The 57,671-nt window shown below is 66.4% G+C and carries 51 protein-coding genes and 2 tRNA genes (2 of these 53 cut by a window edge); 18 read left to right on the plus strand and 35 right to left on the minus strand.

What is annotated here, in order from left to right; genetic code table 11:
- The 17 genes from nuoG to gap form a co-directional block, all read right to left on the minus strand.
- On the minus strand, window positions 1-1,015 hold the 5' portion of the coding sequence (nuoG, locus tag BSZ14_RS00270; protein ID WP_076709138.1) for an NADH-quinone oxidoreductase subunit NuoG. The gene continues 1,004 nt to the left of window position 1, outside the view; the window shows 1,015 of its 2,019 coding nt (coding positions 1-1,015); the start codon lies at window positions 1,013-1,015; its stop codon lies beyond the left edge, outside the window.
- Window positions 1,015-2,325 carry an NADH-quinone oxidoreductase subunit NuoF gene (gene nuoF, locus BSZ14_RS00275; RefSeq protein ID WP_042483195.1) on the minus strand — a complete coding sequence of 437 codons (1,311 nt, stop codon included), beginning with the start codon at window positions 2,323-2,325 and terminating at the stop codon, window positions 1,015-1,017. Before nuoF ends, nuoG begins: the two co-directional genes overlap by 1 nt.
- Entirely contained in the window at window positions 2,325-2,999 is a 675-nt protein-coding gene (locus BSZ14_RS00280) for a complex I 24 kDa subunit family protein (RefSeq protein WP_042483198.1), read from the minus strand. Before BSZ14_RS00280 ends, nuoF begins: the two co-directional genes overlap by 1 nt.
- Window positions 2,999-4,234 (minus strand): NADH-quinone oxidoreductase subunit D, encoded by a 1,236-nt coding sequence (locus BSZ14_RS00285; RefSeq protein WP_042483201.1) that lies wholly within the window; start codon window positions 4,232-4,234, stop codon window positions 2,999-3,001. The genes BSZ14_RS00280 and BSZ14_RS00285 overlap by 1 nt, the downstream gene beginning before the upstream one ends.
- Window positions 4,231-4,986 carry an NADH-quinone oxidoreductase subunit C gene (locus BSZ14_RS00290; protein ID WP_076709141.1) on the minus strand — a complete coding sequence of 252 codons (756 nt, stop codon included), beginning with the start codon at window positions 4,984-4,986 and terminating at the stop codon, window positions 4,231-4,233. The genes BSZ14_RS00285 and BSZ14_RS00290 overlap by 4 nt, the downstream gene beginning before the upstream one ends.
- Window positions 4,983-5,567 (minus strand): NuoB/complex I 20 kDa subunit family protein, encoded by a 585-nt coding sequence (locus BSZ14_RS00295; RefSeq protein ID WP_042483206.1) that lies wholly within the window; start codon window positions 5,565-5,567, stop codon window positions 4,983-4,985. The genes BSZ14_RS00290 and BSZ14_RS00295 overlap by 4 nt, the downstream gene beginning before the upstream one ends.
- Entirely contained in the window at window positions 5,558-5,932 is a 375-nt protein-coding gene (gene ndhC / locus BSZ14_RS00300; protein WP_056438114.1) for an NADH-quinone oxidoreductase subunit A, read from the minus strand. Before ndhC ends, BSZ14_RS00295 begins: the two co-directional genes overlap by 10 nt.
- Before the next feature lie 195 nt (window positions 5,933-6,127).
- Window positions 6,128-6,940, minus strand: coding sequence for an inositol monophosphatase family protein (locus BSZ14_RS00305; RefSeq protein WP_007404243.1), 813 nt, complete (start codon window positions 6,938-6,940; stop codon window positions 6,128-6,130).
- Window positions 6,941-7,069: 129 nt separating this feature from the next.
- A complete protein-coding gene (efp, locus tag BSZ14_RS00310; RefSeq protein WP_042483212.1) occupies window positions 7,070-7,633 on the minus strand; it encodes an elongation factor P in 564 nt (187 codons plus the stop codon).
- A gap of 74 nt (window positions 7,634-7,707) precedes the next feature.
- Window positions 7,708-8,319 carry a M23 family metallopeptidase gene (locus BSZ14_RS00315; protein ID WP_076709144.1) on the minus strand — a complete coding sequence of 204 codons (612 nt, stop codon included), beginning with the start codon at window positions 8,317-8,319 and terminating at the stop codon, window positions 7,708-7,710.
- Between the two features lie 138 nt (window positions 8,320-8,457).
- On the minus strand, window positions 8,458-9,144 hold the full coding sequence (gene thiE, locus BSZ14_RS00320; RefSeq protein WP_076709145.1) for a thiamine phosphate synthase: 687 nt from the start codon (window positions 9,142-9,144) through the stop codon (window positions 8,458-8,460).
- 102 nt (window positions 9,145-9,246) lie between these two features.
- On the minus strand, window positions 9,247-10,155 hold the full coding sequence (locus BSZ14_RS00325) for a class I fructose-bisphosphate aldolase (RefSeq protein ID WP_076709320.1): 909 nt from the start codon (window positions 10,153-10,155) through the stop codon (window positions 9,247-9,249).
- A gap of 36 nt (window positions 10,156-10,191) precedes the next feature.
- Complete coding sequence (locus BSZ14_RS00330; protein ID WP_042483220.1) at window positions 10,192-10,518, minus strand: type II toxin-antitoxin system PemK/MazF family toxin; 327 nt, start codon at window positions 10,516-10,518, stop codon at window positions 10,192-10,194.
- Window positions 10,515-10,745 carry a type II toxin-antitoxin system RelB family antitoxin gene (gene relB, locus BSZ14_RS00335; RefSeq protein ID WP_042483222.1) on the minus strand — a complete coding sequence of 77 codons (231 nt, stop codon included), beginning with the start codon at window positions 10,743-10,745 and terminating at the stop codon, window positions 10,515-10,517. Before relB ends, BSZ14_RS00330 begins: the two co-directional genes overlap by 4 nt.
- A gap of 144 nt (window positions 10,746-10,889) precedes the next feature.
- A complete protein-coding gene (locus BSZ14_RS00340) occupies window positions 10,890-12,089 on the minus strand; it encodes a phosphoglycerate kinase (protein WP_076709147.1) in 1,200 nt (399 codons plus the stop codon).
- Entirely contained in the window at window positions 12,086-12,562 is a 477-nt protein-coding gene (locus BSZ14_RS00345; protein ID WP_198930419.1) for an MOSC domain-containing protein, read from the minus strand. Before BSZ14_RS00345 ends, BSZ14_RS00340 begins: the two co-directional genes overlap by 4 nt.
- The gene (gap, locus tag BSZ14_RS00350) at window positions 12,562-13,572 is read right to left on the minus strand and encodes a type I glyceraldehyde-3-phosphate dehydrogenase (RefSeq protein WP_042483227.1); all 1,011 of its coding nucleotides are present in this window, start codon (window positions 13,570-13,572) and stop codon (window positions 12,562-12,564) included. The genes BSZ14_RS00345 and gap overlap by 1 nt, the downstream gene beginning before the upstream one ends.
- 191 nt (window positions 13,573-13,763) lie before the next feature.
- Between gap and BSZ14_RS00355 the strand changes: the two genes are divergently transcribed.
- The 4 genes from BSZ14_RS00355 to BSZ14_RS00370 all read left to right on the plus strand — a co-directional run bounded on the left by BSZ14_RS00355 (window position 13,764) and on the right by BSZ14_RS00370 (window position 15,217).
- Entirely contained in the window at window positions 13,764-13,961 is a 198-nt protein-coding gene (locus tag BSZ14_RS00355; protein ID WP_042483229.1) for a hypothetical protein, read from the plus strand.
- Window positions 13,961-14,266: a cell division protein ZapA gene (locus tag BSZ14_RS00360; protein ID WP_042483232.1), complete on the plus strand. Its 306-nt coding sequence runs from the start codon at window positions 13,961-13,963 to the stop codon at window positions 14,264-14,266. Before BSZ14_RS00355 ends, BSZ14_RS00360 begins: the two co-directional genes overlap by 1 nt.
- 220 nt (window positions 14,267-14,486) lie before the next feature.
- The gene (locus BSZ14_RS00365) at window positions 14,487-15,020 is read left to right on the plus strand and encodes a 5-formyltetrahydrofolate cyclo-ligase (protein WP_076709149.1); all 534 of its coding nucleotides are present in this window, start codon (window positions 14,487-14,489) and stop codon (window positions 15,018-15,020) included.
- Window positions 15,017-15,217, plus strand: coding sequence for a DUF2842 domain-containing protein (locus BSZ14_RS00370; protein ID WP_042483237.1), 201 nt, complete (start codon window positions 15,017-15,019; stop codon window positions 15,215-15,217). The genes BSZ14_RS00365 and BSZ14_RS00370 overlap by 4 nt, the downstream gene beginning before the upstream one ends.
- A gap of 306 nt (window positions 15,218-15,523) precedes the next feature.
- On the opposite strand, the gene BSZ14_RS00375 is transcribed toward BSZ14_RS00370, so the two are convergent.
- The 4 genes from BSZ14_RS00375 to BSZ14_RS19805 form a co-directional block, all read right to left on the minus strand.
- Window positions 15,524-15,600: transfer RNA gene (locus BSZ14_RS00375), tRNA-Asp, on the minus strand.
- A gap of 83 nt (window positions 15,601-15,683) precedes the next feature.
- Window positions 15,684-15,760, minus strand: a tRNA-Asp gene (locus BSZ14_RS00380).
- Between the two features lie 57 nt (window positions 15,761-15,817).
- Entirely contained in the window at window positions 15,818-17,038 is a 1,221-nt protein-coding gene (locus BSZ14_RS00385) for an AI-2E family transporter (RefSeq protein WP_076709151.1), read from the minus strand.
- Between the two features lie 89 nt (window positions 17,039-17,127).
- On the minus strand, window positions 17,128-17,304 hold the full coding sequence (locus BSZ14_RS19805; protein ID WP_167334663.1) for a hypothetical protein: 177 nt from the start codon (window positions 17,302-17,304) through the stop codon (window positions 17,128-17,130).
- A gap of 129 nt (window positions 17,305-17,433) precedes the next feature.
- Here BSZ14_RS19805 and BSZ14_RS00390 point away from each other — a divergent pair, with 129 nt between their 5' ends.
- The 5 genes from BSZ14_RS00390 to BSZ14_RS00410 all read left to right on the plus strand — a co-directional run bounded on the left by BSZ14_RS00390 (window position 17,434) and on the right by BSZ14_RS00410 (window position 22,529).
- Window positions 17,434-18,342, plus strand: a complete 909-nt coding sequence (locus BSZ14_RS00390; RefSeq protein ID WP_042483244.1) for an acyl-CoA thioesterase — start codon at window positions 17,434-17,436, stop codon at window positions 18,340-18,342.
- Window positions 18,343-18,490: 148 nt separating this feature from the next.
- Window positions 18,491-19,732: a TetR/AcrR family transcriptional regulator gene (locus BSZ14_RS00395; protein WP_076709323.1), complete on the plus strand. Its 1,242-nt coding sequence runs from the start codon at window positions 18,491-18,493 to the stop codon at window positions 19,730-19,732.
- A 118-nt stretch (window positions 19,733-19,850) separates the two neighbouring features.
- A complete protein-coding gene (locus BSZ14_RS00400; RefSeq protein WP_241823572.1) occupies window positions 19,851-20,378 on the plus strand; it encodes an EF-hand domain-containing protein in 528 nt (175 codons plus the stop codon).
- 85 nt (window positions 20,379-20,463) lie between these two features.
- Window positions 20,464-21,183: a response regulator gene (locus BSZ14_RS00405; RefSeq protein ID WP_056438153.1), complete on the plus strand. Its 720-nt coding sequence runs from the start codon at window positions 20,464-20,466 to the stop codon at window positions 21,181-21,183.
- 50 nt (window positions 21,184-21,233) lie between these two features.
- A complete protein-coding gene (locus BSZ14_RS00410; RefSeq protein WP_083748010.1) occupies window positions 21,234-22,529 on the plus strand; it encodes a sensor histidine kinase in 1,296 nt (431 codons plus the stop codon).
- Between the two features lie 130 nt (window positions 22,530-22,659).
- On the opposite strand, the gene BSZ14_RS00415 is transcribed toward BSZ14_RS00410, so the two are convergent.
- Window positions 22,660-24,141, minus strand: a complete 1,482-nt coding sequence (locus BSZ14_RS00415) for an MFS transporter (protein ID WP_083748011.1) — start codon at window positions 24,139-24,141, stop codon at window positions 22,660-22,662.
- Between the two features lie 32 nt (window positions 24,142-24,173).
- Entirely contained in the window at window positions 24,174-25,205 is a 1,032-nt protein-coding gene (locus BSZ14_RS00420; RefSeq protein ID WP_089413546.1) for a LacI family DNA-binding transcriptional regulator, read from the minus strand.
- 205 nt (window positions 25,206-25,410) lie between these two features.
- Between BSZ14_RS00420 and BSZ14_RS00425 the strand changes: the two genes are divergently transcribed.
- From BSZ14_RS00425 to BSZ14_RS00445, 5 genes are read left to right on the plus strand one after another with little or no spacing between them, the layout of a single operon-like run.
- Window positions 25,411-28,146 (plus strand): TonB-dependent receptor, encoded by a 2,736-nt coding sequence (locus tag BSZ14_RS00425; RefSeq protein ID WP_076709158.1) that lies wholly within the window; start codon window positions 25,411-25,413, stop codon window positions 28,144-28,146.
- A gap of 54 nt (window positions 28,147-28,200) precedes the next feature.
- On the plus strand, window positions 28,201-29,727 hold the full coding sequence (locus tag BSZ14_RS00430; RefSeq protein ID WP_076709161.1) for a tryptophan halogenase family protein: 1,527 nt from the start codon (window positions 28,201-28,203) through the stop codon (window positions 29,725-29,727).
- Window positions 29,724-31,517, plus strand: coding sequence for an alpha-amylase family glycosyl hydrolase (locus tag BSZ14_RS00435; RefSeq protein ID WP_076709162.1), 1,794 nt, complete (start codon window positions 29,724-29,726; stop codon window positions 31,515-31,517). Before BSZ14_RS00430 ends, BSZ14_RS00435 begins: the two co-directional genes overlap by 4 nt.
- Entirely contained in the window at window positions 31,517-33,130 is a 1,614-nt protein-coding gene (locus BSZ14_RS00440) for an alpha-amylase family glycosyl hydrolase (protein ID WP_076709165.1), read from the plus strand. The genes BSZ14_RS00435 and BSZ14_RS00440 overlap by 1 nt, the downstream gene beginning before the upstream one ends.
- On the plus strand, window positions 33,127-35,205 hold the full coding sequence (locus tag BSZ14_RS00445; RefSeq protein ID WP_076709166.1) for a glycoside hydrolase family 97 protein: 2,079 nt from the start codon (window positions 33,127-33,129) through the stop codon (window positions 35,203-35,205). Before BSZ14_RS00440 ends, BSZ14_RS00445 begins: the two co-directional genes overlap by 4 nt.
- Before the next feature lie 297 nt (window positions 35,206-35,502).
- Here BSZ14_RS00445 and BSZ14_RS00450 read toward each other — a convergent pair whose 3' ends face one another.
- The 12 genes from BSZ14_RS00450 to BSZ14_RS00505 form a co-directional block, all read right to left on the minus strand.
- The gene (locus BSZ14_RS00450) at window positions 35,503-37,620 is read right to left on the minus strand and encodes a M3 family metallopeptidase (protein ID WP_076709169.1); all 2,118 of its coding nucleotides are present in this window, start codon (window positions 37,618-37,620) and stop codon (window positions 35,503-35,505) included.
- Between the two features lie 70 nt (window positions 37,621-37,690).
- A complete protein-coding gene (locus BSZ14_RS00455; protein WP_076709171.1) occupies window positions 37,691-37,891 on the minus strand; it encodes a hypothetical protein in 201 nt (66 codons plus the stop codon).
- Window positions 37,888-38,679 (minus strand): Crp/Fnr family transcriptional regulator, encoded by a 792-nt coding sequence (locus BSZ14_RS00460; protein WP_083748012.1) that lies wholly within the window; start codon window positions 38,677-38,679, stop codon window positions 37,888-37,890. The genes BSZ14_RS00455 and BSZ14_RS00460 overlap by 4 nt, the downstream gene beginning before the upstream one ends.
- A gap of 78 nt (window positions 38,680-38,757) precedes the next feature.
- Window positions 38,758-39,843 (minus strand): DUF475 domain-containing protein, encoded by a 1,086-nt coding sequence (locus BSZ14_RS00465; RefSeq protein ID WP_076709328.1) that lies wholly within the window; start codon window positions 39,841-39,843, stop codon window positions 38,758-38,760.
- 163 nt (window positions 39,844-40,006) lie between these two features.
- Window positions 40,007-40,768, minus strand: a complete 762-nt coding sequence (locus BSZ14_RS00470; RefSeq protein ID WP_241823574.1) for an IclR family transcriptional regulator — start codon at window positions 40,766-40,768, stop codon at window positions 40,007-40,009.
- Window positions 40,769-40,913: 145 nt separating this feature from the next.
- Complete coding sequence (nagE, locus tag BSZ14_RS00475; protein WP_198930420.1) at window positions 40,914-42,617, minus strand: N-acetylglucosamine-specific PTS transporter subunit IIBC; 1,704 nt, start codon at window positions 42,615-42,617, stop codon at window positions 40,914-40,916.
- Window positions 42,614-45,064 (minus strand): phosphoenolpyruvate--protein phosphotransferase, encoded by a 2,451-nt coding sequence (ptsP, locus tag BSZ14_RS00480; protein WP_076709174.1) that lies wholly within the window; start codon window positions 45,062-45,064, stop codon window positions 42,614-42,616. Before ptsP ends, nagE begins: the two co-directional genes overlap by 4 nt.
- A gap of 55 nt (window positions 45,065-45,119) precedes the next feature.
- Window positions 45,120-48,023: a beta-galactosidase GalA gene (gene galA, locus BSZ14_RS00485; RefSeq protein ID WP_076709175.1), complete on the minus strand. Its 2,904-nt coding sequence runs from the start codon at window positions 48,021-48,023 to the stop codon at window positions 45,120-45,122.
- Entirely contained in the window at window positions 48,020-49,159 is a 1,140-nt protein-coding gene (gene nagA, locus BSZ14_RS00490) for an N-acetylglucosamine-6-phosphate deacetylase (RefSeq protein ID WP_076709178.1), read from the minus strand. Before nagA ends, galA begins: the two co-directional genes overlap by 4 nt.
- On the minus strand, window positions 49,156-50,196 hold the full coding sequence (locus tag BSZ14_RS00495) for an SIS domain-containing protein (RefSeq protein ID WP_076709180.1): 1,041 nt from the start codon (window positions 50,194-50,196) through the stop codon (window positions 49,156-49,158). The genes nagA and BSZ14_RS00495 overlap by 4 nt, the downstream gene beginning before the upstream one ends.
- Entirely contained in the window at window positions 50,189-50,926 is a 738-nt protein-coding gene (locus tag BSZ14_RS00500) for a GntR family transcriptional regulator (protein ID WP_042483397.1), read from the minus strand. Before BSZ14_RS00500 ends, BSZ14_RS00495 begins: the two co-directional genes overlap by 8 nt.
- A 116-nt stretch (window positions 50,927-51,042) precedes the next feature.
- Window positions 51,043-51,789 (minus strand): copper homeostasis protein CutC, encoded by a 747-nt coding sequence (locus tag BSZ14_RS00505; RefSeq protein WP_083748020.1) that lies wholly within the window; start codon window positions 51,787-51,789, stop codon window positions 51,043-51,045.
- Between the two features lie 286 nt (window positions 51,790-52,075).
- Here BSZ14_RS00505 and BSZ14_RS00510 point away from each other — a divergent pair, with 286 nt between their 5' ends.
- From BSZ14_RS00510 to BSZ14_RS00525, 4 genes are all read left to right on the plus strand, one after another.
- Window positions 52,076-54,859 (plus strand): TonB-dependent receptor, encoded by a 2,784-nt coding sequence (locus BSZ14_RS00510; protein ID WP_076709183.1) that lies wholly within the window; start codon window positions 52,076-52,078, stop codon window positions 54,857-54,859.
- 284 nt (window positions 54,860-55,143) lie between these two features.
- Window positions 55,144-56,031, plus strand: coding sequence for a UDP-2,3-diacylglucosamine diphosphatase (locus tag BSZ14_RS00515; protein ID WP_089413552.1), 888 nt, complete (start codon window positions 55,144-55,146; stop codon window positions 56,029-56,031).
- 19 nt (window positions 56,032-56,050) lie between these two features.
- Entirely contained in the window at window positions 56,051-57,079 is a 1,029-nt protein-coding gene (locus BSZ14_RS00520) for a glycosyltransferase family 4 protein (RefSeq protein ID WP_076709185.1), read from the plus strand.
- 316 nt (window positions 57,080-57,395) lie between these two features.
- Window positions 57,396-57,671 carry the start of a Na+/H+ antiporter gene (locus tag BSZ14_RS00525; RefSeq protein ID WP_076709188.1) on the plus strand. 1,356 nt of this gene lie beyond the right edge of the window, so only the first 276 of its 1,632 coding nucleotides appear in the window; it begins with the start codon at window positions 57,396-57,398; its stop codon lies off the right edge, out of view.

Consider the following 57,671-nt stretch of genomic DNA (forward strand, 5'->3'; position numbering starts at 1 on the left):
CGGTCTGACGACCTTCGAGCAGCGACGAGCCCATCTTGGCCAGCAGTGCCTTGGCGGCGAACATCGTTTCGCAATCGACCAGATCACCGGCGATGGCGGCGACGCTCGCACCGGCGTTCACGTCACGGATCGCGGCGAAGGCCTCGTCCCAGGTCGCGGGCACCAGCTTGCCGTCGCGGCGGATGAACGGACGGTCGAGACGACGACGGACCAGGCCGTCGATCGCGTGACGCGTCTTGTCGCTCGCCCACTCCTCGTTCACCTCGTCGTTGATGCGCGGCACGCAGCGCAGCACCTGACGACCCCGGCTGTCGAGGCGGATGTTGGTGCCGACCGCGTCCATCACGTCGATGGCGAGCGTCTTCTTCAGTTCCCAGGGACGCGCCTCGAACGCATAGGGCTTGGACGTCAGCGCGCCCACCGGGCACAGGTCGACGACATTGCCCGACAGCTCGCTCGACACGGCCTGCTCGAGGTACGACGTGATCTGCATGTTCTCGCCGCGATAGATCGCGCCGATCTCCTCCACACCCGCGACCTCTTCGGCGAAGCGGACGCAGCGGGTGCACTGGATGCAGCGGGTCATGACCGTCTTGACGATCGGACCCATATATTTCTCGGTGACGGCCCGCTTGTTCTCGTCATAGCGGCTATGGCCCTTGCCATAGGCCATGGACTGGTCCTGCAGGTCGCACTCGCCGCCCTGATCGCAGATCGGGCAGTCCAGCGGGTGGTTGATCAGCAGGAATTCCATCACGCCTTCGCGCGCGGCCTTCACCATCGGGGTGGTGGTGAAGATTTCCTGATTGTCCGCCGCCGGAAGCGCGCACGACGCCTGCGGCTTGGGGGGGCCAGGCTTCACCTCGACCAGGCACATGCGGCAATTGCCCGCGATGGACAGCCGCTCATGATAGCAGAAGCGCGGGATTTCCTTGCCCGCCAGCTCACAGGCCTGGAGCACGGTGGCGCCTTGGGGCACCTCGATCTCGACGCCGTCGACTTTGACCTTAGGCATTATTCGGCAGCTTCCATCATCGGGGCGTTGCCGCCCGTCTCGCCTTTGCGTTCGCGAATGCGGCGTTCCATCTCCGGGCGGAAGTGGCGGATCAGGCCCTGGATCGGCCAGGCCGCCGCGTCGCCGAGCGCGCAGATGGTGTGGCCTTCGACCTGCTTCGTCACCTGGAACAGCGTGTCGATCTCGGACACATCGGCATCGCCGGTGCGCATCCGCTCCATCACGCGCCACATCCAGCCGGTGCCCTCACGGCACGGCGTGCATTGGCCGCAGCTCTCATGCTTGTAGAAATAGGACAGACGGCTGATCGCGCGGACGATGTCGGTCGACTTGTCCATGACGATCACGGCCGCCGTGCCGAGGCCCGATCCGACCGCCTTCAGTCCGTCGAAATCCATCGGCGCGTCCATGATCTCGGCGGCGGGCACCAAAGGCACCGACGAACCGCCCGGGATCACCGCCAGCAGATTGTCCCAGCCGCCACGGATACCGCCGCAATGCTTCTCGATCAGCTCACGGAAGCTGATCGACATGCTTTCCTCGACCACGCAGGGGCGGTCGACATGGCCGGAAATCTGGAAGAGCTTGGTGCCCTTGTTGTTCTCACGCCCGAAGGAGGAGAACCACTCGGCGCCGCGCCGCAGGATCGTCGGCGCAACCGCGATCGACTCGACATTGTTGACCGTCGTCGGGCAGCCATAAAGGCCCGCCCCCGCCGGGAAAGGCGGCTTCAGGCGCGGCTGGCCCTTCTTGCCCTCCAGGCTCTCGATCATCGCGGTCTCTTCGCCGCAGATATACGCGCCCGCGCCGCGGTGGACGAACACGTCGAAGTCATAGCCCGAACCACAGGCATTCTTGCCCAAGAAGCCCCGGTCATAGGCCTCGGCGACCGCCGCGAACAGCGTCTCGGCCTCGCGGATATATTCGCCGCGGATGTAGATGTACGCCGCCCGCGCGCGCATCGCGAAGCCCGCGACCAGCGCGCCCTCGATCAGCTTGTGCGGATCGTGGCGGATGATCTCGCGGTCCTTGCACGAACCCGGCTCGGACTCGTCGGCGTTGATGACCAGGAAGCTCGGCCGGTCGGGACGCGGTTCCTTGGGCATGAAGCTCCACTTCATGCCGGTCGGGAAGCCCGCACCGCCGCGCCCGCGCAGACCCGACGCCTTGATGACGTCGATGATCTTGTCCTGGCCCAGCTCGAGCAGCGCCTTGGTATTGTCCCAATCGCCGCGCTTCATCGCCGCGTCGACGTTCCACGGCTGATAGCCGTAGAGATTGGTGAAAATGCGGTCCTTGTCAGCGAGCATTATGCGCCCCACTCCCCGCGATAGTCGTGATTGTCGCCGACCATGGCGGTCAGCGTGGTCGGACCGCCGATCGGCTCGACCGTGTGGCGACCCGGCTCCTGCGTGCCGGTCTTCGGGCTCTCGCCACGGGCCAGCGCCTCAAGAATGCCGACCGTGCGGTCGTAATCCAGATCTTCGTAATTGTCGTCGTTGATCTGGACCATCGGCGCGGACGCGCAATTGCCCATGCACTCGACCTCGGTCAGTGTGAACATGCCGTCGGGCGTGGTCTTGCCCTTGATGAGGCCCTTGTTCTTGCAAGCCGCCAGAACATCGTCCGACCCGCGCAGCATGCACGGCGTCGTGCCGCACACCTGCACATGATAGCGGCCGACCGGCGCGAGGTTGAACATCGTGTAAAAGGTCGCGACCTCATAGATGCGCATGTACGCGACACCCAGCTGGCGCGCGACGAACTCGATGACCGGCACCGGCAGCCACCCTTGCGTCTGGGTCTCCGCCCCAACCTGACGCTGGGCCAGGTCGAGGAACGGGATCGAGCAGGACTGTTCGCGGCCCTTCGGATAGCGCGCGAGGATCTCGTTCGCCTTCTTCTGGTTCTCATCGGTCCAGGCGAAATTGCCCCAGCGGGCGCGGACTTCCGCCTCGTCAGGGATGTTGGGAGCGTCAGCCATTAGCGGTCACATTCACCAAAAACGATGTCCATCGCACCGAGGATCGCGGTCGTATCCGCCAGCATGTGGCCCTTGGACATGAATTCCATGGCCTGGAGGTGGCTGAACGCGGTCGGGCGGATCTTGCAGCGATAGGGTTTGTTCGTACCGTCGGAGACGAGATACACGCCGAATTCGCCCTTGGGGCTTTCGGTCGCGACATACACCTCACCGGCGGGGACGTGATACCCTTCGGTATAGAGCTTGAAGTGGTGGATCAGCGCTTCCATCGAGCGCTTCATCTCCGCGCGCTTGGGCGGCGCGACCTTGCGGTCGGTGGCCATCACCGGACCTTCGGGCATCTGCGCCAGGCACTGCTTCATGATCCGGGCCGACTGGCGCACTTCCTCGACGCGCACCATGAACCGGTCATAGCAGTCGCCGCTGGTGCCCACCGGAACGTCGAAGTCCACCTTGTCATAGGCGTCGTAAGGCTGCGACTTGCGCAGGTCCCACGGAATGCCCGAGCCACGGATCATCGGGCCGGAGAAGCCCCACTTGATCGCGTCCTCGCGGTTCACCACCGCGATGTCGACGTTGCGCTGCTTGAAGATGCGATTGTTCGCCACCAGGCTGATCGCGTCCTCGAACAGGCGCGGCAGGCGGGTGTCGAGCCAGTCGGCGATATCGGTCAGCAGCTTGAGCGGCACGTCCTGATGGACGCCGCCGACGCGGAAATAATTCGCGTGCATGCGCGCGCCCGAGGCCCGCTCATAAAAGTTCATGCAGTCTTCGCGGATTTCGAACAGCCACAGGTTCGGCGTCATCGCGCCGACGTCCATGACGTGGCTGCCGATGTTGAGCATGTGGTTCGAAATGCGCGTCAGCTCGGCGAAGAACGTCCGCAGATATTGCGCGCGCAGCGGCACTTCCAGGTCGAGCAGCTTCTCGACCGCCAGCACATAGCTGTGCTCCATGCACATGGGCGAGCAATAGTCGAGGCGATCGAAATAGGGCAGCGCCTGCGCATAGGTCTTGTATTCGATCAGCTTCTCGGTGCCGCGATGCAGCAGGCCGACATGCGGATCGACCCGCTCGACGATCTCGCCGTCCAGCTCCATGACGAGGCGCAGCACCCCGTGCGCCGCAGGATGCTGCGGGCCGAAGTTGATCGTATAGTTCTGGATCGACACGTCGCCCGTGGTCGGGTCGGCATCGTCCGTCTTGTGGAGCAGTTCGTCGACGTAGTCGCTCACTGATTCTGTCCTCCGCCCTTGCCCGGCACGACGTCCGGGTCCTTGGGCTTGTCCTCGGCCTTGTTGCCCGGATGCGGCTGGCCCGCGCCCGTCTGCTTCGGAGCCTCGGTGGTCTTGGCCTCTGCCGCCTTGGGCATCGTGCCCTTCTCGTCGCCCGGCAGCACGTAGTCTGCGCCTTCCCACGGGCTCTGGAAGTCGAAATTGCGGAAGTCCTGCGCCAGCTGAACCGGCTCGTAGACGACGCGCTTTTCCTCTTCCGAGTAGCGCAGCTCGGTATAGCCGGTCAGCGGGAAGTCCTTGCGCAGCGGGTGGCCGCGGAAGCCGTAATCGGTCAGGATGCGACGCAGGTCGCTATTGCCCGAGAACAGCACGCCGTACAGGTCATAGACCTCACGCTCCAGCCAGCCCGCGACCGGCCACAGGCCCGTCACCGACGGCACCGGCTTGTCCTCGTTGGTCGAGACATGGACGTGCAGGCGGTGGTTGCGGGTCAGCGACAGCAGGCAATAGACCACCTCGAAACGCTCGTCGCGCTCGGGATAGTCGACGCCCGCAATCTCCATCAGCTGCTGATATTCCAGCCCCTTGGTATCGCGCAGCGCGATCATCGCCGGGACCAGGTTCGCACGGTCGACGACCAGCGCGACCTCGCCGACATGCTCGCGCGCGTCGAGCAGCCAGGGGCCGAGCGCGGCGCGGGCCGCATCGATCACGCCGTCATTGGCGGCATAACGGGGAGCAGGCGCCCTCACCGTTCGATGCTCCCGGCGCGGCGGATCTTCCGCTGCAACTGCATCACACCATAGAGCAGCGCTTCCGCGGTCGGCGGGCAGCCGGGGACATAGATGTCCACCGGCACGATCCGGTCACAGCCGCGCACCACCGAATAGCTGTAATGATAATAGCCGCCGCCATTGGCGCAACTGCCCATCGAGATGACATATTTCGGGTTCGACATCTGGTCGTACACACGACGCAGCGCCGGGGCCATCTTATTGCACAGCGTGCCCGCCACGATCATCACGTCCGACTGGCGCGGCGACGCACGCGGCGCGGCGCCGAAACGCTCAAGATCGTAACGCGGCATGTTGACGTGGATCATCTCCACGGCGCAGCACGCAAGACCGAAGGTCATCCACCAGAGCGAGCCGGTGCGCGCCCATTGGAACAGCTCCTCGGTCGAGGTGACGAGGAAGCCCTTGTCGGTCAGCTCGCCGTTCAGCCCGTCGAAAAAGCCCTGATCGGGCTGGACGAGGGCCTGGCCGTCATGGACGGGTCCGCCATGGGCCTGCGGCTTGAACTCAACCGGACCGGAGTGAAGATTTACTCCCAATCCAACGCTCCCTTCTTCCACGCATAGACGAGACCCAGCGCGAGCTCGCCGATGAAGATCATCATCGAAAACCAGGCGGTCCAGCCGAGGCTGAAGACACTGACCGCCCAGGGGTACAGAAACGCCGCTTCCAGATCGAAGATGATGAACAGGATGGCGACGAGGTAGAAACGCACGTCGAACTGGCTGCGCGGGTCTTCGAACGCGGGGAAGCCGCATTCATATTCGGACAGCTTCTGCTCGTTGGGCTTATGGGCGCCGGTCAGGCGCGCCACGAGCATCGGCAGAAACACGAAGGCCGTCGACAGAACCAGGGCAACGCCCAGGAACAGGAGGATCGGCAGATATTGCGACAGATCGACCAAGTTTTTCTCTCGCAGGTGCGGAACTGGATGCGGATGGCTTTAGGCCGATGGGTCGGCCGGAGCAAGCCAGCGAAGGCATGAGAATGAATCGCAAGTGAACGCCGCCACCCGCCGCCATCCTCACATTTTTACATGGCAACTCAACGGGTTGGGCGCAAGAGGCGAAGCCCATCGCACCCAAATCCCACCAAAGCCTTAACGCAGCGCGTTGGCCAGCAGCTTGTGCAGCTTGGAATGCAGACCCTCGTTCGCCGCCAGATACTCGCCGCGATCGAGCGACTTGTCGCTGCCCCGGAAGTCGCTGACGAAACCACCCGCCTCGCGGACCAGCAACATGCCCGCCGCCGCGTCCCAAGGCTTCAGGCCCGACTCCCAGAAGCCGTCATAGCGGCCCGCCGCCACCCAGGCGAGGTCGAGCGCGGCCGAGCCGAAGCGGCGGATACCGGCGACCTGCGGCGCGATCGCACCGAAAATGCGGCTCCACTGGACGAAATCGCCATGACCCAGGAAGGGGATGCCGGTCGCGATCAGCGCCTCGGACAAGTCGCGGCGCGACGACACGCGCAGGCGGCCGTCCTGCAGCCAGGCACCCCGGCCCTTTTCGGCCCAGAAGCTCTCGTCTGTCAGCGGCTGATAGATCAGGCCGGTCGTCACCTCGCGCTTGCCGTTCGCCAGCGGCTCCTCGACCGCGATCGAGATGGCGAAGTGCGGGATGCCGTGCAGGAAGTTCGAGGTGCCGTCGAGCGGATCGATGATGAAGCGCGGCTTGGACGGATCGCCCTTGATCTCGCCGCCCTCCTCCATCAGGAAGTTCCAGTCGGGACGCGCCTTCTTCAGTTCCTCGAAGACGGTTTCCTCGGCGCGCTTGTCGGCCATCGACACGAAGTCGGCAGGACCCTTGCGGCTGACCTGAAGGTGCTGGACCTCGTTGAAGTCGCGGCGCAGACGCGGGGCGGCCTTGCGCGCGGCGCGTTCCATGATGGTGAGAAGCCCGGAGTGCGAGGCCATGATCGTCCTTTCGATCGCGCCGCTGCAACTCAGGGCGCTCAGAATTGAAAAGGCCCGCCGCGAACGACGGGCCGGGACGGCGGATGACGGGATCGCGCTTAGATCGCGCCGGTCATCCGCCGATACCGATTAGTCCGCGCGGCGGACGTAGGTCTGTTCGTACACGTCGACGACGATGCGCACGCCGCTCGCGATATGCGGCGGCACCATCACACGGACGCCATTGTCGAGGATGGCGGGCTTGTACGAGGACGAGGCGGTCTGCCCCTTCACTACCGCGTCGGCCTCGACGATGGTGGCTTCGATCGTGTCGGGAAGCTGGACCGAGATCGGACGCTCCTCGTGCAGTTCCATCACGACGTCCATGCCGTCCTGCAGGAAGGCCGCGGCATCGCCCAGCAGGTCGCGCGGCAGCGTGATCTGCTCATAGGTTTCCTTGTCCATGAAGGTCAGGTCGTCACCCTCGGCGAACAGGAACTGGAAGTCCTTGGTGTCCAGACGGACGCGCTCGACCGTCTCGGCGGAGCGGAAGCGGACGTTCGTCTTGCGGCCGTCGATGAGGTTCTTCATCTCGACCTGCATATACGCACCGCCCTTGCCGGGCTGGGTGTGCTGAATCTTCACGGCGCGCCAGATGCCGCCTTCATACTCGATGATGTTGCCGGGACGAATGTCCACGCCGCTGATCTTCATGGGTCTTCAACCTGCTGGAAAGAGCGAAGGACACCGGCGCGAAAAACGCGGTCCGGCCTCCTGTGTCGGCCGCTTTAGCTCGAAGCGGTCTTTCCGGCAAGCAGCGGATAGGGGTCGACCGGCTCGCCCTGATACCAGCCATCCCCGGCGCGCATCCAGTTGACCGCGAAATGCAGATGCGTGTTGCCCGCCCCCGCATTGCCGCTGTCCCCGACATAGCCGACGACCTGCCCCTGACGGACCTGCTGCCCCTCGGTCAGGCCCGGCGCATAGCCCTTGAGATGCGCATAATAGAGCATCCAGCGACGGTCGGGTGAACGGATGTAAAGGGTATGGCCGCCACGGTCGCTGTCGAACAGCTTTTCGACCGTGCCGGACAGGGCGGCGACCACCGGCGTTCCGGCGGGCGCCATCAGGTCCAGCCCCTGATGCTTGCGCTTGCCGCCCTCGCGCGGATCGCCCCAGTCATGGCGGAGCGAGGAAACCGGATAATGCACGATCGGCATGGCGAGCGAGGCCGAACTTCCCGCCGCCGCCTGCTTCACCGGGGCCGCGGCCTCGGGCACGACGACGTCACCCGGCCCGAAGGACAGCATCGATAGAAAGGCACCGACCGTCACGACGATCAGGCCGAGCATCACCCAGCCGAACCGCGACAATGGTCCCCTGCCCCCGGTGCGCTTCATGCCCCCATCCTTCCCGTCCGACCGCCCATCATGGATGAAACGCGACGGGTAACACTTGTTTCCGAAGCGCAACGGATGGGAAAGCCGACCGCGTACCGCCCCCGGAAAAAGGCCGGGGTCGAGCGCCGTTTGGGCGCCTTACGACTTCAGCACCTCGGCGAACGCCTTCACCACCGCCGCTTCGTCGCCGTTCCAGACCGCACCCGATACCGCCAGGAAATCCGCCCCCGCCTTGACCAGCGGCGCGGCATTGGCGGGCGTGATGCCGCCGATGGCGACGCAAGGCAGTTCGAACAGCGCCGACCACCAGGAGAGCACCACCGGCTCGGCCTGATGCTTGGCTTCCTTGGTCGTCGTCGGATAAAAGGCACCGAAGGCGACATAATCCGCGCCCGCCTCGCCCGCTTCCATCGCCAGGTGGCGGCTGTCGTGGCAGGTCACGCCGATCTGCACCGTCGGGCCGAGCACGTCGCGCGCCTCGCGGGCGTCGCCATCCTCCTGCCCCAGATGCACGCCGTCCGCGCCGAGCCGCTTGGCCAGGCTGATGCTGTCATTGACGATGAAGGCGACCTCGCGGTCGGCGCAGATACGCTGGAGCGGCTCGGCCAGCTTGGCCGCGGCGTGCTGGTCCATGTCCTTCACGCGATACTGGAAGGCCGCGACCGGCCCGGCATCGAGCGCGCGCGCGAGACGGTCGGCGAAACCGCCGGTCACGTCGAGCGGCGAGATCAGATAGAGCTGGCAGGGCGGGCGCCGCACATCGCGGGTGAAGGCCGCGGCGAAATTGGGGTCGAGCGGGCCGAGGGGATCGTCATCAAGCGTCATGCCCCCCCCCTAGCGCCTGACGCGGCATCCGTCACCTGTGGCGAGCGGATAAGGAATGGGCGTCCCGGTTCCCCAACCGGAACGCCCAACCCTAGCAAGAACTTATTCTTCGTTCTTGTAGATCGCGATCAGCTTGTCGAGCATCGCCAGCGCCTCGTCGCGCGGACGCTGGAAGGTGTTGCGGCCGATGATCGAGCCGTTGCCGCCACCGTCGCGAATGTCGCGCGCGTCCTGATAGACGGCGTCCGCACCCTTGGCAGCGCCACCCGAGAAGACGACGATGCGACGACCCGCAAAGCTCGACTGCACCACATGCCGCACGCGATCGGCCTGGTTGGACCAGTCGGTGCCCTCATAGGCCTTCTTGGCCTCGGCCTGTTCGATATGGTCGCTGGGCAGCTTCACCTTGATGATGTGCGCGCCGAGCAGCGCCGCCATGTGCGCGGCATAGGCGCCGACGTCGAGCGCCAGTTCGCCGTCCTTGGTCAGCTTGCCGCCGCGCGGATAGCTCCAGATGACGGTGGCGAGGCCCGCCTCGCGCGCTTCGGCCGACAGGATCGCGATCTGGTCCATCGCGTCGAAAATGCCGTCCGAGCCCGGATAGATGGTGAAGCCGATCGCCGCGCAGCCCAGCCGCACCGCGTCCTGCACGCTGCCCGTCACCGCCTGGGTGATCGAGGTCGCCCAGCTGTTCGAGCTGTTGATCTTCAGGATGGTCGGGATCTGGCCCGCGAAGGTGTCCGCCCCCGCTTCCAGCATGCCCAGCGGCGCGGCATAGGCCGACAGCCCGGCGTCGATCGCCAGCTGGAAATGGTAATGCGGGTCATAGGCGGGCGGGTTGATCGCGAAGCTGCGCGCCGGGCCATGCTCGAAACCCTGGTCGACCGGCAGGATGATGACCTTGCCCGTGCCGCCCAGCTTGCCCTGCATCAGGATGCGGGCGAGGTTGGCCTTCACCGCGGCGGGCGTGCCTTCGTACTTGTCGAGAATGGCCTTCACGGTCGGGGTCATCATGTCTCTCCAGATTGGTATTGGGGCAGATAGGGCTCAGAGCATCAACCAGCGGCGCAGCGCCTGATCGACCTGCTCCATCCGGGTGGGCGAGGCATGGCCGATGACTTTGACGATATGATTGCGGGGGATGGACAGGATCTTGTCCACCTGCACTTCGCACTCGACGGTCAGGCCGGTATGCTCGCGCGGGGAAAAGGCGACGCGGAACAGCGCCTCGCCGCCGACGACCGAGGTCATCGGGCAGACGGTGATGGTGTTGTGGGTCTCGTTGTAGAGGTCCGACTGGACGACCAGGAACGGGCGATGGTCGCCCCCCTCTCCCGTCGTCGCCAGCACGATCGCGGCATGAGCGATCTTCATGCGTCGCCCTCCTTGGCCAAGCTATTCCAGAAGGCGAAGTCTTCCGGCGTGTCACGCTTCGACGCGCGGGTCGACTGGCGGCGCGCCTCGCGGCGATAGGCTTCATCGTGCAGGTCGACATAGCGGCGCACGGCTTCACGGGCGATATCGCTCTTGCTGCGCCCCTGCGTGCGCGCGACGGCCGCCAGCCGCTCTTCCAATTCGGTATCGAGGCGGACGCCGAGCATTGCCACTTCCTTCGTTTAACGCGTTTAACCTAGCAAGTCCTGAGCGGCGGATCAAGCGGTTGTCTGACCAATTGCGATACCCAAGAAAAAACCCCGCCGCCCGGAAAGGCGACGGGGTGATTGTCACGCCGAACGGCTCGGTCGTCAGGCGGTCAGCGCGGCGACGCCGGGCAGGTCCTGCCCTTCCATCCATTCCAGGAACGCGCCGCCTGCGGTCGAGACGAAGGTGAACTGCGTACCCACGCCCGCCTGGTTCAGCGCGGCGACCGTGTCGCCACCGCCCGCCACCGAGACGAGGCTGCCGTCCTGGGTCAGCGCCGCCGCCGTCTTGGCGAGCGCGACGGTCGCCATGTCGAAGGGCGGCGTCTCGAAGGCGCCGAGCGGGCCGTTCCAGACCAGCGTCCGACAGTTCTTCAGCACATCGCCCAGCGCCTCGACGGCATTGGGGCCGAGGTCGAGGATCATCTCGTCGGCGGCGACTTCATGGACGTTGACGGTGCGGGTTTCGGGGTTCGGCTTGAACTCCTTGGCGACCACCACGTCATAGGGCAGGTGGACGGTGCAGCCCGCCTTGTCCGCGGCGTCGAGGATCTCCTCGGCGGTGCCGGTCAGGTCATGCTCGCACAGCGACTTGCCCACATCGACGCCGCGCGCGGCGAGGAAGGTGTTGGCCATGCCGCCGCCAATGATGAGGTGATCGACCTTGCCGACCAGATGCTTGAGGACGGCAAGCTTGGTCGAAACCTTGGCCCCGCCGACGACCGCCGCGACCGGATGCTGAGGATTGCCCAGCGCCTTTTCCAGTGCGTCGAGTTCGGCCTCCATCGCGCGGCCCGCAAAGGCCGGAAGCTGGCGGGCCAGTCCTTCGGTCGAGACGTGCGCGCGGTGCGCGGCGGAGAAGGCGTCGTTGACGTACAGGTCGCCCAGCTTGGCGATCTGCGCCGCGAGTTCGGCGTCGTTCTTTTCCTCACCGGCATGGAAGCGGGTGTTTTCCAGGATCGCGATATCGCCGGGGTTCAGCGTCGCGACCGCCGCCTCCGCTGCCTCGCCCGCAACGTCGTCGATGAAACGAACCGGACGGCCCAGCACGTCGCTGTACGGCTGGGTCAGCATCGCCAGCGAGAATTCGGGGTTACGCTGCCCCTTGGGGCGGCCGAAATGGGCGAGGATCAGGACGATCGCGCCCTTGTCGGCCAGTTCGGTCACGGTCGCGATCGTCGCGCGCAGGCGGGTGTCGTCGGTCACGCGGCCATCGGCCATCGGCACGTTCAGATCCTCGCGGACCAGCACGCGCTTGCCCTGGACGTCGCCCATATCGTCGAGCGTCTTGAAAGCCTTGGTCATGATTCCTCGATCCTGATGTTATCGCCGATGTGGATCGTGCCGCCCTCAATCACGCGGGTGCATACGCCGCCGCGCCAGTCGGGGGTCAGGGCCGCACGCAATCCGTCGGCGATCGCGTCCATGCGGTGGCACGGATCGCATTCCATGGTGATTTCCAGAAGGACGGTCCCGATACGAAGCCGGGTGCCCGGTGTCTGGGGAAGGTCGAAATCCTCGACCAGCAGGTTCGCGCGGCGCTCCTGCCAGGGGATGTCACGGCCGATCTCGGCCAGCGCGGCGTCCCAGTCGGCGCGCTCGATCAGCGTCACCTGACGCCGTCCGCGACCGCCAGGCTTTACGCGCCCGCGCACATCGCCTTCGATACCGCCCTCCAGGGTCACGACAGCGGTGTCGATCACCGCCATCGGCCCCTTCGGCACGGCATGGCGGGCGATGCCGGCCAGACGCCCGGTCATCACCCGCCCGTCGTTCATCAGAGGAACTTCGCCATCGCGGTCGCGGTGTCGACCATACGGTTCGAGAAGCCCCACTCATTGTCGTACCAGGACACGACGCGCACCAGCTTGCCGTCGATCACCGCCGTCTCCAGGCTGTCGACGGTCGAGGACTGCGGCGAGTGCATCAGGTCGATCGAGACCAGCGGCTCGTCGGTGTAGACGAGGACGCCCTTCAGCGCCTCGCTCTCCGACGCCGCCTTCAGGATCGCGTTGACCTCTTCTTTGGTCGTGTCGCGCGCAGGGGTGAAGGTCAGGTCGACCAGGCTGACGTCCGGCGTCGGCACGCGGATGGCCGAGCCGTCCAGCTTGCCCTTCAGCTCGGGCAGAACCTCGCCCACCGCACGGGCGGCGCCGGTGGTGGTCGGGATCATCGACATGGCGGCGGCGCGGGCACGGCGCAGGTCGGGGTGGATCTGGTCGAGGATCTTCTGGTCGTTGGTATAGGCGTGGACCGTGGTCATCAGGCCGCGCTCGATGCCGATGGCGTCGTTCAGCACCTTGGCGACCGGCGCCAGGCAGTTGGTGGTGCACGACGCGTTCGACACGATCGTGTGGTCGGCGGTCAGCTTGTCATGGTTGACGCCGTACACGACGGTCAGGTCGACATTCTTGCCCGGCGCCGAGATTAGCACCTTCTTGGCACCTGCGGCGATGTGCTTTTCGCACGACGCCTTGTCGGTGAAGAAGCCGGTGCACTCCAGGACCAGGTCGACGCCCAGCTCCTTGTGCGGCAGGTTCGCCGGGTCCCGCTCGGCGGTGACGCGGATGCGCTTGCCGTCGATCACGATGTCATTGCCCTCGGCCGACACTTCGCCCGGATAGCGGCCATGGATGCTGTCGCGGCTGAACAGCCAGGCGTTGGACTTGGCGTCGGCCAGGTCGTTGATCGCGACGAGTTCCAGCGCGCCCTCGCCGCGCTCGAGGATCGCGCGCGCCACCAGGCGACCGATGCGGCCGAAACCGTTGATTGCAACCTTGACCGTCATGCCAGCAAGCTCCTGTCTTTTTCGGGCCGTGCCATGGACGGCACCGCCCCCGGTTGGATGGAGATCGTTCCAACGATTCCACCGTTCGCGCCACGCCTTTCGGAGCCGCGCGAGTGTCTGTCAACCGCCCGAGCGCGCCCGATCGTCCAATTCCGGGTTGCCGCATGAAACCAGCCTGCTAAGCCCGTTTCATGCCCGAACCTATTGCCGACGACGTCCTTTCCTCCGTCGAACGGATCGACCGCGCCATCGCCCGCATCGAAGGGGCGATCCGAAACCGCGCCGCCAAGGAAGATGCGCTTGCCCGCCGTCACGCCGCGCTGAAGGCGCGCATGGCCGAGGCGGTGACCGCGCTCGACGATGTCATCAGCCGGGGGAGTGCCGCCTGATGGCCGAGGTGACGATCCAGGTCGGCGACCGCCCCCACACCGTCTATTGCCAGGAGGGCGGCGAAGCGCGCGTCCGTATGCTGGGCCAAATGCTCGACCAGCGCTGGTCGGCGGCGCTGCGGGCCTCGGGCGGACATAATGGCGAACGGGCACTGCTGTTCGTCGCACTGATGCTGGCCGATGCGCTGGAAGAGGCCGAACGCCGTCCGCCCGCAGGGGCCGCGGTCAGCGAGGCGGCGCTGGCCCGCATCGCCGAGCGGCTGGAGGGGCTGGCCGATGCGCTGGATGAAGAAGGCTACCCTTGAGTAACGCGGAGTCCTCGCCTACATGGGTCGGCGGCGGGCTCTGCCCGGTACGAGCCACGATAATCCCTGAGGCTATTCTTCATCCAAGGGGGCTGTCCCTGCCCGGATCCTGGTCCGACGTACATGGTCCCCACCTGACGTATTGGGCGTCAGTGGATATTACGGCAAACGGCCATGGCGGTCCCGCCACCCGCCCCTCCCCCGATCATCTCCGCGCGTCATGATCGACAAGCGTGCCCTGCGCGCCCGGATGCGGGCGGTTCGCGACGCGCATGGCCCCGGCCTGCTGCCGGTGGCGCGGCCCTTTCTGGACCGCCTGCTCCCCCATCGGGTGATCGCCGCCTATCGCCCGCTCGGCGCAGAGGCGGACCCGGCCTTGTGGGTCGAGGCGGCGCTTCATGCCGGTGCGACGATCGCCCTGCCCCATGTCACCGACCGTGCCAGCCCGATCCGGTTCCTGACATGGGCGGATGGTGAGGATCTGAATGTCGGCGCCTTCGGACTGCATCAGCCTTCGCCGGACTCGCCCGAATGCCGCCCCGACATCATCCTGACGCCGCTAGTCGGCTTCGACCGGCGCGGAAATCGGCTGGGACAGGGCGCAGGCCATTATGACCGGGCCTTCGCGGCCAACCCCGATGCCTGGCGTGTCGGCATCGCCTGGAGCATGCAAGAGGCCGAGGAACTGGTGCCCGACAGCTGGGACGTGCCGCTTCACGCCATCGCTACCGAATCGGAATGGATCGTCCCATGACCCCTAGTTGGCGCAAACCCGCCGGAATGCTGCTGATCGTGGCGATCATCATCGTTTGGGCCATGCTGGTCACCAGCCTGTCCGGCGTGGTCGGGCAATGGCATTGGGTGTTGCAGCTGGGTTTCTATGTCGTGGCGGGGATCGCTTGGATCACGCCGATGAAGCCGCTTCTGCGCTGGATGGAGGGTGGGCGCTGAGGCAGATGGAGGGACGTGGCCTTCGACTTCGCTCAGGCTGAGTGGAGAGTGGGATACCTTGGCCCGTCTAGCCGCACCCCCAACCTCCGTTCGCACTGAGCGAAGTCGAAGTGCACGCCCCACGCTCGCCGAAAGTCAAAAGCCCTTGGCGCGCCTTTAAGCGTGGCCTTCGACTTCGCTCAGGCTGAACGGAGGGTGGGATTTGGGCGTGGGGTTTTTCGGGAAGCTATCGGCATCCGGGACAATGGCGGGCCGCACCCGGACCAAGACCAGCGATACCGAAAACAAAAGCGCCATCCCGAAGGATGGCGCGAGTGACGGGGCTCGAACCCGCGACCTCCGGCGTGACAGGCCGGCGCTCTAACCAACTGAGCTACACCCGCTTGAAAGCCATGTAATGCCAATCAGGATCGGCATTGGCCCCATGTGGGGATTTCGACATTTTCAGCCATTCTCGCAAGGAGAGTGGCGCGAGTGACGGGGCTCGAACCCGCGACCTCCGGCGTGACAGGCCGGCGCTCTAACCAACTGAGCTACACCCGCTGAAAGCGTCGAGGCGCGCCAACTAGGCGAGCGTTCCGGACCTGTCAACGCATCATTTCATTTTTCTTGCGGAACGTCCTCCGGGTCGGTTTCGCGGTCGAGATGCGTGAGGGTTCCGTGCTCGAACAGGAAGCCCGCGATGTCGGGCTTCCCGGCCGCCTTCAGGACGGTTTGCAGGATGATGAGCAGCGGCACGGCCAGCAGCGCGCCCACCGTGCCCCAGACCCATCCCCAGAAGCTCAGCGAGACCAGGATCAGCACCGGGCTGATGGTCAGGCGGTGCCCGACGATCAGCGGGGTGATCAGGTTCGCTTCGATCAGGTGCATCCCGTACATGATCGCGGGCGGTGCCAGCGCCACCCAGATGTCGCCGAACGTCATCAGCCCGCCGACGGCCAGCAGCATCGCGCCGATCACCGGCCCGAAATAGGGGATGTAGTTCAGCAGCGCGACGATACCGCCCCACATCAACGGATAGGGCATGCCGAACAGCGACAACGCCCCCGCCACCGCGCCGCCCAGCGCGAGGTTGATGATGGTGATGGTGCCCAGATAGGCCGAGACGTCGTCCACCACCTCCTGGATGACCCGAGCGGTCGCCATCGCGCCGTCGAAGCTGGTCCGCCCCCGAATCGTCTCGCGCCGCATCCGGGTCCAGCCCGACAGCACGAAGAACACGACGAGGACGCCGAACAGGAACTGGACGATCAGCCCCGGCGCCGAGGTCGCAGCCAGCTCCAGGATCGAGCTGGGGGGCGAGACGGCGGCAGTCTGCGGCTGGCGGATCGGGGTGGAGGCGACCTGCCGCAGCGCCTTGTTCACATAGCGATCGAGGCTGGAATACAGATCCAGCAGCGGTGCCAGATTGGCCTGGATGCGCCCGATCCGGCTGGGCAACAGACGGAAGAAGTCGGTCGCGGGCACGATGATCGCGGCCAGCGCGATATTGGCGACGATCAGGAACAACAGGACGCACATCAGCGCCGCCAGTGCCGAGGGCACGCGTTGCCGCTCCAGCCATTCGAGGATCGGGACCAACGCGATCGCAATGACCAGCGCCGTCGTCAGCGGCAGGAAGAATTCCGCCCCCTCCCGCAACGCGAAGGGCAAGGCGAGAATGAACCCCGCCCCCGCCGTCAGGGTCAGTCCGGCCAGCAGCCGGTCGCGGCGCATGGCGATCCGCACCGCATCGCGCGGCCTCATGCCCAATGGCGTTCCCAGGATCGAATCACCGGCGGGAAAGGCCTTGTCGACCAGCTCGTCTTGCGCGTCACTCATGACAGCCACGTTAGCGGCTTTCCGGACGCAGGAAAGCCGCTAACGCCGCGTTTGCATGACGTTTATGTCATGTCGGAGAAGACGCCGCCTTACCAGGCGCGGGGGATACCGCCGGTCCGCTCGGCCACCGCATTTTCGATCGACTGGAGCTGTGTGCGGCTGAGCACCCCGGCCTCCATCAGGTGACGCATCAGTTCCTCGGTCAGCGCCGCCAGGAAGTGCAGCTCGGCACGCTCCGAGGTGCCATCTTCGTTCAAACCGTCCATCGCCTTCTCCCAGCCAGATCGTCAATATTCTGTGTAGCGGGCACCCCTATGGCGTAAAAGCCTTTTCCGGTGAGACTGCGGGGCGGGTAACTGTTGACGTTTACGTCAACGTGCAGCATCACTTCGGGCATGGATCGTACCCCCCGCCCCCGTTTCTCCCCTGAACAGCTGGCCCAGGGCCTGGTCGCACTGCTCGATGTCGAGGAGATCGACACCGACCTGTATCGCGGCGCCCGGCGCCCCGGCGGCGAGGGCCGCGTCTTCGGCGGGCAGGTGATCGCCCAGGCGCTCCAGGCGGCGCAGCGATCGACCGAGGCCCCCAAGGTGGCACACTCGCTCCACGCCTATTTCATGCGGCCGGGCGATGAGCGCTTCCCGATCACCTACCGGGTGGAACGCGATTTCGAGGGGCGCAGCTTCGCGACGCGCCGCGTGATCGCGATGCAGAAGGGCAAGCCGATCCTGAACCTCGCCTGCTCGTTCCAGACGCCAGAGGACGGGATGCACCACCAGGATGCGATGCCCGACGTTCCCGCGCCGGAGACCCTGCCCTCGGAACGGGAATTGCTCGACAGTCTGGGCGAACAGGTGCCCGCCCCCATCCGCGCCTTTCTGGAACGGCCGCGCCCGATCGAGTTGCGCACGGTCGACCCCCGCCAGTTGCTCGCCCCCGAACCGCGCGATCCTGCCCAGGCGATCTGGTTCCGGCTGGTCGCGCCCATCGGCGACGATCCCGCGCTGCACCGGGCGATCCTGGCCTATGCCAGCGATTTCGCGCTGCTCGGCACCTCGACGCTACCGCACGGGATCAACTGGCTGATCCACGACATGCAGACCGCCAGCCTGGACCATGCGCTGTGGCTGCACGAACCGTTCCGGGCCGACGAATGGCTGCTCTACACGACCGACAGCCCCTGGGCGGGCCATGCCCGCGGGTTCAACCGGGGTCGCATCTTCGCCGCCGATGGCCGCCTGGTCGCCAGCGTCGCGCAGGAGGGACTGATCCGGCTGCGCACCGCCGCGCGTCTTGGGACCTGATCGGACATACCGTTTTTTGGAGGACGCCGACAATTTCGCCGACTTCCCCCGGGAAAGCGGCGAAATGACAGTGACGGCTAAGACTTTCCCTTCTAGACATGGCCGATCGCTCGCGCTTCGACCGAGCTGCACGGAGGGGATGGAAGGCATGGCGGCGACGTCCGTCGGTGAAGCGCGCAATACCGACCGCTATCTGCAAAAGCGGGACGCCATTCTGGCGGCAGCGGCGCAGGTCATCAACGAGCAATCGGCCAAGGGCATGACCTTTGCCGATGTCGCGCGGCGCGTCGGGCTGAACACCACCAGTGTCACCTATTATTTCCGTCGCAAGGAAGAGCTGGCTGCGGCGGCGTTCGAGCATACGCTGGAGCGGCTGCTCGAGATGCTGGCCGAGGCCGCCGAGGCGCCGACGCCGCAGGCTCGCGTCGCCCGCTATCTGTCGATCAACATGGCGCGGCTGGCGCGGATCGAACGCGGTGAGGAAACGCCCTTCGCCGTCCTGTCCGACCTGCGCGCCATGGAGGAGCCGCTGCGCGGCCAGCTGATGGCCGGATGGCAAAAGGTCTTCCGGGCGACCCGCAGCCTGTGGGGTCCCGCGCCCAGTCGCGCGCATACCGACCTGCACGGCGCGCGCGCGCATGTGCTGCTGGAGAACACCTTCTGGTTGCCCATGTGGCTGATCCGCTACGAACCCGACCAATATGCGCGCGTCGAGGAACGGCTACTCGACGTGCTGAGCCATGGCATCGCCGCCCCCGGATCGACGTGGAAACCGACCATGCTCGATTTGGACACCCATGCGGTACGCAGCGGCGAGCCGGGACGCGAGGCGTTCCTGCTGGCGGCGACGCGGCTCATCAACCAGCTCGGCTATCGCGGTGCCAGCGTGCAGCGCATCGCCTCCGAACTGAACGTCACCAAGGGCAGTTTCTACCACCATCTCGACGCCAAGGACGATCTGGTCGCCGCCTGCTATCGCCGCAGCTTCGACACGATCACCGCCGCGCAGCAGCTGGCCGATGCGGCCGGGGGCAGCCACTGGCACCGGCTGTCGAGCGCGATCGCGACCCTGCTCGACATCCAGTTCGCCGAGCGCGGCCCCCTCTTGCGCACCACCGCGCTGGCCAGCCTGCCCGGCGATGTCCGCGCCGCCATGGTGGAACGGTCCAACCGGATCGCGCGGCGCTATGCGGGCACGATCATGGACGGCATCAGCGAAGGGTCGATGCGGCCGGTCGACAGCCTGATCGCCGCGCAGGCGCTGATGGCGATCCAGAACGCCGCCTTCGACATGCGCAAATGGGCCGGAACGATGGCGCGCCCGCATGCCATCGCGCTCTATGCCTCGACCATCCTCTACGGCATGTTCGACGACCGCTTCCTGGACTAAGGCGCACAATTTGCGACAAAAGCGCTGGGAACCCGACATGATCCGGGGACAGCCGGGTCGCAAAAGGGCCATCGTTCGGCAGGGACTTGCCCCTCGCCGCGAAGAGGATGCCCATCCCATGCGAAAGACCATGTTCGGCCTTTCCCCCGCCCTGCTGCTGGGCGCGACGCTGCTGACCGCGACCGCCGTCCAGGCGCAGAGCGATGCCCCGCCCCCGCCCGGCGGAGGAATGCGCGGAGGCATGCAAGGCGGCATGCGGGGCGGCCTGATGGGTGTGCAGCCCGATGCCAGCGGCACCATCACCCGCACCGCCGCGCTTGCCGCCGCCGACCGGCGCTTTGCCGCGATGGACGCCAATCACGACGGCACCGTCACCCCCGACGAGATGCGCGCCTATCGCGACCAACGCCGCGCCGAACACGCCGCGCGCCGCCCCGGTGGCGACCGTCCGGGCCGCCCCGCGCCCCAGCCGATCACCGCCGAGGCCTTCCGCGCCCGTGCCGCCGCCATGTTCGACCGGATCGACACCAATCATGACGGCAAGGTCGATGCGACCGAACGCGCCGCCGCACCGCGTTGGGGCGGTCGCCGTGGCGTCGCGCCGAACCCCTCCGGCCAGTCGCCGTCCCAATCCGACGCCGACTGATCGAGCGGTCGGCCGAAGGGACGGACCAATCGCTACGGCTCCGTCCCTTTGGCGACCCGCGCCCGCCATGCTAGACCCCGACCCCATGTCCGAAACGCCGCATTTGCTGCTCGTCGATGACGAGCGTTCGATCCGCGAGCCGCTGGCCGTCTATCTGACCAAACAGGGTTTTCGCGTGACCCAGGCGGGTGATGCCGCCTCGGCGCGCACGCGGCTGGCCGCCTATGCGATCGACCTCGTCATCCTGGACATCATGATGCCCGGCGAGGACGGCCTGTCGCTGTGTCGGCATATCGCGGCGACCAGCGAGGTGCCGGTCATCCTGCTCACCGCCCGTGCCGAGGAGACGGACCGGATCGTCGGGCTGGAGATGGGGGCCGACGATTATGTCGTGAAACCCTTTTCCCCGCGCGAATTGGCGACCCGTGCCAAGGTCGTGCTGCGCCGGACCCAGGCGGGCGGCGCGCGCCATCATGCCCCGGACAGCGGCTCCTATGCCTTTGCAGGCTGGGTGCTGAAATCGGGCGAGCGCTCGCTGGTCGACCGGGAGGGGGTGTCGGTGATGCTCTCGACCGGCGAATATAATCTACTGCTGGCACTCGTCAGTCGCCCGCGCCAGGTGCTGACCCGCGACCAGTTGCTCGACCTGACCCAGGGACGCGAGGCCGCCGCCTTCGACCGGGCGATCGACAATCAGGTCAGCCGCCTGCGCCGCAAGATCGAGGCGGACCCCAAATCGCCCGAGATCATCAAGACCGTCTGGGGCGGCGGCTATACGCTCGCCGCCGAAGTCACCCGCCTGTGAAGCCTGGAGCCGTGACGCTGCGTTTCTGGCCGCGTCGACTCGCGGCGCAGATGGCACTGCTTCTCGCCATCGCCCTGTTCGTGGCACAGGCGATCAGCTTCACCCTGTTGCTGGGCGAACGCCGCTCGCTGATTCTGGAGCAGGTCACGGGACCGGCCGTCGCCCGGCTGAACGACGCGATCGAGCGGAGCGCCATGGGCCGGGGTCCGGGCACCGATCGCGGCCGGGTGCGGCGGGTGCCGGGCAATCCGGTCAAGCTGGGGCTGCCCCGTGTCGCCGCCGTGGAAAACACGGTGCGCGAGGGGATGAAGGAGCTGGGTCACCCGGTCCTTCAGGTCGTGACCGGCGTCCGCCCCTTCAACACCGCCGATTTCGATTGGCCGCGTCGCCGCTTCGACCGGAACCGCCATCCGGTCGACGAACTGCTGATCGCCGTCCAGACGCCCAAGATGGGGTGGTTCGTCACGCGCGCGGGCTGGCCGCATGACGGGCTGTTCCTGGTCTGGCGCCTGATCTTCCAGACGCTGATCCTGTACGGCGTCATCCTGTTGCCGGTGCTGTGGATCGGACGGCGGATTTCGCGCCCGTTGCGCGACCTGACCCGTGCGGCCGAGCGGTTCGATCCGCGTTCACCGGGGGAGACCATTCCCGAACAGGGGCCGCTCGACGTGTCCGGCCTGATCGCCGCGTTCAACGCGCTGCGGCTGCGGATCGGGGCGATGCTGGAGGAAAAGGATCGCATGCTCGGCGCGATCGGGCATGACCTGCGCACGCCGCTTGCCGCGCTGCGCGTGCGCATCGAGTCGGTCGAGGACGAGCAGGATCGGCTGCGCATGGCCGACACCATCGCCGAGATGAACAAGACGCTGGAGGACATCCTCTCGCTCGCCCGCATGGGGCGTCCGAGTGAAGCGGAAACCGATGTCGACCTGAACGCGCTGGTCGATGCGGTGGTCGCCGACTTCCATGATCTGGAGCAGGACGTCAGCTTCGAGGAGGGCGGGCGGCTGCGACTGAAGCTGCGCCCCTCGCTGATGCGACGCGCGGTGCGCAACCTGATCGAGAATGCGATCAAATATGGCCACGCCGCCGATGTCCGCATCGACGCGAACGCCCAACATGTCGCGATCACCGTCGCCGACCAAGGCCCCGGAATCGCCGAGGATCAGCTGGAGACGGTGTTCGATCCCTTCACCCGGCTGGAAACCTCGCGCAATCGCGAGACCGGCGGGGTCGGCCTGGGCCTCGCGCTCGCCCGCTCGATCGTGCGCGAGGCGGGGGGCGATATTCGTCTTGCGAACCGGCCCGAGGGGGGATTGGCGGCGACGATCACATTGCCACGCTAATCCTCCCCGGTACGGGGAGGTGGCAGGCCGAAGGTTTGACGGAGGGGGGGCTTCCACAAGGGATGTCCTTAGTGGCACGCCCCCCTCGACCACCGCTGCGCGGTGGTCCCCCTCCCCGTACCGGGGAGGATCAAGCCTCCTTCGCCACCCGCAGCATTGCCATGGCGGCCAGCCCCATCACCCCGGCGGCGATCGCCATCGCCCAGACGAGGTTGCCGGGGAAGAAATACCCGACCACCGCGCCCATGACCGATGACACGATCAGCTGCGGCAACACGATAAAGATGTTGAACAAGCCCATGTAGATACCGAGCTTTTCTGCCGGAAGCGCTGCCGACAGGACGGCATAGGGCATGGTCAGGATCGACGCCCAGGCGATACCGACCAGCACCATCGCCCCCATCAGCCACCACGCATCGCGAATCACCAGGAAAGAGGCGAACCCGGCGGCTCCGCAGAGCAGCCCCAGGACATGCGTGTTGCGCCGTCCGATCGCCCTGGCGAGCGACGGCAACGCAAAGGCCCAGAGCGTCGCCACCCCGCTATAGACCGCGAACAGCACGCCGACCCAGTTCGCGCCCTGGTTGAACGCGGCGCTGTTCGCGTCGCTGCTATGGAAGACCCGCTCGGCGACGATCGGCGTCGTGTAGATCCACATGATGAACAGCGCCGACCAGGTAAAGAACTGGACGAGCGCCAGCCGCTTCATGGTTTCCGGCATCGCCGCCAGATCGGCGAGGATCTGGCTGAGCGCGTTGTCGCTTCGCCCGCTTCGAACCAGGGCGGCACTGGCGATCCTGGCGAGGCCGAAAGCGATCAGCCCGCCGCCCAGCAGATAGACCGGCTTGTCCAGCCCCAGCCAGCCGACGCCCGCCACGATCAGCGCACCGGCCACGATCCACAGCGGGGCTGCGCCGATCCGGTCGCTCGGGGCTGCATCGCTTTGCACCGCCTGCCCTTCGTCGCTCTCGGCAAAGACGGCCAGCTGCCCGGGTGAATATTCGCGCGTGGTGAGGACGGTCCACAGCACCGCGAAGAACAGCGCCGCCGCGCCGATATAGAAGCCGTAGCGTACCGATGGCGGCACCTCGCCCGGCGCCGCGACATTGGCGACATGGAAGACATCGGTCAGCAGCATCGGCGCCAGCGACCCCAGCACCGCGCCCGCGCCGATGAACCCGGTCTGGAACGCATAGCCCGCCGTCCGCTGGCGGCTGGGCAGCATATCGCCGACAAAGGCGCGGAACGGCTCCATCGAAATGTTGAGCGAGGCGTCGAGCAGCCATAACAGCATCGCCGCCGCCAGCAGCCCGCCCGCCTTGGGCATCCCCACCAGCGCCAGCGTCGCCAGCACGGCTCCGGCCAGGAAATAGGGTCGCCGCCGCCCGAACCGACCCCAGGTCCGGTCGCTATAATGGCCGATCACCGGCTGGACGAGCAGCCCGGTCAGCGGCGCTGCGATCCAGAGAAAGGCGAGGTCCTTCTCCGCCGTCCCCAGCGACTGGAAGATGCGGCTGACATTGGCATTTTGCAGGGCAAAGCCGATCTGGATGCCGAAAAAGCCGAACGAGGTGTTCCACAACCCCCAAAAGCCTTGACGCGGCTTCTCCATAACCTCTCCCAACATCCTGTTATATTTTTGATCTATGGCCTGATACTGGACCCGCGCACCACCAGCGTGGCGGGCAGCAGATTGGGCGTCGGCACTGTGCCCGCAATCTCGGCAAGGAGTGCACGGACCAGCAGCCGCCCCGCCGCCGCCGCATCCTGCACCACGGTCGTCAGCGGGGGGTGTGCGAAGCTCGCAGCCGGAATATCGTCGAACCCGACCAGCGAGACATCGGCGGGCACGCGCAAGCCCGCCTCGGCCAGCACGCGCATCGCGGCCAGCGCGATCAGGTCGCTCGCCGCCATGATCCCGTCAAAGCCCTGCCCCCGTGCCAGCAACGCCCGCGCGGCACGCTCGCCCTCTTCCTCGCTGGAGATCGCGCCGACCTGAAGCGCCGGGTCACAGGACAGGCCCGCTTCCAACAGAGCGTCGCAATAGCCACGATAGCGGTCGTGAAATTCCGGATAATGGTCGGTCGCATCGCCCAGAAAGGCGATGCGCTGGCGACCCTGCGCGATCAGATGCCGCGTCGCCGCCAGCGCACCCGCATGATTGTCGCACCCGATGGTCAGCCCCGGCTGCCCCGGCGCGACCGACCCCCAGCGCACGAAATGCGTGCCGCGCGCGACCAGGGTCTCCAGCTGTTCACGATAGGCGGCATAGTCGCCATAGCCCAGCAGGATCAGCCCGTCGGCACGGTGGCTGTCCTCATAATCGGCCTGCCAGTTGCTGGTCGGGTTCTGGAACGAGACGAGCAGGTCGTACCCGACCTCCGCGCAGCTCTCCATGATCGAGCCTAACATACCGAGAAAGAACGGATTGATCAGCGTCCGCCCAGGCGAGGGATCGCGGAACAGCAGCAACGCCAGCGTCCGGGTCTGGCCGCTACGCAGGTTCGAGGCGGCACGGTCGACCGTATAGTTCAGATTCTTGGCGATCGCCTCAATCCGCGCGCGGGTGGCGGCGCTGACCGAAGGACTGCCGCGCAGGGCACGACTGACCGTCGGCTGCGATACGCCCGCCATTTGCGCGATGTCGAACGACGTGGGCTTACGCGGACCGGCCAAATCAGTGCTTCCTCCTCTCCCCATCGCTTACCGGCTTTCCTGATGCCGGGTAAGTCGAAGTGCTGTCGTAATAATGCAACAGGCCGAAACGGCCGCATTGAATACGTATGCGGCTTCATTCCTTTTCGGCCCGAACAATTTCACAGGAGGGGCAACAACCATACCCGTCCCTTGAATGAAGACGGGGTTTCCTGGAGGGGATTTCATGACGGTTCGCCCTGTGGCGCCGGCCGACGCCGCGCGCTCGTTCCTGAAGCTCGGGGTCAGCACGCTGGCCATGGCCATCGCCGCGCCGGTCTTTGCGCAAGCCACCATCGCCCCCGCGCCTACCAGCCCCGACACCGCCGCGCAGCAGGCGCAGGCCGAGGCGGAGCCCGGCGATATCGTCGTCACCGGCTTCCGCGCCGCGCTGGAAAACGCCGTCGCCGAGAAGAAGAACCGCGATCTGGTCGTCGAATCCGTCTCGGCCGAGGATATCGGCAAGCTGCCCGACGCCTCGATCGCGGAATCCATCGCCCGCCTGCCGGGCGTCACGTCGCAGCGGGTCAACGGCCGCTCCAACGCCATCTCGATCCGCGGTTTTGCCCCCGACTTCTCGACTACGTTGCTGAACGGTCGCGAGCAGACCTCGACCGGCGACAATCGCGCGGTCGAATATGACCAGTATCCCGCCGAAGTCGTCAACCAGGTCCTGATCTACAAGACCGCCAATGCCGGGCTGATCGGCCAGGGCCTGTCGGGCACGGTCGACCTGAAGACCATCCGTCCGCTCGATTACGGCAAGCGCGTGATTTCGGTCGGTGCGCGCGGCACCTATGCCGATATCGGCAAGTTGAATGCGGGGTCCAAGGATTTCGGCTACCGCGCCAGCGCGACCTATGTCGACCAGTTCGCCGACGACACGATCGGCGTCGCGCTGTCGGCCAGCTATCTGAACGAACCATACCAGATTCAGGAAGGCAATGCCTGGGGCTATGCCCAGACGACGGTGGGCGGCCAGCCGGTCGACGTCATCGGCGGCTCGAAGTCGTACGTCACCTCGACCACGCTGAAGCGACTGGGCCTGTCGGGCACGGTGCAGTGGCGGATGAGCGACACCTTCACCAGCACGCTCGACGGCTTCTATTCGGACTTCAACGACGACCAGATCAAGCGCGGTATCGAATTGCCGCTGCAGTTCGGCGCCAACCCGTCGCTGACCAATGCCACGGTCAACAACGGCCTGGTCACCTCGGGCACGTTCAACGGGGTCGAGGGCGTCGTGCGCAACGACTCGTTCCAGCGCAAGGCCAAGCTCTATTCGTTCGGTTACAACGGCAAGTACAAGGGCGACGACGGCTGGAGCGCGTTCATCGACCTCAGCTATTCGCGCACCGACCGCGATGAAGTGACGCTGGAGACCTATAGCGGCACCGGATACGGCCAGGGCATCGGCGCGACCGACACGATCGGTTTCACCACGGGCCGCAACGGCACCATCTTCAAGCCGACGCTGAACTATTCCGACCCCAACCTGATCCAGCTGACCGATCCGCTGGGCTGGGGCGGCGCGACGCGTCAGACGGGCTATTTCAACGACCGCAAGATCACTGACGAGATCAAGCAGTACCGGGTCGAAATCGAGCGCGAGGTCGAGACGCCGATCGTCCATGCGATCCGCTTCGGCCTGAACTATACCGATCATGCCAAGTCGCTGGCGCCCAACGAGTCCTTCGTCACCCTGCCCGGCGGTGCGACGATCGCGCCGCTGCCGCAACAATATCGCCAGACGCCGACCAACCTGACCTATCTGGGTCTGGGGCCGATGCTCAGCTATGACCCGCGCGCGCTGCTGGCGGGCGGGGTCATCACCCTGACGCCCAACACCAGCCCGGACGTGCCCGCCAAGGCGTACACGACGACCGAACGCCTGATGACCGCCTATCTCCAGACCGATCTGCGGGCACAGATCGGCGCGGCGGAGCTGACCGGCAATGTCGGCGTCCAGGCGGTCGGCACCGACCAGAAGTCGCGCGGGCTGATCTATAACGGCTCGGGCTATACCAACATCGTCCAGGGCGACACCTATTGGGACATCCTGCCCAGCGCCAACCTGTCGCTGCGCCTGCCCAGCGACTGGGTGTTCCGCGTTGCCGCCGCGCGCCAGATGATGCGGCCCCGCTTCGACGATATGCGCGTCGCCCTGTCCTATGGCTTCGATGCGCAGCAGGGCCTGATCTCGGGCAATGGCGGCAATCCGTATCTGCGCCCGATCCGGTCGAACTCGTTCGACGTGACCGTGGAGAAGTATTTCGGCACCAAGGGCTATCTGGCGGCGCAGGGCTTCTACAAGGATCTCAAGAGCTTCGTTTACAATCTTGAGCAGCCTTACGATTATACCGGCCTGCCCCTGCCCGCCTCGCTGCCCGCCGGCATACCGACGCAAGGGCGCATCACCCGCCCGATCAACGGCACCGGCGGCAAGATCTATGGCGTCGAACTGGCGGGTACGCTGCCGCTGGGTCAGCTGGTCGGCTTCCTCGACGGCTTCGGCCTGACCGGCGGCGGGTCCTATACCAAGACCGAGATCACCCCGACGCCCGGTGGCGAGCCCGAGGACATTCCCGGCTATTCGCGCTGGGTGGCGAACGGCACCGCCTTCTTCGAGAAGTGGGGCCTGAACATCCGCGGCTCGGTCCGCTACCGCTCGACCTTCGTGGGTGAGCTGTCGGGCTTTGGCGCCAACCGCGTCCGCCGCCGCGCCATCGACGAGACGATCGTCGACGGCCAGATCGGCTATGACTTCCAGGAAGGCACGTTCAAGGGCCTGTCGATCTTCGTCCAGGGCCAGAACCTGACCGACACGCCGTTCGTCACCACCAATGCCGGTCGCCGTGACGAGGTGATCGACTATCAGAGCTATGGCCGCCGGTTCCTGGCCGGGTTCACCTATCGCTTCTGATGCCCCTACCCCCGCGCCGGTCGAGCGATCGGCGCGGGTTTCGTGAGACGCCGCATGGACGACCGCCCCACCGCAGACCATATTGCCCAAAGGGTCGTGATCGTCGGCGGCGGCACCGCCGGTTGGATGGCGGCGGCGGCGCTGGCGCGGTTCGTACCCGCCACGACCCGCATCACCCTGATCGAATCCGACGCGATCGGCACGGTGGGTGTGGGCGAGGCGACCATTCCCGGCATCCGCCTGTTCAACCAGATGCTGGGCCTGGACGAAGCCGAATTCCTCCGCGCGACGAACGGCAGTTTCAAGCTGGGCATCCGGTTCGAGGGCTGGTCGGGCGAAGGCAGCGGCTATCTCCATGCCTTTGGCAGTATCGGGCGGGGCCTGGGCCTCGTTCCCTTCCATCATTACTGGCTGCGCGGCGGCGGCGCAGCGAACCCGGCCTCGCTCTGGGGCCATATGGCAAGCGCGCAAGCCGCCATGGCGGGCCGCTTCGCCCCCGATCCCGGCCGCCCCGACCTGCCGAGCGGACTGGCCTGGGCCTATCATTTCGATGCCAGCCTCTATGCCGCGCTGCTCCGCCGCCATGCCGAGGCGGCGGGCGTGGAGCGGGTGGAAGGCCGGATCGCCTCGGTGGCGCGCGACATGGCGGGGCGGATCGATCATGTCGTGCTCGATGGCGGAGAGGCCCATGCGGGCGACCTGTTCATCGACTGCACGGGTTTCCGCGCGCTGCTGATCGGCGAGACGCTGGCCGAGCCATTCGACGACTGGTCCCAGCTGCTCCCCTGCGACAGCGCGCTGGCGGTGGCGGGCGAGCGAACCAGCCCCCTGCCCCCCTATACCCGCGCCATCGCGCACGGGGCGGGATGGCGCTGGCGCATTCCGCTTCAGCACCGCACGGGCAACGGGCTGGTCTATGACAGCCGCCATCTCTCGGACGACGAGGCCGCCAATCGCCTGCTGACCGCGCTGAACGGCGAGGCGATGGGCGAGCCGCGCCGCCTGCGCTTCACCACCGGACGACGCGCCCGAGCCTGGGTCGGCAATTGCGTCGCGCTCGGGCTGGCGGCGGGGTTCCTGGAGCCGCTGGAGTCGACCAGTATCCATCTGATCCAGTCGGGCCTCGCACGGCTGCTCGACTATTGGCCCGGCCAGACGCTCCAGCCGGTCGAGGTGGACGCCTATAATCGCGAGACGGCGGCCGAGTGGCTGGCGATCCGCGATTTCCTGATCCTGCACTACCATGCCAACGCACGATCCGAGCCCTTCTGGACCGAACGCCGCGCGGTGCCCTTGCCCGACAGCCTCGCCGCCCGGATCGCGCTGTTCCGCGCCAATGGCCGGTTTCGCCGCGAGGGCGATGAACTCTTCGCCGAGCCCGCCTGGGTGCAGGTCATGATCGGACAGGGCATCGTCCCGGCCGGGTATCAGCCCCTTGCCGACACACTTTCGGCGGACGAACTCGACGATTTCCTCAGCCTCACCCGGCGTCACGCCGCGCAGGTCGCCGCCCGGCTGCCGACGCACGACGCCTTCCTCGCCGCGCATTGCGCCGCCCCTGCCCCAAAGGTTTTTGCATGAAGACGCTGCTGCTCGCGCTCCTCGCGACCGCCACGCCGCTCGCCGCACAGGATTATCGCCAGCGCCTGCCACAGGACGAGGTGATCTATTTCGTCCTGCCCGACCGGTTCGAGAATGGCGACACCGCCAATGATCGCGGCGGGCTGAAGGGCGGTCCGCTGACCACCGGCTTCGATCCGACGCACAAGGGCTTCTACCATGGCGGCGACCTGAAGGGGCTGACCCGGCGGCTCGACTATATCCAAGGGCTGGGCGCGACCGCGATCTGGCTGGGGCCGATCTTCAAGAATAAGGCCGTGCAGGGCGCCAGGGGGCAGGAGAGCGCGGGCTATCACGGCTACTGGATCACCGACTTCACGACCGTCGATCCGCATCTGGGCAGCGAGTCCGATCTGCGCGCCTTCATTACGGCGGCGCATGGCCGGGGGATGAAGGTCTATATGGACATCATCGTCAACCATACGGCGGACGTGATCCAGTATCGCGAATGTGCGGAGGGATCGCCCTGCCCCTATCGTGATCGTGCGACCTATCCGTACCAACGGCGCGGCGGCGTGACGGGCCAGCCGATCAATGCGGGTTTTCTGGGTGATGACGTGCAGACGGCGGCGAATTTCGCCAGGCTCACCGACCCGAATTACGCCTACACGCCCTACGTCCCGGCGGGCGAGAAGAACGCCAAGACTCCGGCCTGGCTCAACGACCCGATCTATTATCACAATCGCGGCAACACGAGCTTCGAGGATGAAAGCTCGACCACCGGCGATTTCTCGGGACTGGACGATCTCTACACCGAGAATCCGCGCGTCATCGCGGGCATGATCGACATTTACGGCAGCTGGATCGACCGGTTCGGCATCGACGGCTTTCGCATCGACACCGCCAAGCATGTGAACCCCGAATTCTGGCGGAGCTTCGTGCCCGCGATGCTGGCGCGCGCCCAGGCGAAGGGCATTCCGAACTTCCACATCTTCGGCGAGGTGACGGCGGGCATGGACCCCGGCGCGCTCGCCCGCTGGACGAAGATCGCCGATTATCCGGCGGTCCTCGACTTCGCGTTCATGAACGCCGTGATCCAGACGGTCGCCGAGAACAAACCGACACGCGTACTGTCCAACCTGTTCGAGGGCGATATCCTGTACTCCAAGGGGGAAGCGACGGCGGACATATTGCCGACCTTTCTCGGCAATCACGACCATGGCCGCTTTGCCCGTGACGTGCGGGTCGCAAATCCGGATGCTTCGGGCGATGAAATCCTGAAGCGGGTCGAACTCGGCCATGCGATGCTGCTGACCCTGCGCGGCGTGCCGACCATCTATTCGGGCGACGAACAGGGTTTCGCCGGCGACGGCAACGATCAGGACGCGCGCGAGGACATGTTCGCCAGCAAGGTCGCCAGCTATAACGACAACAAGCTTGTCGGCACGAGCAAGACGACCGCGACCGACAGCTTCGTGACCACCCACCCGCTCTACCGCGAGATCGCGACACTCGCCCGGCTGCGCACCGCCAATCCGGCGCTGACGCGGGGACGACAGGTGATCCGCGCGCGCGGCGACGCGCCCGGCCTGTTCGCCGTGTCCCGCTTCGATCCCGCCACGGGGCGCGAATATGTGATTGCGTTCAACACCTCGGCCAAGCCGCTCAAGCAGGCAGTGCAGGTTGAAACGGCGTCGCAACGTTTCGCCACCATGGCTGGTGCCTGCGCCCCCACCGCCGCGGCGCCGGGGAGCCTGATGTTGGAATTGCCCGCCTTCGGCTATGCCGTCTGCGCGGCGGAGAGCCGTTGATGACCGAAAATATTTCCACCGCCGCCCGCCCCTGGTGGAAGGGCGCGGTGATCTATCAGATCTACCCGCGCAGCTTCGCTGACAGCAATGGCGACGGAATCGGCGACCTGCCCGGCATCACCGCGCGGCTGGACCATGTCGCCAGCCTGGGGGTGGACGCGATCTGGCTGTCGCCCTTCTTCACCTCGCCGATGAAGGATTTCGGCTATGACGTGGCGGACTACCGCGATGTCGATCCGATCTTCGGCACGCTGAAGGATTTCGACGCGCTGGTCGCCCGCGCGCACGAGTTGGGGCTGAGGGTCGTCATCGATCAGGTGTACAGCCACACCTCCGACGAGCATCCTTGGTTCACCGAAAGCCGCTCCAGCCGCACCAATGCGCGCGCCGACTGGTATGTCTGGGCCGATGCCAAGCCCGACGGCTCGCCGCCGTCCAACTGGCAGTCGGTGTTCGGCGGCCCCGCCTGGACCTGGGACGCGCGGCGCGGGCAATATTATCTCCACAATTTCCTGAAGGACCAGCCGCAGCTTCACGTCCACCACCCGGACGTGCAGGCCGAGTTGCTGGCGACCGCGCGCTTCTGGCTGGACCGGGGTGTGGACGGCTTCCGCCTCGACGCGATCAACTTCATGATGCACGAGCCGTCCCTGCGCGATAACCCGCCCGCGCCCGACAATGGCAAGACGCGCACCCGGCCGTTCGACTTCCAGCTGAAGCTCTACAATCAGAGCCATGCCGCTATCGTCCCCTTCCTGGAGCGCATCCGCGCGACGCTGGACGGTTATGGCGACCGCTTCACCGTGGCCGAGGTCGGCGGCGACGAAGCCGACCGCGAGATGAAGCTGTTCACCGCTGGCGACCATCGCCTGAACACGGCTTATGGCTTCGACTTCCTCTATGCCGATCGGCTGACCCCGCGCATCGTCGCCGAGGCGGTGGCGAAATGGCCCGCCGAGCCGGGTGTCGGCTGGCCGAGCTGGGCGTTCGAGAACCATGATGCGCCACGCGCCGTCTCGCGCTGGACGACGCCGGAGCATCGCGAAGCGTTCGCGCGGATGAAGATGCTGTTGCTGCTCTCCTTGCGCGGCAATGCCTTTGTCTATCAGGGCGAGGAACTGGGCCTGACCCAGGTCGATGTACCCTTCGAGCGGCTGGTCGATCCAGAGGCCATCGCCAACTGGCCGCTGACCCTTTCGCGCGACGGCGTACGCACGCCGATGCCGTGGAGCAGCAATGCGCGTCACGGTGGCTTCTCGGATGCGGAACCCTGGCTGCCGACCGGGCCGGATCACGCCGCACTGGCGGTCAATCGGCAGGACGGCGACCCGGACTCGTTGTTGAACCTCACGCGCCGCCTCGTCCGATTGCGCGCGGAGACGCCCGCGCTGGCGGTCGGCGACCTGACGCTGCTCCACGCCGATGACCAGCTGCTCGCGTTCGAGCGGCGCGAGGGCGAGCAGCGCCTGCTCTGCCTGTTCAATCTGGGCGACACGCCCGTGACCCTGCCCCCTGCCCTGCCACGCGGCGGCCAAGTGCTGGTCCACATCAATAGCGCCACCGACGACCGCCTGGGCGCGTTCGGGGCGGTGATCCGGGAGATGACTGCATGAAGACGAGCATTGCCATCGGGCTGGGCCTCATCGCGAGCGCCGCCCAGGCCCAGAACGGCCCCGCCGATCCGGCGGTCAACGAGACGTTCAAATTCGCCAGGCCCGCCGGACAACCCGACGCGGTGGAAACCTCGCCCAACGGCCAGATCACCGTGCAGGTCTCCACCGACAATGATGGCCGCGCGGTCTATATGATCGCGCGCAACGGCAAGGCGATCGTCGCGCCCTCGCGGCTGGGCATGATGTTTACCGACGCGCCCAAGATCGAGCGTGGCATGAAGATCGAGGCCGTCACCCATGCCAAGGCCGATACGAGCTGGACCCAGCCCTGGGGCGAATGGCGCACCATCCGCGACAATCATCGCGAGATGCGCGTCCGCCTGATGGAGTCGAGCGCGCTCCACCGCCGCTATGACGTGGTGTTCCGGGTGCAGGACGACGGCGTCGGCTTCCGCTACGAATTTCCCGAGCAGCAGGCCAAGCACAGCACCAACATCGCCGAGGAGCTGACCGAGTTCAACATCGCGCAAGGCGGCACGGCCTGGTGGAAGCCCGCCTTCCTGTGGAACCGCGAAGAGTATCTCTACAACCGCACGCCCATCGGTGCGGTCGGCACGGCGGCGACGCCGATCACCATGAAGCTGGACGACGGCACGCACATCGCCATCCATGAGGCGGCGCTGGTCGACTATGCCAGCATGGCCGTCATGAAGACCGAGGGGAACAGCTTCAAGGCGGTCCTCACCCCCGGCTCGGGCGCGCCCAAGGTCATGAAGACCGGCGCGTGGGAAACGCCGTGGCGGACCATCCTGATCGCCCCCGACGCGGGCGGGCTGTATATGAGCCATCTGATGCTCAACCTGAACGAGCCCAACAAGCTGGGCGACGTGTCCTGGGTGAAGCCGGGCAAGTTCGTCGGCGTCTGGTGGAAGATGATCAAGGGCGAATGGAGCTGGGCGCGCGGCCCGCGCCACGGTGCGACCACCGCCAATGTGAAGACCTATATCGACTTCGCGGCGAAGTACGGCATCCCCGGCGTGCTGGTCGAGGGGTGGAATATCGGCTGGGACGGCGACTGGGCAGGCAATGGCTCGGCGATGCAGTTTGCGACCCCGGCAGAGGATTTCGACGCCGACGCGCTGGCGAAATACGCCAAGGCCAAAGGCGTCTCGCTGATCGGCCATCACGAGACGGGCGGCGCGGTCAGCCATTATGAAAGCCAGTTCGACCCGGCCTTCAAGTTCGCCGCCGACCATGGCGAACATGTGGTGAAGACCGGCTATGTCGCCGATGCGGGCCAGATCGAGCGGGTCAATGCCGACGGTTCGGTGTCGCGTGAGTGGCATGAGGGCCAGTGGATGGTGAACCACCATCTGCGCGTGCTGGAGGCGGCCGCCAAGTATAAGGTGTCGATCGACAGCCATGAGCCGGTCAAGGATACCGGCCTGCGTCGCACCTATCCCAACTGGCTGGCGCGCGAGGGCTCGCGGGGGATGGAATATAACGCTTGGCCGGGCAAGAACCCGCCCGAGCACGAGGTCAATCTGGCCTTCACCCGGATGCTGGAAGGCCCGATGGACTTTACCCCCGGCGTGCTCAGCCTGACCGGCAGCGACAATAGCCCGATCCAGTCGACCATTGCCAAGCAGCTGGCGCTCTATGTCGTGCTCTACTCGCCGGTCCAGATGGCGGCCGATACGCCGGAGAATTACGCCAAATATCCGCAGGCTTTCCGCTTCATCGCGGACGTGCCGGTGGACTGGGAGGACAGCCGCGTCCTGAACGGCGAGGTCGGCGATTACGTCACCTTCGCACGGCGGGACCGGAAGAGCCGCGACTGGTATGTCGGGTCGATCACCGACGAGACTGCGCGGGAATTGACCGTGACGCTCGACTTCCTGGAGCCGGGCAAGACCTATGAGGCGCAGGTCTATAAGGACGGCCCGGGTGCGACCTATGCGACGGACGCCCGCCATTCGATCGCGTTCGAGACGAAGCGGGTGAAGAAGGGTGACACGCTCACCCTGTCGCTCGCCCCCGGCGGCGGCCAAGCGATCCGCCTGAAGGCGCTTTGATTTTGGGGCCCTCTCCATCGCGTGATGGAGAGGGCCTTCCTTTCAACAGACCGTCGCCCCAGCGCAGGCTGGGGCCTTTTCCGCAAGGCTGTACACCCTTGCGAAAGATCCCAGCCTTCGCTGGTATGACGTTAAAGCAGGATGACAGCAGGTTGAATCACCCCTCCCCTTCAGGGGAGGGGCAGGGGGTGGGGCGCTTCCGCATAAGCTGGGCCTGTGGTGAGGCCCCACCCCAACCCCTCCCCTGAAGGGGAGGGGCAAGGCTCAGATCAACGCCATGTCATCCCCCTCTAGGGGCTACTTTGTCGGGAAACCGCGCTGTTTCAGCAGCGCGTTGACATCCGGGTCACGCCCCCTGAACGCACGATACGCCTCCGCGCGGTCCGTCTCATTCCCCGTCGACAACAGGATCCGCGCAAAGCGGTCCGCCGTCGCCTTGTCCCACGGACTCCCCGCTTCCTCGAACGCGGCGAAGGTGTCGGCGTCCATCGTCTCCGACCAGAGATAGCTGTAATACCCGGCCGAATAGCTGTCCGACGAGAACAGGTGATTGAACTGCGGCAGGCGGTGCCGCATCACCAGTTCCTTCGGCATCCCGATCTCGCGAAGGGTCGTCGCCTCGAACGCCGCCGGATCGACCACCCCGTCGGGGATGGTGTGCAGCTTCATGTCGACGATTGCCGAGGACAGATATTCGGTCGTCGCGAAACCCTGGTTGAAGGTCTCCGACGCCTTGATCTTGTCGAGCAATGCCTGCGGCATGGGCTGGCCGGTCTTGTAGTGGCGGGCATATTTGTCCAGCACGTCGCGGGTCAGCAGCCAATGCTCGTTCACCTGGCTGGGATATTCCACGAAGTCGCGCGGCGTGCCCGCCAGCCCCGGATAGGTGACGTTCTGGAGCATCGCATGGATCGCGTGGCCGAATTCGTGGAACAGCGTCTCGGCATCGTCCAGGCTGATGAGGACCGGCTCGCCCTTCGCGCCCTTGGCGAAATTGTTGTTGTTCGACGACAGGACATTCTGCACCGGCGGCAGGTTGCGCTGGCCGCGATAGGTGTTCGCCCAGGCGCCCGATCGCTTGCCCGTCCGCGCGAAATCGTCGCGATAGAAAAGGCCGACTTCCTTGCCGTTGCGGGTGACATGCCAGACGCGCATGTTCGGCTCGAACACCGGGACCGTGCCGGTGATCTCCTTGAACTCCAGCCCGTAGAGGCGGTTCGCTGCATAGAGCGAACCCTGGATGATATTGTTCAGCTCGAAATAGGGCTTCAGCTCGGCCTGGTCGAGGTCGTAGCGGCTCTTGCGGACCTTCTCCTGATAGAAGCGATAGTCCCAGGGCTCGATGGTGATCTTCGCCCCTTCCTTATCTGCAATGGCCTGCATGTCGCGGACCTCCTCGGCGACGCGCGCCTTGGCGGCGGGCCAGACGCGCATCATCAGGTCCATCGCGGCGGCCGGGGTCTTGGCCATCGTGTCCTGCATCCGCCAGTCGGCATGGGTCTTGAAGCCCAGCAGATGCGCGCGGTTGGCACGCAGGCGGACGATGCGGGCGATGGTCGCCTTGGTATCGTTGATATCGCCATTGTCGCCGCGCTTGGTGAAGGCGCGCCACACCTGCTCGCGCAAGGCCCGGTCGGTGGCGAAGGTGAGCACCGGATCGACCGCCGAGCGGGTGTTGACGATCGCCCAGCCCTGCTGCCCGCGCTCGGCCGCCGCCGCCTTGGCGACCGCCTTCACGCTATCGGGCAGGCCCGCCAGCCGCGCCTCGTCGGTGACGATGATTGCGGTGCCCTCATCGGCCAGCAGACGCTGCGAAAACTCGCTGAAGTTGATCGCGAGATTCTGGTTGAAGGCGGATAACTCCTCCTTCTGCGCGGGCGTCAGCTTCGCGCCCTGCCGCACGAAGCTGTCATAGGTGCGCGTGACCAGCCGCTTCTGCTGCGCATCCAGCCCGCTGGTGTCGCGCGCGTTGTAGATCGCCTCGATCCGCGCGAACAGCCTGGGGTTGAAGGTGATTTCGTCCGACGCCTTGGACAGCTTGGGCGACCATTCGCGGTCCAGCGCCTGATAGGCGGGCGTGTTCATGTTGCCCGTCATCACCCCGAACAACGTCATCACGCGGTTCAGCGTCTGCCCGGCATTCTGCATCGGCACGAAGGTGTTGGCGAAGCTCGGCTTGGCCGGGTTGTTGGCGATCCGGTCATATTCGGCGCGACGCTCGGCCAGCGCGGCCTCAAAGGCGGCGGGGAACAGTTCGGGCTTCACCTTGTCCCAGGGCGGCACCCCGCCATAGGGGCCGGTCCAGGGCGCGATCAGCGGATTGGCGGCGGGGGCCTGTACGGCCTGGGGCGGAGACGCCATCGCGGACGTGCTCAACAGAGCCGCCAGAGCGGCGGCAAGGGACAGATGACGCAATGTGAACTCCCGGTCATGAAACGCGCGTCATCACCATAAGCCCGTGTTTCGGCGGGTAAAGCCTTGTGACCTACCCCTCGCTTCCTTGCGCCTCCGCCAGTCTGGCCGCCGCCACCAGCCCTTCGCCGGTGGCGCGTGCGGCGGCAGGCGTCATCGCCACCGCCACGCCATTCGGCCCGTCCAGCATCACGATCCCGCACTCGGCGGTCGCCACGCCCGCATCGTCATGGACGCCGTGATAGGGGTCGCCGGGATCACTGAGCGGGGTCATGCGCCCTGCTTCTCCAGGGTCGGGCCGCCGCCATAGAGATAGCCGGGATCGAAATCGGCCAGCGCCGCCAGCATGTCGAGGTCGAGGATGTGCGCCTCACCGCTGCGGAAGGTCATCAGTCCCCGCTCGCGCAGGGAGCGAAGGACGCGATTGAGGTGGACCGGCGTGATCCCCGCCGCCTCGGCCAGATCGATCTGCGTCACCGGGAAACGGAACACGCCGTCGCGAACCAGATCGACCATGGCCAGCCGTGCGTGAAGCTCGCAGAACAGATGCGCGACGCGCCCATCCGCCTCCAGCCGCCCAAGCCGGAACACCCATTCCCGGTGCATCGCCGCGTCGAGCAGCGTCGAAAACCACAGCAACCGGGTCAGCCGGGGATAGTCCGCGACGATCCGTTCCAGCCGGTCATGCCCCGCCAGCGCGACCCGTACCGGGGTCAGCGTGGCGACGTCATGGTCCAGATGGCGCATGGCGAAGCCGTGCAGGTCGACGAAATCGCCAGGGACGTGGAAGGCGACGATCTGGCGGTTGCCCTGCCGGTCGTCCATATACCGGCACATCACGCCTTCCAGCAGCAGGCTGCTGTAACGAACCCGCTCGTCCCGACGGATGACGATGGTGCGGGCGGGGATGGCGCGAACCTCCTCGATACTGTCCTCCAGCATCGCGACGTCATCGGCCGTCATGGTGTCCCGGCCCCGCCCTTTCAGGAACAATTCCGTCAGGCACCGCCCGTCGTCGGTGCGCCTTTGCTGCCGTCGCGTATCGATTGCGGAAACCGACATGACCTATCCCTCGCCCAGCGTTCGGAGGGGAAATCCCCCGCATGGGCAAAGTGTTCCGCATCCGACACGATCGCCGCCTCAGTCGCCGATCGGCTTGCCCGCCGCGCGCACGGGATCGCCGCCATGCGACGGGTCCTGCGGCTCCTTCCGGTTGCTGCGGACCGATGCCCAGAAGGACAGGCCGATCAGCGTCGCACCGATCAGCCCCGTGATCGTCTCCGGAATGTGGAAGCGCACCGACAACAGCATGATCGTCGCCAGTGCGACGATGGCGTAGAAGGCCCCGTGCTCCAGATAGCGATATTGTGCGAGCGTGCCGTGATCGACCAGCATGATCGTCATCGAACGGACGAACATCGCCCCGATGCCCAGGCCCAGCGCAATGATGAACAGGTTGTTCGACAGCGCGAACGCGCCGATCACCCCGTCGAACGAGAAGCTGGCGTCGAGCACTTCGAGATACAGGAAAGCCGCAAAGCCCGATCGCGCGGCCGCCCCCGTCGCGGCATCCCCGTCGCTGCCCAGCAACACGCCAATGGCATGGACCGCGATATAGGTCAGCAGCCCGAAGATGCCCGAGATGATGAAGGTCATCGCTTCTTCCGCCGGGATGAAGCGAGAAATGGCATAGAGCGCCAGCAGGACGATGCCGGTCGCCAGCCCCGAAATGTCACGCAGCGCGGCCAGCGGGCGTTCGATAACGGGCAGCCAATGCTCCTCCTTTTCGTCGTCGAGGAAGAAGTTCAGGCCGACCATGGCCAGGAAACTGCCGCCAAAGCCCGAAATGCCGACATGGGCCGAGGTGATGATCTGTTCGTAGCGAACCGGATCCCCCGCCGCGAGCTTCACCGCCTCGATCGGTCCCAGATGCGCGGCGATCGCGACGATGGCCAGCGGGAAGACGATGCGCATCCCGAACACGGCGATGACGATGCCCCAGGTCAGGAAGCGGTGGCGCCATTTGTCGTCCATATCGCGCAGGACGGTCGCATTGACGACCGCATTGTCGAAGGACAGCGACACTTCCAGCACGCCGAGAACCAGCACGATCCACAGGATGCCGAGCGTACCGGGGACCGTCCCCGTGCTCTGAAAGCCCAGCCAGGCCGCGATGGCCAGACAGAGCGATGTGAACAGAAACGATCCCTTGTAATATTTCCACAGCAACTGATGGTCCCCCGTACCTGTCCGATCGATCACACGCGTTGGTGGTTCGACGATCGGTTCTAAAGTCCGGCTCGTCGGATTTGTTCAATCGGGGAGCGGCCCTATCGCCGCGAAGATGCGGCGCGACAAGTCGGGATCAGGCCGCCGCCGGATACGGCCATCAGATACGGGCGTCGTTACCGATCAGCTGTTCGGAAATGCGCGTCGCCGTCGCGCGCAGCGTCGCCAGCGCCTGGTCGACATCCACCGTCGCATCGGTGATGCGGATGAAGGGTACGGTCAGTACGGCGACGGCGCGGTCCCCACGCATGATCGGCACGGCCAGTTCGACCATGCCGGGCAGTTCGGCACTGTCCGCCCGCGCAAAGCCCTGAGCACGAATTCCGTCGGCCGTCGCGATCAGTTCCGCACGACGCTGATCCGACAGAGGCGGATCGAACAGGTCGTCCCATTCGGTCCGGGTCTGATCGGACTGGAAGGCGTAGAGTACATGACCCGACGGAGTTTCATGGATGGGGCGGCGATAGCCGACACGCACCGAAAAGCCGACCGAGGTATTGGCCTCCATCCGCGCGATGACCGACGACGCCGCGCCGGAGGGAATGGCAAGGTAGCAGGACTGGCCGATACGGTCGGACAGCATCCGCATCTCGGGCAACGCCTGTTCCATCAGGCTGCGCACCGGCGGACGCTTCAGCCCCAGATGGAACAGGCGCGAGGTCATGACATAGCCGTCCGGCCCCTGCGCGACATAGCCGCGATGTTCCAGAACCTGGATCATGCGGAACAGCTCTCCCGTCGACCGGCCGAGACGGGTGACGATCGCGCTCATCGTCAAGGGAAAGTCCTCGGCGGCCAGCAGCTCCAAGATATCGAGCCCTTTTTCCAGCGCCGGGGCGCGGTAGAGCCGCTTATCGTCCAAGGCTTCTGACGGTTCGCTGACCAACAATTCCCTCCGTCTCGGTCATCGTCCAAGCGCGACCGTTATCCGTTTCATAAACCGTTACGCGCGGCTATATAGGCTGCGCTTCAGGCGGCAATATGATTAACACCAGAATGACAGCAATTTAATCAACCAGGATGTGGACGATGTCGGGCGCGACCTTTGCGATCGCCCGAGCCTCGTCCGGCGTCGTTCCGGCCTGACGCCCTGGATCGGCAAGGACGACGCGCCACCGTCCGGCATGGTGGCTGGCCGAAACGATATTGTCCGCGCCACCCATCGCCCGGACGAGTATATCCGGCAGACTGGTCAGCCCCGTGGCGGTCACCGTCTGGACCGGCGCAGCCGTCACCGGCGCCGCCGCACGAGCGGTGGCGGCGATCGGCCCGGATTCGACGGCCGCGCGCATTTCCATCGCCACGGCGTCGGCAATCGGACCCAGTACGATCTGAACGCCGCTGGCCGAGGGACGAAGGATACCCCGCGCGCCAAGCCGCTTGAGCGCGGGTTCGTCGACCCGGGCCGGATCGACCACGATCAGGCGCAGGCGGGTGGTGCAGGCCGCGATCTCGCTGAGGTTCGCGCTGCCGCCCATCGCCGCGATGAAGGAGGCGCCGCGTCCGCCCGCGATCTCGGTCGCCTCGCCCTCTGCCGCCGCCTTGAGTTCACGGCCCGGCGTCTGCAGGTTCCAGCGGCGTATCGCGAAGCGGAACACGCCGTAATAGATCAGCGCATAGGCCGCGCCGATCGGCAGCAGCATCAGCGGCTTGGTCGCCTTGCCGAAATTGATGACATAGTCGAACAGACCGGCCGAGAAGGTATAGCCCAGCCGCACGCCCAGCGCGTTCATCAGTGCTTCCGAAAGGCCGGTCAGAACAGCGTGGAAGGCATAGAGGACCGGCGCCAGGAACATGAAGCTGAACTCGATCGGCTCGGTCACGCCGGTCAGGAACGACATCAGCGCCAGGCTGAACAACATGCCGCCGACCGCCTTCTTCCGCTCCGGCAGCGCTTCATGATACATGGCCAGACACGCGGCGGGCAGGCCGAACATCATGACGGGGAAGAAGCCGCTCATGAACGCGCCCGCGGTCGGATCGCCCGCGAAGAAGCGGGTCAGGTCGCCCGTCTTGCCCTGATAATCGCCGACCACGAAATAGGCGACGGTGTTCAGGATGTGATGCAGGCCGGTAACGACCAGCAGGCGGTTCAGCACGCCAAAGGCGAACAGCCCCAGCCCGCCCGCCTGGACGATGCCCTGGCTGAGGGCGTCGATGCCCGTATTGACCGGACCGAAGGCCACGCCCAACAGCGCAGCGAGACCCAGGCCCGCAATGCCAGAGATGATCGGCACGAAGCGACGACCACCAAAAAAGGCCAGATATTCCGGCATCTTGATGGTGGCGAAGCGGTTGTAGAAATTGCCGCCGATCAACCCTGCGACGATGCCGACCGGCACGTCGAAACGATGGACCGACTTGGTCCGCCACGCTGCCTCGACGGTCGCGGCGATATCCTTGGCCAGCCCGGCCCCGGTCCCGGCGGGCGGCACGATCAGCGTTTCGGCACCCTTGATGGTGACGAGATAGCAGGCGACGCCCGCCAGCGCCGCCGCGCCATTGCCGTCACGGGCAAAGGCGGTGGCGACGCCGACCGCGAACAACAGGCCCAGATTGTCGAAGATCGCATTGCCCGCATTCGCCATGAAGGCGATGTTCAGCATGTCGGGCTGGCCCAGCCGCAGCAGCAGGCCCGCGACCGGCAGCACCGCGATGGGCAGCATGAGCGCCCGCCCGAGCGATTGGATGGTGGCCATGGGCGAGCTCATGCGCCGATCTCCTGAAGCATAGTCGTGATGTGCGCGCGGACCGCCGCCGCCGAGGGAAGCGCCAGCGCGGCAATCGCGGCGGCGCGGCATTTCACCATGTCGAGCTTGCCGACCAATGCCTTGATCGCCGCCACCCGCGCCGGGGGCACCGACAATTCGGTGACGCCCAGGCCGAGCAGGATCGGCACCGCCAGACGATCGGCGGCGAGCGAGCCGCAGACACCGACCGGCGTGTCATGCCTGGCCGCGCCGTCGCAGGTCGTGCCGATCAGGCGAAGCACCGCCGGATGAAGCCCGTCGACCCCCGCCGCCACCGCCGCGTTGCCGCGATCCATGGCCAGCGTATATTGGGTCAGATCGTTCGTACCGATCGAGAAGAAGTCGGCCTTACGCGCGAGAATATCGGCGGAAATCGCGGCCGCCGGGGTCTCGATCATCACCCCGACCTCCGCCTCGCGACCGTGCCGGTCGACGACCGCGCGCACCGCCTCCAGCTCGGACAGGCTGGCGATCATCGGCGCCATGATCCGGCACGGCTGGCGCACCGCCAGGATGGCGCCGACCTGATCCTCCAGCAGCTGCGGATCGGCGAGCGACACGCGGATGCCGCGCAGGCCCAGCGCCGGATTCTCCTCGACGGGCAGGTCCATATAGGGCGCGGGCTTGTCGCCGCCGACATCGAGCAGTCGGACGATCATCGGCCGGTCGCCCAGCGCATCGGCGATCGCCTGATAATCGCGGGCCTGCTCGTCACGAGTCGGCGCGGTTTCGCGTTCCAGGAACAGGAATTCGGTGCGCAGCAGGCCGCAGCCCTCCGCGCCCTCGGCCACCGCCGCCTCGGCATCGGCGACCGAGCCCAGATTGGCAAACATCTCGATCCGGGTACCATCGGCCATGCGGCAGGGTCCCTGCGCGGCGCGGGCGGCCTCCATCTCGGCCTTGCGGCGGGCGATGGTGTCGCGCGCCTCGCTTTGCGCCTCGGCATCGGGTTCGGGATCGATCAGGCCGCGATCGGCGTCGAGCACGATCACCCGGCCATCCTCCAGCGCGGCCAGCGGCTCACCGAACGCGACCGCCATGGGCAACCCCATGCCCGCCGCCAGAATCGCGGCGTGCGAGGTCGGCCCGCCCTTGACCAGCGCGATGCCCGCCACGACGGCCGCGTCGAGCGCGGCGACCTGACTGGGCAGCAGATCCTCGGCGACCAGGATCGCACCCTTGGGGACGCTCGGCCCTTCAATGGGCAGGCCCGCAAGTGCCGCGAGGACATGGCGTTCGAGATCGCGCAGATCGTCGGCGCGCTCGGCGATACGACGGTCGCCGCTCGACAGCAGGACCGCGACCTGTTCGGTGATTGCTTCCTGCCACGCCACGCCTGCACTCAGCCCCCGGCCTATCGCGGCCAGCGCGGCGTCGGTCAGCGTCGGGTCGGCCAGCATCGCGCCGTGCGCCGCCATCACGCCGCCACGTGCGCCACCGGCGGCGGCGGCCTGCGCCAGCCCCTCGCGCACCGTATCGAGCGCCCCGTTCAGGCGCGCGCGCTCTTCCTCGCCCGTCCCCGCCAGCGTCTCGACCGGAATGGCGGCGCGGGCCAGACGGTGGATCGGCCCGACCGCAAGGCCCGGCGCGGCGGGGACACCGCCCAGCCCCGGCCCCTCGCCGCGTACCGGCTCGGGCACGTCCACCGGCGTTTCCTCGGGCGTGGCGTCGTTCAGGAAAGCAATGACCTCGGCCAGGGCGGCGGCAGCCTGCGCCCCGCTCGCCTCGATCCGAACCGTCGTACCATGGCCCAGACCCAGCCCCAGCAGACCGACCGCGCTCAGCGCCGAAGCATGGCGGTCGCCATGATACAGGGTCACGCGCGCATCGTGACGCCGCACCGCCTCGACCAGCCGCGCGGCGGGGCGGGCGTGCAGGCCGTGCGAGAGCGCGACGACCGTTTCTTCGATCAGCGTTTCGCCGCCGGTGTCGCCAACCTCCGCCTCACCGCCCAGCGGCACGACACGCAACAGCGGATCACCGACCGCCACCAGCCCCTTGGCGATCGGCTCGACGGCATAGCGGGTGGCATCGGCGACGATGATCGGCGTGACGACGGCGGGGGCGTTCTGGACCAGATAATCGAGGTCGAAGCGGATCAGCGGCTGACCCGCCAACACCTTCGCGCCCGCCTTCACCTGCGGCGTCAGCCCCTTGCCGCCCAGCGACACGGTGTCGATGCCGATATGACAGATCAGCTCATAGCCGTCGGTGCTGCGCAGCGTGACCGCATGGCCCGCCTCGTGCACGGTCAGCACGGTCGCGTCGCAGGGCGCGCACAGCGCGTCGTTGACCGGATCGATCGCCATGCCGTCGCCCAGCATCTTTTCGGCGAAGACCGGGTCCGGCACGTCGGCGAGCGGCGTCACCCAGCCGGCCAGCGGCGCATAAACGGTCAGGTCACTCATCGCACGTCACTTTCGCCAAACTGCATTCCTTCCCCGTGAGCGATCGCCGACGCATTCAGCGCGGATCGATCGTCACCCGGCCCAGCAGGCCGCTATCGATATTGCCCATCCCCGCGACGATCAGCGCGATGGTCCGCTTGCCCGCGCCCGCCGGAAGCGGCGCGGTCATGGGGCCGGGTTTGGGATCGCGCTTCTCCGCGACCAGCTGGCCATCGACCCACAGGCTCGCCATGCCGCCGACCGAGGCCAGCCGCAGTTCGCCGCCGCGTGCCGCGACCGCCCGCCGGGGTGTCACGACCGCACGATAGACACGCCAGCCAGCCCCTTCCGCCGGGGTCGGCGTGCCCGCCTGGACAAAGGCCCAGCCATTATTATCGCTCGCGGCGGGCGCGAGATCGGGCGCAGGCCTGGTCGCCAGCAGCGGCGAGCGCCGCCATTCGCGCACGTCCATATCGCCGCTCATCACCGCGACCTGCGCACGCGGTTTCACGCCCAGCCGGTCGAGCTTCAGCGTCGCCGGTTTCAGCCCGTCCGCCGTCGCGCGGATGACGATCCGCCCACGCCCGGTATCGGGCCGCACAATCATCTGGGCCAGACCGTTGAACAGCGAACGCTGGTTGCCCTTTTCGGACTCGTGGCTGTTGGGATCGCCATTGCCGACGCCGATAATCGCCCCGCCCTCGATGGTGAAGCGGGTCATCAGATTGGCGGTCGGAACGTGACGCCCCCTGGCGTCGACCGCATCGATCGTGATCGCCTGCGCGTCCTCGGTATCGCCCGCCATCACGGTGCGCGCCGGGGTCAGCCGCAGCGCTATGGCCGCGCCGACCGTCTCATGCGCGGCGCGCGCGACTTCGCGCCCGCCGCGATAGGCGATCGCCTCGATCCGGCCCGGCGCGTAGGGTATGGTCCACTCATTGCCCATAAGCCGGTCGACCGTCGCTTCGCCCACCGTCTTGCCGTTCAGGCGAAGCACGACACGTTCGGCATTGGACAGGACCAGGACCTTGGTCGGCTTGCCCTCGCGACCCGGCCAGTTCCAGTGCGGCGCGATCGCGACCACGGGCTGGTCATCGACCCAGGCGGCGCGGTGTATGTCGAAGGCGGTCTTGGGAAAGCCGCACAGGTCCATGATACCGAAGAAGCTGGCGATGGTCGGCCATTCATAGGGCGTCGGCTCGCCATGATAGTCGAAGCCGGTCCAGACGAAGCCGCCCGCCACAAAGGCGCGCTCGGCGATCTTCTTCCACGCACCGCGATGCGTATCGCCCCAGCTCGCCGCCTCGACGTCGTAGCTCGACGCGATGTGGCGGGCCGGATCGCTCTCAAACGCGCCGCGCGTCATGAAGGCGCTGGTATCCTCCGAGCTGGTCATCGGCTTGGCCGGGTTCAGCTGGTGATAGCGGCCGTAATCGCCCTGATAATAGTTGAACCCGGTCACATCGACGACCTGCGCGACGTTGATCGGATTGAAGAATGCCCCGTTCATCGCCGCCGTCACCGGGCGGCTGTCGTCCAGCGCGCGGACCCAGTGCGCCATGCGCTTGACCATCTCGACGCCCGCAGGCGTGCCCTGCATCGGCTCCTCGTTGAAGACCGACCACAGGATGACGCTGGGGTGGTTGCGGTCGCGCCGGACCAGCCATTCCAGCTGCGCACGATATTCGGGCGCGGGATTGAACTGCCGGTTCTCGTTCATCACCAGCAGGCCGAGCCGGTCGCACCAGTCGAGCAGTTCCGGCGTCGGCGCATTGTGGCTGGACCGGATGGCATTGCAGCCCATCGCCTTCAGCCGCTCCAGCCGCCAGCCGAGCAGCGCATCGGGGATCGCAGTGCCGACGCCCGCATGATCCTGATGCAGGCAGACGCCCTTCAGCTTGACGGGGCGGTCGTTGAGGAAAAAGCCGTTGGCCGCATCGAAGCGGATCGTGCGGAAGCCGATCGGCACCCGCCGCTCGTCCGCCACCTGTCCGTCGCGGACCAGCCGCACGTCGAGCGTGTAGAGGATCGGCCGCTCGACCGACCAGAGCATGGGGTCGGCGACCGGCAGGTCGAGCACCGCCTTGCCTTCGTCCAGCGCGGGCACCGTCGCCTTTGCCTGTCCTTGCGCGACCACCTTGCCCTGCGGGTCGAGCAGCCGCGCCTCGACCGTGACCGGGCTGTCGGTCTCGACGATGCTGGTCAACGTCGCGGTGACGGGAACATGCCAGCCGGACGCGCCTTTGCGCGGATCGCCATGCACGCCGTCGGTCGCGATCGACACCGGCGCATAATCGCCCAGCCAGACATGGCGGTAGAGCCCGGCACCCTCATACCACCAGCCCTCCATCGCGTCCGCATCCACCCGGACCGCGACGACATTGGCTTCATCCCCGAAGCGCGCGAACGGGGTCAGGTCGATGCGGACGGCGTTGTAACCGGAGAAATTGTGCGAAACGACGCTGCCATTGACCCAGATCGTCGCGAAGGTCGCGATGCCACCGAATTCCAGCTCGATCCGGCGACCGCGCTGGGCGGGATCCAGCCGGAAGCTGCGCCGATACCAGCCGATCCCGCGCGGGCGATAGCCTTGCGCGACATTGGCGGTCTTGACGAAGGGCTGGAAGGACGCCCAGTCGTGCGGCAGGTCGACCGCCTGCCAGTCGCTGTCGTCATAATCGACCGCCGCCGCGCCGCGTGCATTCCCGGCCTTGACCGACAGGTAAGTGGCGTTGTGCGTGTCGAGCGGCGCAGGCGCGACATCGCCTTCGTGGAACAGCCAGCCGCGATCCATCAGGACGCGCGCGGCATCCTGCACCGGCAAAGCGGGGGGAAGCTGGTCCACCGGCTCGGGCATGGGCAGCGCGCCCGCGCCGTCCGCCGGGCGGCGGCTGGCGGCGAAGGCCGGGACCGGCGCAATGCCGCCCGCCAGCCCCACCACCGCACTGCCCAGCAGAAGGTCGCGGCGCGCGACCGTCATGCCGCGACCGGCTCCGCCGAGGCAATGCGCGTCTCGACCGGCTTGAGCGCGGCGTCGAGCACCACCCAGTCGGCGCGCAATCCCGTCGCCAGCGCCCCACGCTCATGCGACAGGCCCAGAAACGCCGCCGGGTTGGTGGCGGCCAGCACCGCCGCCTGGTCGACGGTGATGCGCAGCTGCTCGACCGCATTGGCGACCGCCGACCCCATGTCGAGGTCCGAGCCTGCCAGCGTGCCGTCGGCATAGGTACACTTGCCGCCCGACACGTCGATATGACGGCCGTGCAGGACGAAGTCCTTCTCCACCGCGCCGACCGACGACATGGCATCGGTGACGAGCATCAGCTTCTCGAACGGCCGCGCCTTCACCGCCAGCCGCAACATCGGCGCGGAGACGTGGAAGCCGTCGATGATGAGGCCGCTATACGGATGCGGATCGTCCAGCGTCGCGCCCGCCAGACCCGGTACGCGCTGCTGCATGGCGGGCATCGCGTTGTAGAGGTGCGTGACGCCGACGACGCCCGCGCCGAACGCCTCGACCGCCTGTTCGTAGCTGGCTTCGCTATGGCCCGCGCTCACCAGCACGCCCGCCTCCGCCAGACGGCGGATGGTGGCGACCGGCACCCGCTCGGGCGCGATGGTCAGCATGACCTTGCCCTTGCGCGGGCGGGTGAGGACGGCGACCATTTCGTCGTCCAGATCGCGGAACCGCGTCGGATCGTGGATGCCCTTGCGCGCCGGGTTGAGCACCGGCCCCTCGACATGGATGCCGACGATGCCAGGCACCTTCGCCTCGATCGCCTCGTCGATCGCGTCGAGCGCGCGGGCGATCTTGTCCGGCGTCTCGCTGACCAAAGTCGGCAGCATCGCGGTGGTGCCATAGGCGGCATGCGCCGCCGCCATACTCGCGATGCCGTCCACGTCCAGCCGGTCGTTGAACAGCACGCCGCCGCCGCCATTGACCTGCGTGTCGATATAGCCGGGCACGACCCAGCCGCCGTTCAGGTCGATCGTATCGGCCGAACCCTCAACCGCGCCGATCGAGGCGATGCGATCGCCGTCAACGACGATTTCCGCACCGGGCAGGACGCCGCCCGAAGTCGCGACATGGCCGTTGACGAAACGGAAGCGGGTCATAGCGTGCGGGTCACTTTCTGCAGATGCGGCGGCGAGTCGGGGTCCATGCCACGGGCGAGCGCCAGCGCCTCGACCATGCGGTAGAAGCTGGCGAGCATCGCAATCGGCTCCAGCGCGGGATGCCCGGTCACCATGGGCAGCGCACCGCCCTGCCCCGCGACGAACGGCTTGGCACCGCGCACTTCGAACTGGTCGGCGACCGCCTTCACATCCTCACCCGCCACGTCGGAGGTAGCGAAGCCCAGCACCGAATAGCCCGGCTCGACGATGCGCATCGGGCCATGGCGCACTTCGGCGGCACTGAACGGCTCGGCCTGGATCGAGCAGGTTTCCTTGAGCTTGAGCGCGGCTTCCTGCGCCACGCCATAGCCGTAACCGCGACCCAGCACGAACATCTGGCTGACCTCGCGCAGCCCCTCGACCGCCGGGGACCAGTCGAGGCCCAGCGCCTGTTCGACCTGACCCGGCAGATCGTCGAGAGCGGCCTCCAGCGTCTCGTCGCCTGCCCAGGCGGCGGCGAGCTGCGCCAGACCCGCCAGCGCGGTCAGGCAGGATTTGGTGGCGGCGACGGCCTTTTCGGGACCGGCCGACAGCGGCAGGAAGGTGTCCGCGCCGATCGCCAGCGGCGACTCCTCGTCATTGACCAAGGCGACGATATGCGCCCCGCCCGCCCGGTACGCCTCGACCGTCGCCAACAGGTCCGGGCTGCGCCCCGACTGCGAAATGGCGATGACCAGCGCGCCCTGCACCTTCATCGGCGTCTCGAAGATCGACGCGACCGAGGGCGCGGCCGACGACACCGGCACGCCGGTCTTGGTCTCCAGGATATATTTGCCATAGGTCGCGGCATGGTCCGACGACCCACGGGCGATGGTGATGATCACCGGCGGCGGGGCGGCGCGCAGCCGCTCGGCCAGCGCCTTGACGGTCGGCGCATTGCGCGCGAGCAACCGGGCGATCGCTTCCGGCGCCTCCCCCGCTTCCGCTCCCATCAGGGTGCTGGTCCCCGCACTACCGGCGGTCATCACATCAGACATCGGTTAACTCCGCGACGAAATCATAGGCATCGCCGCGATAGAAGGACTGGGTATATTCCACCGCCCGTCCATCGCGTAGAAATCCGCGCCGTTCGATCAACAGGCCCGCATGGCCCGGATCGACATCCAGCATCTTGGCATGATCGGCCCCGAACGGCACCGCGCGCAGCCGCTGGAGCGCGCGCACCGGCCGGTTGCCGGTCCGCTCCAGCGCCGCATAGAGCGACCGGTCGACCGCCTCGATCGACGGCAGCGCAAAGCCCGCGATGGTCGACACCTCGATCGCCATCGGCACCTCGTCGGCGAAGCGCACACGCTGGAAGCGATAGACCGGCGCACCCGGCGACAGGCCCAGCGACAACGCCTCTTCCGGCGTCACGGTGCCCGGCGCACGGCTGACCCACTGGCTGCTCGGCGTGCGACCGCGCGCGATCATGTCCTCCGAGAAGGAGGACAGTTTGGAGAAGCTCTTCTCGACACGACCCGCGACGAAGGTCCCGGCGCCGCGCCTGCGCGTCAGCAGCCCTTCCTCGACCAGCCCGCCGATCGCCTTGCGCACCGTGATCCGCGACACGTCATATTCGATCGCCAGATCGCGCTCGGCGGGGATCGCGTCATCCTCGGCCAGGATATTGCTGGTGATCGCATCACGCAGCAGTTGCTGGAGCTGGAGGTATAACGGCGCGGGGTTCCCCTTTCGGAAGGAGCCGACCTGCGCCGAGAATGTCATGGCCGCGCCATCCCCCTTTGCCCGGGCGTCGCTCATGCCACGCCCCGCTTCATCGACAGGCTTATCGCAGCCGAACCAAGCGAGCAATAGGTATTATATTTGGCATACATTGGCTTTTATCCTTCCCCTATCTTCCGTCGGATTGCCGCGATGCGATCGGCACTCGTCCGACGCCTCGGCCCCATGGCAAAACCCATGTCGAGCACCCGCGAATCCCCCCAATCCTCGCGCATGCTGGCCGAGGCGTGGACCGCATCGACCCCGGTCCGGGCGATCAGCGCCGCAACATTGTCCGCCGAGACGCCGGATCCCGCGATGATGGACAAGCGCCCATCGGCCGCCGCGACCATCTTTGCGATGACCTCCGCGCCCTGCTCGGCCGTCGCCGCACCGCCGGACGTCAGGATATGGTCATAGCCCAGCGCCGCCGCCTGTCCGACCGCCTCGACGGGGTCCGCCACCAGGTCGATCGCCCGGTGCAGCACGATCGCCACTCCGGCCGCTGCCTCCCGCCATCGAGCGAGCACGTCCAGGTCCAGCCGCCGGTCGTCCGCCATCGCCCCGACCACGACCCCCGCCACGCCCATCGCCACCATGTGACGAATTTCTTTGGTGGCCAGTGCCATATCGGCACAGTCATAGCGGAAATCGCCGTCACGGGGCCGCACCATCGCATGCACCGGCACGCCGGACTCCACCGCATGAGCGACCAGCGCCGCCGAGGGCGTCAGCCCGCCCAGGGCCAGCGCGCCGCAAAGCTCGATCCGGTCGGCTCCCGCCGCCACGACCGCCGCCACGCCATCCGCGTCATCGACGCAAATCTCCAGCAGCGGCGCCCCGGCCCGGACTGGTGACATGACCATCTTGAACTTCCCCCGGCCCATTTGCCCCGCCCGCCCGGACCACTGCCGCGCGGATCTTTCACGGATGCGTCATTTAAGCAGCACGCCGGACAATGCGCCAGCCCAATGGTCTCATGACGAGAACGTCACATTTTTTCCGTTTACGGACCAATGTCAGTTTGGTTACAAGTTGGTAGTTCCGGCATATCATATAAAAAGCCGGCCGGGGAGGACGCCACCAGCCATCCCCAGACAACAATAAAAGCGCGCGCGGTGGAGCGGCGAAAGATTTTTGGGGGATTTCACCATGTTGAGCTTCCGCGGCATGATCCTGACGGCGACCGCACTGGCCGGTATCCAGGGCACCGCCTTTGCACAGACCGCGACGCCGTCCGCCGACGCACCGACCCAGACCGCACCGGGCAGCGACCAGGCCGACACGGGTGACGTCGTGGTCACCGGCATCCGGTCCAGCCTGCGCAACGCGATCAACGTCAAGCGCGAGGCCAACGCCGTCGTCGACGTCATCACCGCAGAGGACGTGGGCAAGTTCCCCGACCGCAACGTCGCGGAGTCGCTGTCGCACATTCCGGGCGTCAGCATCGACCGCCGCTTCGGTGAGGGCGAGAAGGTCGCCATCCTCGGCACCGACCCGGCGCTGAACCGCATGCTGCTCGACGGCCATGCGCTGGCCTCGGCCGACTGGGGCGGCAATGACAACGATCCGTCCAGCCGGACCTTCAACTATTCGCTGCTCGCGCCCGAACTGGTCGATCGCCTCGAGGTCTACAAGTCGCCGGAACCGCGTATCGAGGAAGGCAGCCTGGGCGGCACGGTCATCGTGCGCACCCGTCGCCCGCTCGACCTGAAGCCCAATTCGGTCTTCGCCTCGGGCGGTTATTCGTACAACGACCGTTCGGAAAAGGGCAATATCCGCGGATCGGGCCTGTACAGCTGGCACAATGAAGCCGACAATTTCGGTTTCCTGGTCGCCGCGACCTATGACAAGCAGAAGCTGACCCGCGCCGGTGTCGAATTCTTCGGCTATGACAATGCAGCCGCGGCGGCGCCCGGAACCGCCTGTCCGTATAACAGCCCGTTCGTCAACTGCTCCAATGGAGCGCTGAGCCTGAAGAGCCCGAACGCGACGATCACCGGCGGCTCCATCGCCGACCTGTACAAGGCCGCGTCGCCCTTCGGCATCAACTATGCCTATTTCCAGCAGACCCGCGAACGCGCCAGCGTGTCGGGCACGATCCAGTATCGCCCGGCCCCCAACCTGACGCTGACCTTGAACGGGCTGCACATCGACGGCAACTACAACAATTACAGCCAGTCGATGTACACCATTCCCGGTGCGTGGACCGGCAATGTGCTGCAGACCGCCAATATCAGCAACGGCGTGGTCAACTCGGCCAGCTTCGGTGCCGCGACCAACCAGTCGTCGCAGCTCGACACGCTGGTCCGCAAGTCGAAGCTGAAGACCGACAACCTCAACTTCTTCGCCGATTGGGAAGGCGATGACGGCGCGAAGGTCAGCTTCGCGGGCGGTTGGTCGCGTGCGACCGGCGGCCGCAACCCCGAATATCTGTTCAACGTGCAGACCAAGCTGCCGTTCAGCTATGCGTTCGGGCCGAAGTCGGCGACGGTCAACTATGTCGGCGATCCGACCAACCCCGCCAACTACTTCACCAACCCGAACAACAACGACGCCACGATCGAGGGCCGTCCGGTCGTCATCAACGGCCAGAATCTGCGCGCCGCCCAGATCGGCGGCCTGGACTATAGCGTCACCACCGACCGCGATATCTTCGGCGGTTATGACGCGACCATTCCGGTCGAGTTCGGCCCGTTCACCCAGATCCTGCTGGGCAGCCGCGTGACCGATCACGTCAACCGGCTCGATGCGCGTGGCATCAACACCTACATGACCACGTCGATGACCGCCAACCAGTTCGGCGTCACCACGCTCGCCACGCCGGGCGGCGTGTTCGACGGCACCGGCGGTTCGGGCAATGCGACCCAGTATCTGAACCTGCCGGACCAGGCAGTGATCGACATCCTGTCCAAGGCGATCAACAGCCCGCTGGTCAACAAGATCGGCGCCTCCACCCGCGTGCGCGAAACCGTCATGGCCTCGTACGTCCAGGCGAATTTCGACCAGGGCGGCCTGCGCGGCAATATCGGTGGTCGTCTGGTCTACACCCGCGACCAGTCGCAATATGCGGTGACGCAGAGCAACCTGCCCAACCCGGTGCCGGTGCCCACCACCACCACCACGGACTATCTGAAGTTCCTGCCCAGCGTGAACATCGCCTATTCGATCAGCCCGAAGGTGATCGTGCGCGGCGCGGTCGCCCGGGTGATCTCGCGTCCGCGCTACGAGGACCTGGCGGCGTCGCTGTCGCTCAACAACGTCACCCGCGACGGCGGCGGCGGCAATCCGAACCTGAAGCCTTATGAGTCGACCAATTACGAACTGACCGCGGAATGGTATCCGCGTGCCGGCTCGCTGGTCGCGGTCGAGCTGTTCCGTCGCGACATCTCGAACTATATCATCAACACCCGCACCAATGCGGTGTATTTCAATACGCTGGCGGGTGCGCTGACGACGTATAACGTCAACCAGCCGATCAACGGCGGCAAGGCGAAGGTCAATGGCGCGCTGATTTCGGGCCAGACCGAAATCTGGGGCGGCTTCGGCATCCAGGCGAATTATTCGTACCAGGACAGCTCGACATCGTCGGTCGACACGACCGGCGCGGCGCTGAACCTGCCCTATCTGTCGCGCCACACCGTCAACGTGATCCCCTATTTCGAAAGCGGGATCTTCCAGGCGCGTCTGAGCTACAACTACCGCTCCAGCTATTTCCGCACGATCGGCCGTCTCGGCTCGCGCGAAATGGTGGCGCCGTACAGTCAGCTCGACTTCTCGGCGGGTGTGAACCTGACCAAGGAGATCACGCTGTCGGTCAACGCGCAGAACCTGCTGGACGAGACCTATTACCAGTATAATGCGACGCCCGACCGTCCGACCGCCTTCTACAAGAACGGCCGGACCTATGCCGCCTCGGTCGCGGTGCGCTTCTAAGCCATCCTCCCTCCTTCTTAAGCCCCTCCCGCAGGCGGGAGGGGTTTGGGGAGGGGAAGGCCACAAACGCTGGGCTCGGTGAGATTCCTGGCCCTCCCCCATCCCCTCCCGCTTGCGGGAGGGGCGTGCAAGACAACAGCCCGTCGATCTTAGGATCGGCGGGCTTTTCTTTACCGCTGACTTTGACACGTCACGAAACTGCTTTGCCTCTGTCACCGATCTGCGACGCGCACGTCACAGATGACAGGCATGACATACCCAACGCCAAGCGTGGGGTTATGCCGATGCCGATCACCAGCATTCCGATCGATGGTTCGCTGCACGAAAACGCCGCCATCCTCGACTTCATCCCCCGCGCGCCGGTGACGCCCGAGCCCGAGGGCAACGAGCGCCGCCGTTACCGCACCATCTGGATCTCGGACGTCCATCTCGGCACGCGCGGCTGCAATGCCGAAATGCTGATCGACTTTCTGGACCATGTCGACAGCGAGACCATGTATCTGGTCGGCGACATGATCGACGGCTGGCGGCTGAAGAAGAAATTCTACTGGCCCGCCGCGCACAATGACGTGGTCTGGCGCCTGTTGAAGCGCGCCAAGCGCGGCACCCGTGTCATCTATATCCCCGGCAATCACGACGAGATCTTCCGCCAGTTCACCGGCATGGATTTCGGCGGCATCGCCATTTGTCGCAAGGCGATCCACGAGACAGCGGACGGTCGCCGCCTGCTGGTCCTGCACGGCGACGAGTTCGACGCGATCACGCTGGCGCATCGCTGGCTCGCCCATGTCGGCGACTTCGCCTATACCGCGCTGATGGAGGTGAACCGCTGGGTCAATATCGTCCGGCGGTGGATGAAGCGTCCCTATTGGTCGCTGTCCAAGCACGCCAAGGCCAAGGTGAAGAACGCCGTCGCCTTCATCTCGCATTTCGAGGAAGTCGTCGCCCATGCGGCAGGCGCTCGCGGGGTCGACGGGGTGGTATGCGGCCATATCCACACCGCCGAGATCCGCGACATCAACGGCGTCACCTATTATAATGACGGCGACTGGGTGGAGGGCTGCACCGCGCTGGTCGAGCATTTCGACGGCACGATGGAAATCCTGCACTGGGGCGAAGAGATGGAGGCGCGGCGGAGCAAGCCGATCGCCGCCGCCGCCATCGCCGCCTGATCGGAAAGGACAAGGCCGGATGCGGATCGCGATCGTCACCGACGCCTGGAGCCCCCAAGTCAACGGCGTGGTCCGTACGCTGCAATCCGTATCGGCCGAACTGCGCGCGATGGGCCATGAGGTGAGCGTCCTATCGCCCGATCGCTTCGCCTCGGTCCCCTGCCCCACCTATCCGGAAATCCGCCTCGCCCTGCCGGTCCCCGGCGCGGTCGGGCGGACGCTGGGCGGGTTTCAGCCGGACGCCGTGCATATCGCCACCGAAGGGCCGCTGGGCCTGCTCGCGCGGCGCTGGTGCCTGTCGCACGGCCTGCCCTTCACCACCGCCTATCACACGCAATTCCCCGAATATGTCGCGGCACGGGTAAAGGCGGTCAGCCCGGAATTCGTCTGGCGCTATGTCCGCTGGTTCCACGCGCCATCGACCGCGATCCTGGCCTCGACGCCCAGCGTGGCCGCGACATTGGCCGCGCATGGCCTGCCGCAGAACCGGCATTGGGGACGCGGCGTCGATACCGCCCTATTCCGCGCCGAGGGGCGGCGTGACGCGATGGTCATGGAACTGCCCGGCCCGGTGCAGCTTTATGCGGGCCGTGTCGCAGTCGAGAAGAACATCGCGGCATTTCTCGAAACAAAGACCCCCGGCACCAAGGTCGTGGTCGGCGACGGCCCGGCCCGTGCAGGCCTGGCCGCGCAATATCCCGATGTCCGCTTCCTGGGCGCGAAGTTCGGCGAGGACCTGGCTGCCATCTACCGCGCGGCGGACGTCTTCGTCTTCCCCAGCCGCACCGACACGTTCGGGCTGGTGATGATTGAGGCGCTGGCCTGCGGAACGCCCGTCGCCGCCCTGCCGGTCCAGGGGCCGCTCGATGTGCTCACCCCCGGGGTCGGGGTGATGGACGAGGCGCTGGACCGGGCCATCGCCGCGGCGCTGACGCTCGATCGGGGCGCGTGCGCCGCCTATGGTCAGGGCTTCTCGTGGCGGGCCAGCGCGGAGCAGTTCCTTTCCGCCCTCGCCCCGATCGATCGCGAGTTGAAAGCGGCGGCATGAGCTTTTTCCTCCCCTGCAAGGGGAGGTGGCAGGCCGCAGGCCTGACGGAGGGGGGCTTCCGCAGAGGTCACCCCCTGCGGCCATCCCCCCTCCACCACCGCTTCGCGGCGGTCCCCCTCCCCGTGCCGGGGAGGAGCGGGCTACACGCAGATCACCCCATAAAACCCGTTTAACGGGTTGAACGCCCCTTCCCCGACATGTCATGATCGGGCTTCGCGCGATTCGTGTCGGCCTTGCCCCTCGCCTGTCGCTGATATGCCGGTCGTGCCGCTCGTCGCCATGGCCACTCCAACCGCTGCACCCGAAAGGTCCCCGATTGGACATCGTCACGCTCAGCCTGTTCCTGCTCCTCGCCGTGGTGTTCAGCGGGGTCGTATCCCGCCTGCTGCCCTCGGCGCTGCCGCGCCCGCTCGTCCAGATCGCGCTCGGCGCGGTGATCGGCGGGATCGCGCAGATCCGGGTCGAACTCGACCCCGAGATCTTCTTCCTGCTCTTCGTGCCGCCGCTGCTGTTCCTCGACGGCTGGCGCATTCCGAAGGACGAGTTGTTTCGCGACGCGGGGGCGATCCTGGGGCTGGCGCTGGGGCTTGTG

The organism is Sphingomonas sp. Sph1(2015) (assembly GCF_001970915.1).
Taxonomy (GTDB): Bacteria; Pseudomonadota; Alphaproteobacteria; order Sphingomonadales; family Sphingomonadaceae; genus Sphingomonas; species Sphingomonas parapaucimobilis.

Coding starts and splice junctions, on each gene's coding strand:
- BSZ14_RS00365 (WP_076709149.1), top strand. CDS start 14,487: ATGATCGACAAGCGTGCCCTGCGCGCCCGGATGCGGGCGGTTCGCGAC.
- BSZ14_RS00510 (WP_076709183.1), top strand. CDS start 52,076: ATGTTGAGCTTCCGCGGCATGATCCTGACGGCGACCGCACTGGCCGGT.
- BSZ14_RS00330 (WP_042483220.1), bottom strand. CDS start 10,518: ATGAAGATCGCTCATGCCGCGATCGTGCTGGCGACGACGGGAGAGGGG.
- efp (WP_042483212.1), bottom strand. CDS start 7,633: ATGAAGATCAGCGGCGTGGACATTCGTCCCGGCAACATCATCGAGTAT.
- relB (WP_042483222.1), bottom strand. CDS start 10,745: ATGCTCGGCGTCCGCCTCGATACCGAATTGGAAGAGCGGCTGGCGGCC.
- BSZ14_RS00280 (WP_042483198.1), bottom strand. CDS start 2,999: ATGGCTGACGCTCCCAACATCCCTGACGAGGCGGAAGTCCGCGCCCGC.
- BSZ14_RS00385 (WP_076709151.1), bottom strand. CDS start 17,038: ATGAGTGACGCGCAAGACGAGCTGGTCGACAAGGCCTTTCCCGCCGGT.
- BSZ14_RS00445 (WP_076709166.1), top strand. CDS start 33,127: ATGAAGACGAGCATTGCCATCGGGCTGGGCCTCATCGCGAGCGCCGCC.
- BSZ14_RS19805 (WP_167334663.1), bottom strand. CDS start 17,304: ATGGACGGTTTGAACGAAGATGGCACCTCGGAGCGTGCCGAGCTGCAC.
- BSZ14_RS00315 (WP_076709144.1), bottom strand. CDS start 8,319: ATGAAGCGCACCGGGGGCAGGGGACCATTGTCGCGGTTCGGCTGGGTG.
- nagA (WP_076709178.1), bottom strand. CDS start 49,159: ATGACCCGCTTCCGTTTCGTCAACGGCCATGTCGCGACTTCGGGCGGC.
- BSZ14_RS00505 (WP_083748020.1), bottom strand. CDS start 51,789: ATGGTCATGTCACCAGTCCGGGCCGGGGCGCCGCTGCTGGAGATTTGC.
- BSZ14_RS00390 (WP_042483244.1), top strand. CDS start 17,434: ATGGATCGTACCCCCCGCCCCCGTTTCTCCCCTGAACAGCTGGCCCAG.
- BSZ14_RS00440 (WP_076709165.1), top strand. CDS start 31,517: ATGACCGAAAATATTTCCACCGCCGCCCGCCCCTGGTGGAAGGGCGCG.
- BSZ14_RS00360 (WP_042483232.1), top strand. CDS start 13,961: ATGGCCGAGGTGACGATCCAGGTCGGCGACCGCCCCCACACCGTCTAT.
- gap (WP_042483227.1), bottom strand. CDS start 13,572: ATGACGGTCAAGGTTGCAATCAACGGTTTCGGCCGCATCGGTCGCCTG.
- galA (WP_076709175.1), bottom strand. CDS start 48,023: ATGACGGTCGCGCGCCGCGACCTTCTGCTGGGCAGTGCGGTGGTGGGG.
- BSZ14_RS00415 (WP_083748011.1), bottom strand. CDS start 24,141: ATGGAGAAGCCGCGTCAAGGCTTTTGGGGGTTGTGGAACACCTCGTTC.
- thiE (WP_076709145.1), bottom strand. CDS start 9,144: ATGACGCTTGATGACGATCCCCTCGGCCCGCTCGACCCCAATTTCGCC.
- BSZ14_RS00370 (WP_042483237.1), top strand. CDS start 15,017: ATGACCCCTAGTTGGCGCAAACCCGCCGGAATGCTGCTGATCGTGGCG.
- BSZ14_RS00425 (WP_076709158.1), top strand. CDS start 25,411: ATGACGGTTCGCCCTGTGGCGCCGGCCGACGCCGCGCGCTCGTTCCTG.
- BSZ14_RS00430 (WP_076709161.1), top strand. CDS start 28,201: ATGGACGACCGCCCCACCGCAGACCATATTGCCCAAAGGGTCGTGATC.
- BSZ14_RS00460 (WP_083748012.1), bottom strand. CDS start 38,679: ATGTCGGTTTCCGCAATCGATACGCGACGGCAGCAAAGGCGCACCGAC.
- BSZ14_RS00520 (WP_076709185.1), top strand. CDS start 56,051: ATGCGGATCGCGATCGTCACCGACGCCTGGAGCCCCCAAGTCAACGGC.
- BSZ14_RS00515 (WP_089413552.1), top strand. CDS start 55,144: ATGCCGATCACCAGCATTCCGATCGATGGTTCGCTGCACGAAAACGCC.
- BSZ14_RS00455 (WP_076709171.1), bottom strand. CDS start 37,891: ATGACCCCGCTCAGTGATCCCGGCGACCCCTATCACGGCGTCCATGAC.
- BSZ14_RS00405 (WP_056438153.1), top strand. CDS start 20,464: ATGTCCGAAACGCCGCATTTGCTGCTCGTCGATGACGAGCGTTCGATC.
- BSZ14_RS00410 (WP_083748010.1), top strand. CDS start 21,234: ATGGCACTGCTTCTCGCCATCGCCCTGTTCGTGGCACAGGCGATCAGC.
- BSZ14_RS00435 (WP_076709162.1), top strand. CDS start 29,724: ATGAAGACGCTGCTGCTCGCGCTCCTCGCGACCGCCACGCCGCTCGCC.
- BSZ14_RS00495 (WP_076709180.1), bottom strand. CDS start 50,196: ATGTCTGATGTGATGACCGCCGGTAGTGCGGGGACCAGCACCCTGATG.
- BSZ14_RS00325 (WP_076709320.1), bottom strand. CDS start 10,155: ATGACCCCGACCGTGAAGGCCATTCTCGACAAGTACGAAGGCACGCCC.
- BSZ14_RS00400 (WP_241823572.1), top strand. CDS start 19,851: ATGCGAAAGACCATGTTCGGCCTTTCCCCCGCCCTGCTGCTGGGCGCG.
- BSZ14_RS00345 (WP_198930419.1), bottom strand. CDS start 12,562: ATGAACGACGGGCGGGTGATGACCGGGCGTCTGGCCGGCATCGCCCGC.
- BSZ14_RS00340 (WP_076709147.1), bottom strand. CDS start 12,089: ATGACCAAGGCTTTCAAGACGCTCGACGATATGGGCGACGTCCAGGGC.
- nagE (WP_198930420.1), bottom strand. CDS start 42,617: ATGAGCTCGCCCATGGCCACCATCCAATCGCTCGGGCGGGCGCTCATG.
- ptsP (WP_076709174.1), bottom strand. CDS start 45,064: ATGAGTGACCTGACCGTTTATGCGCCGCTGGCCGGCTGGGTGACGCCG.
- BSZ14_RS00395 (WP_076709323.1), top strand. CDS start 18,491: ATGGCGGCGACGTCCGTCGGTGAAGCGCGCAATACCGACCGCTATCTG.
- BSZ14_RS00355 (WP_042483229.1), top strand. CDS start 13,764: ATGCCCGAACCTATTGCCGACGACGTCCTTTCCTCCGTCGAACGGATC.
- BSZ14_RS00500 (WP_042483397.1), bottom strand. CDS start 50,926: ATGACATTCTCGGCGCAGGTCGGCTCCTTCCGAAAGGGGAACCCCGCG.
- nuoF (WP_042483195.1), bottom strand. CDS start 2,325: ATGCTCGCTGACAAGGACCGCATTTTCACCAATCTCTACGGCTATCAG.
- BSZ14_RS00305 (WP_007404243.1), bottom strand. CDS start 6,940: ATGGCCTCGCACTCCGGGCTTCTCACCATCATGGAACGCGCCGCGCGC.